The 56621-nt window shown below is 64.8% G+C and carries 53 protein-coding genes, 1 other RNA gene and 1 riboswitch (1 of these 55 running past the window's edge); of the genes, 20 read left to right on the top strand and 34 right to left on the bottom strand.

Annotated elements, in window-relative coordinates:
• The 4 genes from VGM71_RS02570 to VGM71_RS02555 all read right to left on the bottom strand — a co-directional run.
• Positions 1-2414, bottom strand: partial view of a diguanylate cyclase gene (locus tag VGM71_RS02570; RefSeq protein ID WP_331542229.1) — the 5' portion only. Its footprint begins 553 nt before the window's first position; 2414 of the gene's 2967 nt are visible here — the first part of the coding sequence; it begins with the start codon at positions 2412-2414; the stop codon falls past the left edge of the window.
• 118 nt (positions 2415-2532) lie between these two features.
• Positions 2533-4080 carry a putative bifunctional diguanylate cyclase/phosphodiesterase gene (locus tag VGM71_RS02565; RefSeq protein WP_331542228.1) on the bottom strand — a complete coding sequence of 516 codons (1548 nt, stop codon included), beginning with the start codon at positions 4078-4080 and terminating at the stop codon, positions 2533-2535.
• Between the two features lie 288 nt (positions 4081-4368).
• A complete protein-coding gene (locus VGM71_RS02560; RefSeq protein WP_331542227.1) occupies positions 4369-6414 on the bottom strand; it encodes a S9 family peptidase in 2046 nt (681 codons plus the stop codon).
• 166 nt (positions 6415-6580) lie between these two features.
• Positions 6581-6871 carry a GNAT family N-acetyltransferase gene (locus VGM71_RS02555; protein ID WP_331542226.1) on the bottom strand — a complete coding sequence of 97 codons (291 nt, stop codon included), beginning with the start codon at positions 6869-6871 and terminating at the stop codon, positions 6581-6583.
• Between the two features lie 91 nt (positions 6872-6962).
• On the opposite strand from VGM71_RS02555, the gene VGM71_RS02550 reads away from it, so the two are divergent.
• Together VGM71_RS02550 and VGM71_RS02545 are read left to right on the top strand one after the other, a co-directional pair.
• On the top strand, positions 6963-7922 hold the full coding sequence (locus VGM71_RS02550; protein WP_331542225.1) for a CorA family divalent cation transporter: 960 nt from the start codon (positions 6963-6965) through the stop codon (positions 7920-7922).
• A gap of 260 nt (positions 7923-8182) precedes the next feature.
• Positions 8183-9253: a GGDEF domain-containing protein gene (locus VGM71_RS02545; RefSeq protein ID WP_331542224.1), complete on the top strand. Its 1071-nt coding sequence runs from the start codon at positions 8183-8185 to the stop codon at positions 9251-9253.
• 109 nt (positions 9254-9362) lie between these two features.
• Here the strand turns inward: VGM71_RS02545 and VGM71_RS02540 are convergent, their stop codons facing one another.
• The 5 genes from VGM71_RS02540 to VGM71_RS02520 are packed head-to-tail and all read right to left on the bottom strand — an operon-like array spanning position 9363 to position 13920.
• Positions 9363-9953, bottom strand: coding sequence for an alpha-ketoglutarate-dependent dioxygenase AlkB family protein (locus tag VGM71_RS02540; protein ID WP_331542223.1), 591 nt, complete (start codon positions 9951-9953; stop codon positions 9363-9365).
• 43 nt (positions 9954-9996) lie between these two features.
• The gene (gene sodC / locus VGM71_RS02535) at positions 9997-10527 is read right to left on the bottom strand and encodes a superoxide dismutase [Cu-Zn] SodC (protein ID WP_331542222.1); all 531 of its coding nucleotides are present in this window, start codon (positions 10525-10527) and stop codon (positions 9997-9999) included.
• 46 nt (positions 10528-10573) lie between these two features.
• The gene (locus tag VGM71_RS02530; protein ID WP_331542221.1) at positions 10574-11275 is read right to left on the bottom strand and encodes a 16S rRNA pseudouridine(516) synthase; all 702 of its coding nucleotides are present in this window, start codon (positions 11273-11275) and stop codon (positions 10574-10576) included.
• On the bottom strand, positions 11272-12330 hold the full coding sequence (locus tag VGM71_RS02525) for a class I SAM-dependent methyltransferase (protein ID WP_331542220.1): 1059 nt from the start codon (positions 12328-12330) through the stop codon (positions 11272-11274). The genes VGM71_RS02530 and VGM71_RS02525 overlap by 4 nt, the downstream gene beginning before the upstream one ends.
• A 36-nt stretch (positions 12331-12366) precedes the next feature.
• A complete protein-coding gene (locus tag VGM71_RS02520; protein ID WP_331542218.1) occupies positions 12367-13920 on the bottom strand; it encodes a protein adenylyltransferase SelO in 1554 nt (517 codons plus the stop codon).
• An 88-nt stretch (positions 13921-14008) separates the two neighbouring features.
• On the opposite strand from VGM71_RS02520, the gene VGM71_RS02515 reads away from it, so the two are divergent.
• The gene (locus VGM71_RS02515) at positions 14009-14629 is read left to right on the top strand and encodes a hypothetical protein (protein WP_331542217.1); all 621 of its coding nucleotides are present in this window, start codon (positions 14009-14011) and stop codon (positions 14627-14629) included.
• A 197-nt stretch (positions 14630-14826) separates the two neighbouring features.
• Here VGM71_RS02515 and gspD read toward each other — a convergent pair whose 3' ends face one another.
• Positions 14827-17154 (bottom strand): type II secretion system secretin GspD, encoded by a 2328-nt coding sequence (gene gspD / locus VGM71_RS02510; RefSeq protein ID WP_331542216.1) that lies wholly within the window; start codon positions 17152-17154, stop codon positions 14827-14829.
• Between the two features lie 161 nt (positions 17155-17315).
• Complete coding sequence (gene gndA / locus VGM71_RS02505; RefSeq protein WP_331542214.1) at positions 17316-18731, bottom strand: NADP-dependent phosphogluconate dehydrogenase; 1416 nt, start codon at positions 18729-18731, stop codon at positions 17316-17318.
• A gap of 172 nt (positions 18732-18903) precedes the next feature.
• Between gndA and VGM71_RS02500 the strand changes: the two genes are divergently transcribed.
• The 4 genes from VGM71_RS02500 (at position 18904) to ykgO (ending at position 21750) form a co-directional block, all read left to right on the top strand.
• On the top strand, positions 18904-19623 hold the full coding sequence (locus tag VGM71_RS02500; protein ID WP_331542213.1) for a CoA transferase subunit A: 720 nt from the start codon (positions 18904-18906) through the stop codon (positions 19621-19623).
• Between the two features lie 11 nt (positions 19624-19634).
• Complete coding sequence (locus VGM71_RS02495; RefSeq protein ID WP_331542212.1) at positions 19635-20270, top strand: CoA transferase subunit B; 636 nt, start codon at positions 19635-19637, stop codon at positions 20268-20270.
• Positions 20271-20621: 351 nt separating this feature from the next.
• Positions 20622-21536 (top strand): LysR substrate-binding domain-containing protein, encoded by a 915-nt coding sequence (locus VGM71_RS02490; protein WP_331542211.1) that lies wholly within the window; start codon positions 20622-20624, stop codon positions 21534-21536.
• Between the two features lie 88 nt (positions 21537-21624).
• The gene (ykgO, locus tag VGM71_RS02485) at positions 21625-21750 is read left to right on the top strand and encodes a type B 50S ribosomal protein L36 (protein ID WP_029213509.1); all 126 of its coding nucleotides are present in this window, start codon (positions 21625-21627) and stop codon (positions 21748-21750) included.
• A 70-nt stretch (positions 21751-21820) separates the two neighbouring features.
• On the opposite strand, the gene VGM71_RS02480 is transcribed toward ykgO, so the two are convergent.
• From VGM71_RS02480 to VGM71_RS02470, 3 genes are all read right to left on the bottom strand, one after another.
• Entirely contained in the window at positions 21821-23620 is a 1800-nt protein-coding gene (locus VGM71_RS02480) for a GGDEF domain-containing protein (protein WP_331542210.1), read from the bottom strand.
• Between the two features lie 4 nt (positions 23621-23624).
• On the bottom strand, positions 23625-23945 hold the full coding sequence (locus VGM71_RS02475) for a hypothetical protein (protein ID WP_331542209.1): 321 nt from the start codon (positions 23943-23945) through the stop codon (positions 23625-23627).
• A 186-nt stretch (positions 23946-24131) separates the two neighbouring features.
• Positions 24132-25754, bottom strand: coding sequence for an OFA family MFS transporter (locus tag VGM71_RS02470; protein ID WP_331542208.1), 1623 nt, complete (start codon positions 25752-25754; stop codon positions 24132-24134).
• 284 nt (positions 25755-26038) lie between these two features.
• Between VGM71_RS02470 and VGM71_RS02465 the strand changes: the two genes are divergently transcribed.
• Positions 26039-27202 (top strand): M35 family metallo-endopeptidase, encoded by a 1164-nt coding sequence (locus VGM71_RS02465; protein ID WP_331542207.1) that lies wholly within the window; start codon positions 26039-26041, stop codon positions 27200-27202.
• On the opposite strand, the gene VGM71_RS02460 is transcribed toward VGM71_RS02465, so the two are convergent.
• From VGM71_RS02460 to VGM71_RS02445, 4 genes are all read right to left on the bottom strand, one after another.
• The gene (locus VGM71_RS02460) at positions 27203-27709 is read right to left on the bottom strand and encodes an Ohr family peroxiredoxin (protein WP_331542206.1); all 507 of its coding nucleotides are present in this window, start codon (positions 27707-27709) and stop codon (positions 27203-27205) included.
• Positions 27710-27712: 3 nt separating this feature from the next.
• Positions 27713-28483 (bottom strand): SDR family oxidoreductase, encoded by a 771-nt coding sequence (locus VGM71_RS02455; protein WP_331542204.1) that lies wholly within the window; start codon positions 28481-28483, stop codon positions 27713-27715.
• 72 nt (positions 28484-28555) lie between these two features.
• Positions 28556-29557: a LysR family transcriptional regulator gene (locus VGM71_RS02450; RefSeq protein WP_331542203.1), complete on the bottom strand. Its 1002-nt coding sequence runs from the start codon at positions 29555-29557 to the stop codon at positions 28556-28558.
• A complete protein-coding gene (locus VGM71_RS02445) occupies positions 29554-29862 on the bottom strand; it encodes a hypothetical protein (protein WP_331542202.1) in 309 nt (102 codons plus the stop codon). The genes VGM71_RS02450 and VGM71_RS02445 overlap by 4 nt, the downstream gene beginning before the upstream one ends.
• 181 nt (positions 29863-30043) lie before the next feature.
• Here VGM71_RS02445 and VGM71_RS02440 point away from each other — a divergent pair, with 181 nt between their 5' ends.
• Both VGM71_RS02440 and VGM71_RS02435 read left to right on the top strand, forming a co-directional pair.
• Positions 30044-30457 (top strand): cupin domain-containing protein, encoded by a 414-nt coding sequence (locus VGM71_RS02440; protein WP_331542201.1) that lies wholly within the window; start codon positions 30044-30046, stop codon positions 30455-30457.
• A gap of 194 nt (positions 30458-30651) precedes the next feature.
• Positions 30652-31548, top strand: coding sequence for an RNA polymerase sigma-70 factor (locus VGM71_RS02435; RefSeq protein ID WP_331542200.1), 897 nt, complete (start codon positions 30652-30654; stop codon positions 31546-31548).
• Here the strand turns inward: VGM71_RS02435 and greA are convergent.
• The 3 genes from greA to carA are packed head-to-tail and all read right to left on the bottom strand — an operon-like array spanning position 31539 to position 36438.
• Entirely contained in the window at positions 31539-32021 is a 483-nt protein-coding gene (gene greA, locus VGM71_RS02430) for a transcription elongation factor GreA (protein ID WP_331542199.1), read from the bottom strand. The genes VGM71_RS02435 and greA overlap by 10 nt on opposite strands.
• Positions 32018-35245 (bottom strand): carbamoyl-phosphate synthase large subunit, encoded by a 3228-nt coding sequence (carB, locus tag VGM71_RS02425; RefSeq protein WP_331542197.1) that lies wholly within the window; start codon positions 35243-35245, stop codon positions 32018-32020. Before carB ends, greA begins: the two co-directional genes overlap by 4 nt.
• Positions 35246-35295: 50 nt before the next feature.
• Positions 35296-36438, bottom strand: coding sequence for a glutamine-hydrolyzing carbamoyl-phosphate synthase small subunit (gene carA, locus VGM71_RS02420; RefSeq protein ID WP_331542196.1), 1143 nt, complete (start codon positions 36436-36438; stop codon positions 35296-35298).
• A gap of 215 nt (positions 36439-36653) precedes the next feature.
• Between carA and VGM71_RS02415 the strand changes: the two genes are divergently transcribed.
• Positions 36654-37337 (top strand): 2OG-Fe(II) oxygenase, encoded by a 684-nt coding sequence (locus tag VGM71_RS02415; RefSeq protein WP_331542195.1) that lies wholly within the window; start codon positions 36654-36656, stop codon positions 37335-37337.
• Positions 37338-37458: 121 nt separating this feature from the next.
• On the opposite strand, the gene VGM71_RS02410 is transcribed toward VGM71_RS02415, so the two are convergent.
• The 6 genes from VGM71_RS02410 to hrcA all read right to left on the bottom strand — a co-directional run bounded on the left by VGM71_RS02410 (position 37459) and on the right by hrcA (position 44420).
• Positions 37459-38466, bottom strand: a complete 1008-nt coding sequence (locus tag VGM71_RS02410) for a sodium:calcium antiporter (RefSeq protein WP_331542194.1) — start codon at positions 38464-38466, stop codon at positions 37459-37461.
• Between the two features lie 24 nt (positions 38467-38490).
• Positions 38491-38683: riboswitch (yybP-ykoY riboswitch) on the bottom strand.
• A gap of 7 nt (positions 38684-38690) precedes the next feature.
• A complete protein-coding gene (gene dapB, locus VGM71_RS02405; RefSeq protein WP_331542193.1) occupies positions 38691-39503 on the bottom strand; it encodes a 4-hydroxy-tetrahydrodipicolinate reductase in 813 nt (270 codons plus the stop codon).
• A complete protein-coding gene (gene dnaJ / locus VGM71_RS02400) occupies positions 39500-40636 on the bottom strand; it encodes a molecular chaperone DnaJ (protein ID WP_331542192.1) in 1137 nt (378 codons plus the stop codon). Before dnaJ ends, dapB begins: the two co-directional genes overlap by 4 nt.
• Positions 40637-40718: 82 nt before the next feature.
• Entirely contained in the window at positions 40719-42644 is a 1926-nt protein-coding gene (dnaK, locus tag VGM71_RS02395) for a molecular chaperone DnaK (RefSeq protein ID WP_331542191.1), read from the bottom strand.
• A gap of 91 nt (positions 42645-42735) precedes the next feature.
• On the bottom strand, positions 42736-43272 hold the full coding sequence (grpE, locus tag VGM71_RS02390) for a nucleotide exchange factor GrpE (protein WP_331542190.1): 537 nt from the start codon (positions 43270-43272) through the stop codon (positions 42736-42738).
• Between the two features lie 86 nt (positions 43273-43358).
• Positions 43359-44420: a heat-inducible transcriptional repressor HrcA gene (hrcA, locus tag VGM71_RS02385; protein WP_331542189.1), complete on the bottom strand. Its 1062-nt coding sequence runs from the start codon at positions 44418-44420 to the stop codon at positions 43359-43361.
• 134 nt (positions 44421-44554) lie between these two features.
• Here hrcA and recN point away from each other — a divergent pair, with 134 nt between their 5' ends.
• A complete protein-coding gene (recN, locus tag VGM71_RS02380) occupies positions 44555-46225 on the top strand; it encodes a DNA repair protein RecN (RefSeq protein ID WP_331542188.1) in 1671 nt (556 codons plus the stop codon).
• A 117-nt stretch (positions 46226-46342) separates the two neighbouring features.
• On the opposite strand, the gene VGM71_RS02375 is transcribed toward recN, so the two are convergent.
• Positions 46343-46972 carry a response regulator transcription factor gene (locus tag VGM71_RS02375; protein ID WP_331542187.1) on the bottom strand — a complete coding sequence of 210 codons (630 nt, stop codon included), beginning with the start codon at positions 46970-46972 and terminating at the stop codon, positions 46343-46345.
• Positions 46973-47032: 60 nt separating this feature from the next.
• Here VGM71_RS02375 and VGM71_RS02370 point away from each other — a divergent pair, with 60 nt between their 5' ends.
• The gene (locus tag VGM71_RS02370) at positions 47033-48649 is read left to right on the top strand and encodes an MASE1 domain-containing sensor histidine kinase (protein WP_331542186.1); all 1617 of its coding nucleotides are present in this window, start codon (positions 47033-47035) and stop codon (positions 48647-48649) included.
• A gap of 316 nt (positions 48650-48965) precedes the next feature.
• On the opposite strand, the gene fur is transcribed toward VGM71_RS02370, so the two are convergent.
• Positions 48966-49379: a ferric iron uptake transcriptional regulator gene (gene fur, locus VGM71_RS02365; protein WP_331542185.1), complete on the bottom strand. Its 414-nt coding sequence runs from the start codon at positions 49377-49379 to the stop codon at positions 48966-48968.
• Between the two features lie 72 nt (positions 49380-49451).
• Here fur and VGM71_RS02360 point away from each other — a divergent pair, with 72 nt between their 5' ends.
• Positions 49452-49925, top strand: coding sequence for an outer membrane protein assembly factor BamE (locus VGM71_RS02360; protein WP_331542184.1), 474 nt, complete (start codon positions 49452-49454; stop codon positions 49923-49925).
• A gap of 7 nt (positions 49926-49932) precedes the next feature.
• On the opposite strand, the gene VGM71_RS02355 is transcribed toward VGM71_RS02360, so the two are convergent.
• Both VGM71_RS02355 and VGM71_RS02350 read right to left on the bottom strand, forming a co-directional pair.
• Positions 49933-50211 (bottom strand): RnfH family protein, encoded by a 279-nt coding sequence (locus VGM71_RS02355; RefSeq protein ID WP_331542183.1) that lies wholly within the window; start codon positions 50209-50211, stop codon positions 49933-49935.
• Positions 50204-50632 carry a type II toxin-antitoxin system RatA family toxin gene (locus VGM71_RS02350; RefSeq protein ID WP_331542181.1) on the bottom strand — a complete coding sequence of 143 codons (429 nt, stop codon included), beginning with the start codon at positions 50630-50632 and terminating at the stop codon, positions 50204-50206. The genes VGM71_RS02355 and VGM71_RS02350 overlap by 8 nt, the downstream gene beginning before the upstream one ends.
• A gap of 77 nt (positions 50633-50709) precedes the next feature.
• Between VGM71_RS02350 and smpB the strand changes: the two genes are divergently transcribed.
• The 5 genes from smpB to VGM71_RS02325 all read left to right on the top strand — a co-directional run bounded on the left by smpB (position 50710) and on the right by VGM71_RS02325 (position 53590).
• Entirely contained in the window at positions 50710-51210 is a 501-nt protein-coding gene (gene smpB / locus VGM71_RS02345; protein ID WP_331542180.1) for an SsrA-binding protein SmpB, read from the top strand.
• Between the two features lie 84 nt (positions 51211-51294).
• Positions 51295-51686, top strand: a transfer-messenger RNA (tmRNA) gene (gene ssrA, locus VGM71_RS02340).
• 99 nt (positions 51687-51785) lie between these two features.
• The gene (locus VGM71_RS02335) at positions 51786-51992 is read left to right on the top strand and encodes a hypothetical protein (protein WP_331542178.1); all 207 of its coding nucleotides are present in this window, start codon (positions 51786-51788) and stop codon (positions 51990-51992) included.
• Positions 51989-52297: a hypothetical protein gene (locus VGM71_RS02330; protein ID WP_331542177.1), complete on the top strand. Its 309-nt coding sequence runs from the start codon at positions 51989-51991 to the stop codon at positions 52295-52297. Before VGM71_RS02335 ends, VGM71_RS02330 begins: the two co-directional genes overlap by 4 nt.
• A 120-nt stretch (positions 52298-52417) precedes the next feature.
• On the top strand, positions 52418-53590 hold the full coding sequence (locus VGM71_RS02325; protein ID WP_331542176.1) for a Fic family protein: 1173 nt from the start codon (positions 52418-52420) through the stop codon (positions 53588-53590).
• Position 53591: 1 nt separating this feature from the next.
• Here VGM71_RS02325 and VGM71_RS02320 read toward each other — a convergent pair whose 3' ends face one another.
• The 3 genes from VGM71_RS02320 to VGM71_RS02310 form a co-directional block, all read right to left on the bottom strand.
• Complete coding sequence (locus tag VGM71_RS02320; RefSeq protein ID WP_331542175.1) at positions 53592-53978, bottom strand: VOC family protein; 387 nt, start codon at positions 53976-53978, stop codon at positions 53592-53594.
• Positions 53979-54016: 38 nt separating this feature from the next.
• The gene (locus tag VGM71_RS02315) at positions 54017-54475 is read right to left on the bottom strand and encodes a hemerythrin domain-containing protein (protein WP_331542174.1); all 459 of its coding nucleotides are present in this window, start codon (positions 54473-54475) and stop codon (positions 54017-54019) included.
• A 126-nt stretch (positions 54476-54601) separates the two neighbouring features.
• Entirely contained in the window at positions 54602-55540 is a 939-nt protein-coding gene (locus VGM71_RS02310; protein WP_331542173.1) for a LysR family transcriptional regulator, read from the bottom strand.
• Between the two features lie 116 nt (positions 55541-55656).
• Here VGM71_RS02310 and VGM71_RS02305 point away from each other — a divergent pair, with 116 nt between their 5' ends.
• Positions 55657-56406: a 3-oxoacyl-ACP reductase family protein gene (locus VGM71_RS02305; protein ID WP_331542172.1), complete on the top strand. Its 750-nt coding sequence runs from the start codon at positions 55657-55659 to the stop codon at positions 56404-56406.
• Positions 56407-56621 lie beyond the last annotated feature (215 nt).

Below are 56621 nucleotides of genomic sequence, written 5' to 3'. Positions count from 1 at the left end.
TGAAGCAGTTCGGCGCGGCGGCGCAGGTAGAAGGTGCGCAGGTAGACGAGGCCGAAGAACACCGCCACGCCCAAGGCGATGCCGAGCAGCAGCGTCCACGGGCTCTCATACCAGCGCGGCCTCACCACCACACGTACCGAGGTCTCGACGGTACGTGCATCCAGGCCACGCATGGTGGCGCGCAGCCGTAGCGTGTACGTGCCGCTGGGCAGGTTGGTATAGATCGCGCTGGGCGGTATGCCGCGTGGCACCTCGTTCCAGGCGGTGTCGGTGCCGTCCATGCGGTAGGCGTAGTGGGTTTCCATCGGCGCACGGAAATCGAGCAGCGCGAAGTCCAGGCGGAGATTGCGGCCGTTGCCGGCCAGCTCCAGCTGGCCGCCGTCTCCCGGGATGTCGCGCAACGGCAACGCCCTGTCGTTCACCGACACCTGGGTGACCACGAGACGCGCCGGTCCGACCACGGGCGCCACCCAGTACGGCCGTACGACGGTGAGGCCACCCAGGCCGCCGAACATCAACTCGCCGCCCGGCGCCTCGGCGGCAGCGCGATGGATGTAGCTGGGAATGCGCAGGCCGTCGCGGATGCCGAGGTCGGCGACGCGATGAGTGGCCGTGTCTACCATGGCCACGCCGTTGGCCATCGAGGCCCAGACGCGGTCGTTGTGGTCGATGAGCAAGGCGTTGACCTTCGTGTTGGACAGGCCCTCGCGCGCGCCGACCAGTCCGAAGTGGAATGGACCGCGCGGTTTGAAATGGTCGAGGTACGCGATGCCGCCAAAGGTTCCGAGCCAGAGGCGGCCATGCGAATCGAAAGACATCGATCCGGTGTAGTCCTGCGGCAGACTGTCCGGATTGGCGGGATCGTGGAACAGGTTAACGAACCCGGGCTCCCCGTCGTAAGAGATGCTGATGCCGCTGATCGTGGCGTACCACCAGGCCCCGGGCATGCGCACGATGTAACGAACCTGGTCGCCCACGAGGCTCTTCGGATCGTCCTCGTCGTGGCGCATCTGCGTGAGCTGGCCGTGCACTGTGTCGTAACGGAACAGGCCGTCGTACCCGCCAATGAGGATGTCGTCGCCCTCGCGACGCATCGACAGGATGAGCCGGCCGTCGAGGCTGGGGACCATCGAGCTCTTCAACTCGAAGGTGTCCGGATCGATGCGCGAAATGCCCTGGGCGCCAGCCCATATGGAACCGTCGGGCGCCACCACGAAGGCCTGAACGTCGCGCTCCGCCTGTTCGCCGCCCAGCTGCAAATGGCGCATCGTGCCCTTGGCGAGGTCGAGCACGTCGATCCTGCCCATGCCCAGGCCGAGCCACACGCGCCCCCGGGGATCGACGAACACCGAATGCACGTTGGCGTTCGACAGCGTGTGCGTTTCCAGCGGCGAAGGCAGCACCGAGAACACCTTGCGGCCGTGCGGATCGTAGTGCGCGGCCCCGAGCTCGGTGGCGACCCAGACGTTGCCGGCGGTGTCCTGGTAGATGTCGCGCGTGATGTCGCCCGGCAGCGAGGAAGGCATGGCCGCGTCGTGCGCAAGCGTGCGCACGCGGCCCGTGGCGAAGTCATAGGCGACCACGCCCGCGCCGTCCGTCGCCGCCCAGAGCTCGCCCTGCGGCGTCTCGTGGAAAGCGCGCATCGTGCGGCGGCGAGCCATGCTGTTCTTGCCGGAAAAGCCCGGCACGGCGTGCCCTTGGCCCTTGGGGTCGATGTACACGGCCCCCGATTGTCCCGTGCCCACCCAGAGCCGGCCCTTGCTGTCCTCCAGCAAGGCCCAGACCTGGTCGTGGAGGATCTCGTCCACGGCGGGATCGCTGGAACGCACGCGTTGGAAGTGTCCCCCTGGCTTGCGCACGAAGAGGCCGTTGTCCACGCCCGCCCAGACATTTCCGGCCTTGTCCTCGGCCACGACGAAGGTGCGCGGCACCATTTCCTTCGCATCGAGCGGCGCCTGCGATTCGTGCGTGATCTTCCCGCTGGCCAGGTCGAGGCGATCGACACCGCGCTCGGTGGCGATCCAGAAGACACCATGTTCGTGCGACCGGCCGATAGCGAAGATCTTGCCGTCCGCCGTGCCCTCGGGGCCGATCGGATAGACGTGGAAGCGCATCGTCTCGGGATCGAAGCGAACCAGGCCTCCGGCGTTGGTACCGATGAGCAGGCCACCGTCGTCCAGCGGCACCAGCGCACGGACGTAGGAATCGGGAAGGACGGCGCCGGCATACGAGTCCGGTTCCTGACCGAATACCTGCATGCGATAGCCGTCGTAGCGCACGAGGCCACCGAAGGTGCCGATCCAGATCAGTCCCCGTGTGTCCTGCACGATGGCCGTGGTGGTCGAATGCGGCAGGCCGTCGGCCACGCTCACGGTGTCGAACCATGTCGATTCATAGACAGCCCAGGGATCCACGCCCGCCGTGGGAGCGTCCTGGGCGGCGGCTAGCGCCGCAAACGCGAAGCAAAGCCCTCCCGCGAGGGCGAACAGACGTGCTCGAAGGCGCGGGAAACGAGCGGGCCGCGGCTGGCGGTCAGCCTGCATATGCCGGTGTCGGGTCGAGATACCGAATGAACGCGTCGGCGCTCATCGGGCGGGCAAAGAAATACCCTTGGCCAATGTCGCAGCCAAGGTCACGCAGCCATTCGGCTTGCGCCTCCGTCTCGACGCCTTCGGCGATCGTGCGCATGTTGAGTTTCTTCGCCAGGCCGACGATGGCCTCAGTGATCTCGCGATCGGCGTGATTCGACGTGCTGCCGCGTACGAACGACTGGTCGATCTTGATCGTGCCCACCGGCAGTTCGCGCAGGTGGCTGAGATTCCAGTAACCGGCACCGAAATCGTCGATCAGCAGGTCGAACCCGTGCGAGCGTAACTTCACCAGCTGGCGCATGGTCTCTTCGGGCTGGCGCATCGCGGTGGATTCGGTGAGTTCGAAACGGATCCGGGTGGGATCTACGCCATACGATCGCACCGCGCGATGCAACGTGTCGACGAAGGCGGGGCGACTGAGTTCGTGCATGGACAGGTTGATCGCCACGTAATCGACCATCGTGCCCCCGGCGTCCCAGCTCTGCAACTGGTTCAGCACCGCGCGCAGCACGTATTCCCCCAGGGCGTGGATAAGACCGGAGCGCTCGGCGATCGCCACGAAGATGGTCGGCGGCACATCGCCGCGGGTGGGGTGCGGCCAGCGCGCCAGAGCTTCCACGCCGGCCAGGGTGCCGTCGCGCAGGTTGCGCTTGGGCTGGTATTCCACAGTGAGCTGGCCCGCCTGCAAGGCCTCGCGCAGTTCCACGGTGAGGGCCAGGCGCTCGCGTGCCTGCTCCAGCATGCCTTCCTCATAGAAACGGAAATCGGCCTTCCCGGTCTCCTTCACCGCGTACATGGCGGCGTCGGCGTTGCGCAGGAGCGTTTCAGCCACCAGTCCGTCCTGCGGCGCCACCGCCACGCCGATGCTAGGACTCACCGCCACGAACTGGCCGGATACGTTCACCGGCTTGGACACGAGGTCGAGCACTTTGCGGCATACGCGGACAAGGTTCTCCATGCCGCCGTAGGTCTGCACGATCACCACGAACTCGTCCCCGCCGAAGCGGGACACGGTGTCGCGCTCCCGCACGCTACTGCGCAACGAGGAGGCCACCGCGCGGAGGAAGGTGTCGCCTGCCTCGTGGCCGAGCGTGTCGTTGATGGACTTGAAGCCGTCGAGGTCGACGAACATCACCGCGAGCGATACCTGCGGCGCGGCCAGCGCCTTCTCCAGTTCGCGCATGAGGTAGGCGCGGTTCGGCAGGCCGGTAAGCGTGTCGTGATAAGCGTGAAAGGCCAGCGCGCGGCTGGCCTGTTCGCGTGGATCCTCGAGCTTCGCGTGGAGGTGGCGGCGCTGGCCTACCAACCAGGCGATGACGGCGGCGGCCAGGGCGCAGACCACGATGAGCGCCAGCATCCAGCCGAGTCCGGCACCGACGGTGCTGAAGCTGGCGCAACCGTACACGTCGCCTGGTCCGAAGACGGACCGGTGCGCACACTTCGATAGGGCGAGGTGCGTGCCGCTCTCGAGGCTACGATGTGTCAGCACTCCACGCTCCGGCCCGGCTTCCGGGACACATCACTGGCCGGCATAGGCGTCAGCCGGCCCGGGGGTTCAACGAAATATCCAAGGACGGCGCAACGAATCCCGGGGAAAGGTCGGGCGCAATGCCACTGGTTCCTCGGATTATCGGCCACACAGCCCCCGACTTTAGCTCCACGCGACGATCCATTCCGGTGTCTTCAATGGGAATGAGACGGCCGGCCCTGATCGCATGATGCTGTGTCAGAGGAAAAACGCAATCCATCGGGGCCGGAAGGCCCCGATGGCGGCAGGTCAGTTGGCCGTGAGGTACTTGTCGAACCAGGCCAGGGCGCGGGCCAGCACGTCGCGGCGGTTGGCGTCACGGGCAAAGCCGTGGCCCTCCCCGGCGTAGACCACCAGCGAGGTCGGCACGCCCTGGGCCCGCAGCGCGTGCCAGAACTCGAAGGACTGGGGGGCCGGGCATTCGGCGTCGCGCTCGCCCACGACGATGAGGGTCGGGGTCTTCACCTGCTTGATGAAGTTGATGGCCGAACTCTTCGCGTAAACCGACGGATTGTCATATACGGATGAACCGAAGAACGGTTTCATCCACTGGTCGATCAGGTTCTGGCCGTAATAGCTCTGCCAGTTCGAGATGCCGGCACCCGCGACGGCAGCGCGGAAGCGCCCAGTCTGGGTCACGCCGAACATCGTCATGAACCCGCCGTAGCTCCAGCCGGTGAGGCCAAGGCGCTTGTCGTCCACCGGATGGTCCTTCTCGATGACGTCAACCCCCGCAAGCACGTCGCGCATGTCGCCATAGCCGAAGTCCTTGCGATTGGCCTGCACGAAGGCTTCGCCCTGGCCATAGCTGCCGCGTGGGTTAGGCATGAAGACAAAGTAGCCGAGTGCCGAAAGCGGCGCGCCGCCGTAGCCTACGCCGGGCCAGCGCGGCGACACCATCGATGCCGGGCCGCCGTGGATCGACACGATCATGCCGTAGTGCTTCGACGGATCGTAGTTCGCCGGATAGAGCAGCCAGCCCTGGACGTCGTGGCCCTCATTCTTCCATGAGATCGATTCGGCCTTGCCCCAGGACGGCTTCAGTCCGGCGTTGAAGGACGTGACGGTCTTCGGCATCGAGCTTCCGTCGAGGCTGGCGACCTGGACTTCCGGCGCCTTATCGAACGAACTTGCGGTGAACGCGGCCGTTTTCGCGTCCGAGCTCAGCGAGACCGACATCGACAGGCGGCCGTCACCGATGCTCATCGGGCTTTCGAACAGCGTCGTGGCCTTCGATCCGCCCTCGCCCAGCTCGTAGCTCGACACGCGGCTGACGCCGGCAGCGTGCTCGCCCACCAACAGGCGGCCCGGGGCCGTCCAGGCCAGCCAGGCCGGCGTGGTGTGGATGCCGGGGGTAACGTCGACCGGCTCGGCACCGCCCGCGGAAGGCACCATCCAGATATCGCCGCCGTTGGATCCCTGGTCGCTCATCAGGCCACCGATGAAGGCGACCTGCGCGCCGTCGGGAGAGAAGCGGGGCACGGCTATCTGAAGGTCTTTCAGGGGGCCCGACAGCTTTACCGTGTCGACCAGCATCACGGCCTTTGCACCCGCGCTGGCCGGCTGCGCGTAGAGCTTGGCTACCCACCAGTTGTTGTCGCCCGGCGGCTCGGCGCCGACGTATGCGATGCGGTCACCGTTCGACGAGAAAGAGAACTCGTAAACATGGAGGCCGGCCGGGGTAAGCGTGTGCACCTCGCCGCCGCCGGTGTCGACCGTCGCGACCTGCTGCACCTCGATGCCTTCCACGCCGATCTCACCCAGCTGCGGCTTGGCAGCAGCCGTCGCGCTGGCGCGGCGGGTGGCGTTCGGCACGTAGAGGAAACCGATGGCCTTGCCATCGGAACGCCATTCCAGGCCGTGGACGTAGCCCTTGAGGTGGGTCAGCCGTTTCGCGGGGGCCTTGCTCGCGACGTCTACCACGTTGATGTCGTTCTGCTTGCCCTCTTCCACGCCGGGCGCCTTGCCCGCGCAATCGGAGAGGAAGGCCAGATGACGGGAGTCAGGCGCCCAGATGGCCGCGGATTCGCTGCAGCCCTTGGACGCGGTTACGCGATGGGCGTTGGCGCCATCGGCATCGGCCACCTGCAGCACCGGCTTGCCGTCGGTCTTGACCGTCCAGGCCAGGTGCTTCGCGTCGGGCGAGATCGCCACCGATCCGATAGAACGGACCTTTCCGAGGGCTTCGAGGATCGCCGCGATCCGCGGATCCTCCGCGGTCTTGGCGGGAGTATCGGCATAGGCGGCGCCTGCGCAGGCGAGCGCGACGGCGGCGGCGATCCACTTGGTACGCATCGATGGCCCCTGGTGTTTGTGAAGCGTGAAAGCTAACACGGACACCAACAGCCGTGTAGGAGCGCGCCATGCGCGCGACATGTTTTGAGGCCGTGCCCTGGAGCTGGCGCGAAAGCTTGCAGACAGAGGCGAAAGATGTCGCGCGCAGGGCGCGCTCCTGCTTGCCTCAGGCCAGCAGGTGGCCGTACTCCGGGTTCCGCGTGAACCACGTCTGCGCGTAAGAACATACGGGACGGATTTTCCAGCCCTGCGCCTCCGCCACCTGTACCGCGAAGCGGGTCAGCAGGTTCGCGATGCCCCTGCCGCCGACCGGGTCGGGGACGCCGGTGTGGGTGATGACCATGACCTTCCCATGGAGCTGGTATTCCACCTCGCAGTGATAGCCATCGACCACCACTGAAAATTCCTGCTTCTTGCTGTCGTGGATGATTTCCAGGGGTTTCGCAACGTCGCTCATGAGTGCTCTCCAAGGGGGCTGTCGGTAAGCATGCGCGTGTTCCGCGTAGGCGTAAACTGCCCGCGCCGACAATCAGAGGACAATACCCCACGTGCTGATCATCCACGAACACGGACAACACGGTGCCCCCATCCACTGGGCGGCCGGCATGGGCAAACCCCCGGCACCGATCTGGATCGACCTCCTCAACCCCAATGACGAGGAACGCCACTGCGCCGCGGAGATCACCGGCCTGCGCGTTCCCGAGCGCGGCGACATCGTGAGCCTGGCACTGTCCAGCCGGATCCGCACGGACGACGACGCGATGTACCTGTCGATCCCCTACTTCGCCGACACCGGCAACAACCACGCGGCGCCCGTGGGCATCGTGGTCACCAACCACGTGCTGATGACGTTGCGCTTCGAGCAATCGCCAGCGTTCGACCTGGCCAGCGAGAGCTGCGCTGCCCATCGCTGGGATTCCAGTGCCGACGTGCTGGCCACACTCATCGAGGCGATCGTGAACCTGGCGGCGAAACGCATGGAAGACGTGTCGGCCGACCTGAAGAAGCTCTCCGACCGCATCTTCACCCGCACCCGGGTCGGCACCCCCGCCCTGCGCAGCTGCATGCTCGAGGTGGGCCGCCTGGAGGGCGAGCAGGCGCGCAACCGCTCGTCGATGCTAGGCGTGCAGCGCATCGTCTCCTTCGCCCGCGCCAAGAAACCCGCGTGGATGTCCGACGAGGTGGAGCTGCGCCTGCGTGTGGTGGACCACGACCTGCGCACCCTCGACGAGTTCGACGACCAGGTCACCAACAAGCTGCAGTTCCTGCTCGATGCCAGCCTGGGTTTCATCAGTACCGACCAGAACCATGTCATGAAGGTGCTCACCGTCACCTCCGTGGCAACCATTCCGCCGGTGATCCTGGCGGGCGTCTGGGGCATGAACTTCAAAAGGATGCCGGAACTGGACTGGAGCTTTGGCTACCCAATGGCGATCGCGGCCATCCTTATCAGCATCGTGTTGCCCGTTCTGTTCTTCAAATGGCGGGGCTGGCTTGAGGGGGACTGAAAGGCCGATGCCCTAGCCCCTGCCTTCACGTTTGTGAAGGCAGGTAAGTGTGACCTGGTTCACATATTTTTACTTTTTGCCGGTTTCGCCCTAAAGTTATTGGCTGGCCAGCCGACATACCCACGTGGGTCGCCGAGCCTGGATTGCCGGACAGACGCACTTGGGGCCCGCTGCGGTGGCGCGCTCTTCTCGGGGGAGGGAGTGTCGGTGCCAGTCAGTTGCCTATATCGCGACAGGTCGGTGGCAGGGAAAACGCCGCCATGAAAGCTCCGTGGCACGCCCTCGCCGGCACGCTGCCGGAATCCCGCCTGCTCGCCTCCGTGGCCGAGTTCACCCATCACCGGGACATCGACGCGCTGGACCACAGCGTGGTGCTTTCGCTGGCCGAGCTGGTCGACGTCAGCAGCGTCACCCTCTGCAAGCGCGGCGAGAGCCTGCAGCACCCGGTGGATTCCATCGTGGTCTGCTCGCGCAAGCCCGGCGGCGGGTTCGTGGTCGAGGCGATCGATCCGGGCCGCGAAGGCGATCCCATCGACACCATCGTGTGCGCCATGGAGACCCTCGAAGCCATCAGCGACGTCACCGAGGACGGCACCAACCGTCTGGTCATCCCCATCCAGCGGGAGCACGCGGCCATCGGCGCGCTGATGCTCGAGGCAAAGGATTCGCTGGATGAGGTCCGCTCGATGGTGGAGGGTTTCGCCCGCATCTACGGCAATTACATTGCCCTGCTCAACGAAAGCGAGCGGGACAAGCTTACCGGCCTGTACAACCGGCGCAGTTTCGAACAGCGGCTTCAACGGCTGCTCAAGCTGCAGCGCCAGCGGGCACGGGGTGCCTCGCCCGGGGGGAAGGAGCAGCGCCAGCCCCAGGACGACGTTTCCCAGCTCTTCCTGGCCATCCTCGACATCGATCATTTTAAGCGGATCAACGATACCTACGGCCACGTCTACGGTGACGAGGTGATCCTCATGCTCGCCCAGCAGATGCGCGCGAGCTTCCGCCAGGGCGACGTGATGTTCCGCTTCGGCGGCGAGGAATTCGTCATGCTGATCGCGGCACGCGACGAAGCGGCGGTGCACGTGGTGCTCGACCGCTTCCGCCAGTTCGTCGCCGGTCATGGTTATCCGCAGGTGGGCCATGTCACGGTCAGTATCGGCTATGCGCGGATCACCGAGAACGACTACCCGGAAATCGTGCTGGACCGTGCGGACAAGGCGCTCTATTTCGCCAAGCAGAACGGGCGCGACAGCGTGCATGGGTACGAATCACTGACGGCACGCGGCGAACTGGCCTCGCCGGTGACACTAGGCAGCATCGACCTGTTCTAAAGGCCCATGTAGGAGCGCGCCTGCGCGCGACATGTTTTGAGGCCGTGACTCGGAGCTGGCGCGCAAGGCCGGGGACTTTCGCGAAAACATGTCGCGCGCAGGCGCGCTCCTACATAGCACCGGCCCGCTTTGAAATATAACGCCGCCCGCCAGCCTGCCCATCCGGCCGGACGCGAAATGCCAGGCTGATCCGCGCACCGACCGCCGCGCGCGTCTTCGGGATGCCATGGTCGTAATGGAACTGGGTGACGTAGCTCATCGTGAGCAGGCTGCCCGGCTCCACGTCGATGTCGAACGCGCGTTTCGGCGCTTCCCGTTCGCGTAGCGACATCCGCCGCGCCGCTCCCAGCGACAACAGTGCGATGGGTGCGCCTTCGGCGAGTTCTTCGAGGTGGTCGTTATGCGGAGCGACGCTGTCGCGACCGTCGCGGTAAAGGTTGAGGCCGACCGACGTAAAAGGCACGCCGGAGTGCGCAATGACTTCCCTGCCCGCCTCGCCCAGTACCGGAGGCAGGCCCGGATCGTCCAGCGCGTAATGCTGCACCAGCCGCGGCACGTCCACCTGGCGACCATACATGGCGCGACGCTGCGCTTCCCAGGGGATGTCGGCCAGCAGGGTCGCGAACCATGCCTCTGCTTTTTCGGGCGCGACGACGCCCGGCTCGTAGGCGAACCGCCCGTGCTCGTCGTCGACGATCACGAGCGGTTCCGCAGCGAAAAGACCGCTTTGGGCCATTGTTTCCTTACTTGACCACGCCGCAGGCGATGCGCGCACCGCCGCCGCCCAGTGCCTCGGGCTTGTCGGAATAGTTGTCGCCACCTGCGTGGATCATGAGCGCGTGGCCCTTCAGCGTGGCCAGCTTCTTCAGGCGTGGCGCGGTGACCGCCGTGGTGTCGGTGCCGTCGGCACCCACGGTGAGCTTCGGCAGGTCGCCTTCATGACCCGAGGTGGAATCCGGACCTTCGTGCATGCCCGTGTGCGCCGGGTCGTAATGGCCGCCCGCGGCAAGTGCGGCGCCCTTCTTGCCATCCTTCTCGCCCGGCGCGCAGCTCGACTTGTCGTGCAGGTGGAACCCGTGCTCGCCCGCCGGCAGGCCCTTCAGGTCAGGGGTGAAGACCAGGCCTTCGGCGCTCTCGGTCACGGTGACCTTGCCGACGGAGGCGCCTTCGCCACTTGCGGAAACGAGGGTCATCGGCACGGTCACGCTCTTGTCGGCGGCCTGTGCGCCGGCGCAAACCAGCAATCCGGCCATCGCTACGGCTATACGATTCATCGTCGGCTCCTTGAGTTCGAGGGAACCCCGATACTGCACCCTTTTTTTAACGTTGGAAAATGCGGGCCGTGTCTTCGATCGTCAACTGCCGCCATTCGCCCGGCGGCAGTCCATCGAGCGTCAGGCCTCCCAGGGCTACGCGCTCCAGCGTCTCCACGTGGTTGCCCACGGCCGCGAACATGCGGCGGGCCTGATGGTAGCGACCTTCCGTGAGGGTAAGGCGGGCATGGCGCGGGCCGAGTATTTCCAGTGCGGCGGGCTCCAGCGGGTCGGTTTCACCTTCCAGCATCAGTGTGCCGGCGGCGAACGTAGGGCCCTCGTCGCCACGCAGGTCGGACGCCAGGGTCGCTTCGTACACCTTCCGCACCGAGGCCTTTGGCGAAATGATCCGGTGCAGCAACTGACCTTCGTCAGTAAAAAGCAGCAAGCCCGACGTATCGCGATCGAGCCGGCCCACCGTGGACAGAACGGGATTGCGCAGCGAAAAGCGCGGTGGCAGCAGATCGTAGACGAGGCGGCCCACATCCTTGCGCGAGCAGGTATACCCCGTAGGCTTGTTGAGCATGAGCAGCAAGCCCTGCGGCGGATCGAGCGGTTCGCCGTCGAAGCGCACATCGGCGTGTTCGACTTTGTCATCGGCGTAGAGCACCTCGCCCGCCGCATCCGTGACCAGACCTTCGCGGAACATCGCCGCAACCTGCTTACGGCTTCCATAGCCGAGGTTCGCCAACAGGCGGACGAGTTTCATCGGCGGGGCTCCCGGGATTCGACGACCTTGAAGCCGTCGCGCTCGGCGACGGTTCGCACGCTGGCGAAACAAGCATCGAGGGTGGCTTCGTAAGCGAGATGACGATTGGCGACCATCCAGAAGCTGCCGTGCGTGGCCAGCCCCCGGGCGGCCGCGGCGATGAACGCGCGGCCCAGCGATGGATCGTCGGCGCGCCCTTGGTGGAAAGGTGGATTCGCGACGATGGTGTCGTAGCCGGCGTCGATGCCGTGGGCGACGTCGTGCCAACGCACGGTCGTCGCGACATCGCGGCCGGAACGGGCAATCGCTTCCGCGAGATTCCGTCGGGCGGGATCCAGCGCGCGCGCTTCCGCTTCATACAGGTCTACGGCGGTTACCGCAGGGCATCGAGCGATGACCTCGCAGGCGAGATAGCCAAATCCAGCGCCCAGATCGGCCACCCGGCCGGAAAGGGAGGTGGGTAAGACACTGGCAAGCAAGGATGACGCGGTGTCCACGCGGTCCCAGGCGAACAGGCCGCGCCGTGTCATGAAGCGTCCGTCGGCCGTGGGCAGCGGCTCATCAAGGGCGAGCCATCCCCCGAGCAGCGAGGCATCCGGCGCGGTACCCGGCCGCGTCCAGAATACGCGGCACTTGTGTTTAGAGAGGCGAGCGACGCCACCGGCGAGCAGCGCGAAGTCGGCTTCGGCAGTCTTTGCACCTTCCGCATTGGGAACGCTCGCGACCACGACGCCGGTCGCGTCGACGAGCGTCATGGCCTGCGCGAAAAGGGCGCGTGATTCCTCGCGCTGTCGCGTCGGCAGCACCATCACCACGCGGTAGCGCCCTTCCGGGATCTCCGGCAGCACGGCAAAACCGGATCGCGCCAAAGCGTCCGCCGCCGGCTTGAAGGACTGCTGCAAGGTCCAGCCGGGCCGGCGCTTTTCGCGTAGAACGAAGCCATCGCGGGCACGAAGGATAAGCAGGCTGTCGTCCGCGGGCAGGCTCAGTTCTCCCGTCGCGAACGGCACGAACAGCGCATCGAGGGCAGCGTCGGAAGCGGAACCGGCAGACAACGCGAGGACCTTGGTCGAGAAAGGGGACCGCAGATTCTAGCTGCTGCAGGAAAGCATGGAACATCCCACGCGTTCGCGCGCCCATTCCGGGCGCCTCCCGGCCAGATGATCCTTGCCCGGCTGCTCGTCGTACGGTCGCCGCAGGGTATCGAGCAGCGCGTGGATGCCTTCCTCGTCGCCCTGCTCCGCCCTGTCTATCGCTTCCTGGGCAAGGTAGTTGCGCAGCACGTACCGAGGATTGCTCGCGTGCATCAATGCCAGCCGCTCCTCCTCCGGGGACTCGTCGGCTCGTACCCGGTCGGCATAGCGGTGTAACCAGGCCTGCAACGGCTCGTCGACGGCGATGCGGCCGGCTTCCTCGTAGAAGGCGGCACCCACGCTGCCCACCTGCGGCGCGGCAAGGTCCAGCGAAGCGAGGTCGCGGAAGAAGATGGTCATGTCCATGCCGCCCGTCAGCAGCAGGCCGCGAAGATCCGCCACGAGTTCCTCGTCGCCAGCCTGCGACTGGGCCAGGCCCAGCTTCGCCGCCGAGAAGGCCGCGTCCGTCGCCCCGAAGGTTTCCACGTAGCGATCCAGCCCTGACTGCAGGGGCCCGACCCCGTCGAATAGCGGCGACAGCGCCTGCGCGAGCCTCTGCAGGTTCCAATAGCCTATCTGCGGCTGCTGGCCAAAGCGGTAGCGGCGGTGCATGCGGTCGGTGGTATTCGGCGTCCAGTCCGGATCGAAGTTGTCGATCCAGCCATAGGGGCCGTAGTCGATGGTGAGGCCGAGGATGGACATGTTGTCCGTGTTCATCACGCCGTGCACGAAGCCAACCCGCATCCACTGGGCCATGAGCACGGCCGTGCGCTCGCATACCTCCGCGAAGAAAGCTGCGTATCCGTCGTCCATGGGAAGCCCCGCGAACTGCGGATAATGGGTCGCGATGGTGAAATCCACGAGACGACGCAGGAGGTCGACATCCCCGCGCGACGAGGGAAGCTCATAGGAACCAAAGCGCAGGAACGAAGGCGCCACGCGGCAGACGATGGCCCCGGCCTCGGGCGCCGGATGGCCGTCGTACATGACGTCGCGCACGACGCTCTCGCCCGTGGCGACCAAGGATAGTGCCCGCGTCGTGGGCACGCCGAGATGGTGCATGGCCTCGCTGCACAGGAACTCGCGGATGGACGAGCGCAGCACAGCCCGGCCATCGGCACCACGAGAGTATGGCGTTCGCCCCGCGCCCTTCAGCTGGATTTCCTGTCGCCCATGGCGGGGCGTGAGCACCTCGCCAAGCCCGATGGCCCGGCCGTCGCCGAGCTGGCCCGCCCAGTTCCCGAACTGGTGCCCCCCATACGCCATGGCGTAGCCGGTCATGCCCGGCCAGCGCGCGTTGCCGGCAAAAACCTGGGCGAAGTCCGGCGCGTCGGGGGCGATGCCGAGCATGCCCGCTACTTCACCGGAAACCGCGATGGTTCGCGGCGCCGGTACCGGCGTCGGCTCAACCCAGGAGAACGCGGCGCCGGCGACCTGGCGCGGCACGTTCGACGTCTCGGGATCGGCCGGAAGTTCGCGGACGAAGGCATTGTCAAAACGAAGATCGATCATCCCCCCCATATCCGGGCGATCGCCGGCACATGCAAGGTTCCCCCTCAACTCGTGCACACTAGCGCCCCGACCTTCCCGTCCCGGACCCATGCGCCTCCTCTTCTCCCTGGCCCTGCTCGCGATTCCGGCCCTGCCCGCGGGCGCCGAACCGCTGGCCGTGCCGCGCAGCGGCAAGACGCTGGTGGAGATCATCAACGCGACCATGGGCACCCTGCCCAACGCCATGGATGCCCTGTCGGACAAGCTGCCCGGCGGCCTGCATCCCACGGCCGACGCCCCGCCGCAGATCGTGCGGAGCATGCCCTTCGTCACTCGCGACGGCTTCCGGGTGAGCGCTTTCGAGGCACGCGGCATCGACGAAGGCGGCGACATACCCATCGTCCGCTTTACATCCATCCAACTCGAACAGCGCCCGTGCTTCCAGCGCTCCGGACTGGACGAGGCATTCCATGCCGCGGAATCCGAAACCGTCCTGCCCGCCGCACCTTCGATGCTGCCCAATCGCTACGTGGTGATGCAGATGCCCTGGGGCCGGCTCTCGTTCGGCACGTCGCAGGAAAGCGGCGGCTGCGTCATCGCGATCGTCGGCGACGCCACCGGGGGCATTCCCGGGCTACGCATGCCGCTGCCCCTGCCGCAACGGACCACCGTCCCTGGCATGCCCGACCTGCGCCGGACCTGGCCGATGTCCGTAGGGGCCTACGAGTAGATAAGTCCGAAGGCAGGCAGGTGCCTAAGGCCTGTCGAGCGGTACCGTCACCGCCGGTGCGTCGGCGCGTCGGCGCGTCGGCGCCCAGCTTGGCTTCAGTCGGTACAGCCGAAGCTCAGCTACCCTAACCCCCTCGCCCACTGAGTAGGAGCGCTCCTTTCGGGTAGGAGCGCGCCTACCTGAAGGTCGGACGCTGTTCAGGGCTTGAGCGGCACCGTCACGGTGGGCTCGCCGCTACCCAGTCTGGCTTCAGAGCGATACGGCCGCAGCGACTCGAACTTGCGCTGGTACTCGTCCGTCACCTGCTTGGCTTCCTCGCCGTTACTGATCACGCGGGGCGTGATCAGCACGATCAGCTCGGTGCGGTCGCGGTTGCGCGTGGTCGAACCGAACAGGCGGCCCAGCACCGGTATCCGGTTGAGCCCGGGAATACCCGTATCGGTCAATCCTTCCTGCTGCTTGATAAGGCCGCCCAGAAGCACCGTCTGCCCACTCTGCACCGCCACCTGGGTGGCGACCTCGCGCTGCTGGATCGGAAAGTTGCCGGTCGCCGTGTCCTTCACACCCGGCGCACTGACCACCTGGTTGATATTGAGGTACACCAAGCCGCCCGGATTCACTCGCGGACGCACGTTGAGGATCACGCCGGTGTCCTTGTATTCCACCTGGCCGATCGTGTTGTCCGTGTTCGCACTGGTGTTCACGAAGGTCTGCGTGATCGGAATCTGGTCGCCGACCTGGATGTGGGCCTTCTGGTTGTTCAGCACGACAAGCGACGGTGCCGACAGCGTCTTCGTGTTGCCACTCGTCTCCATCGCGCGCAGTGCGACGGCAAGGTTGTTGTTGACGAACGAATAGAAGAACGCGTCCTGGCCCTGACGGAAGCTGTTGCCACCGTCACCCAAAGCCCACTGCTGCTTGTTGCCCGGCTGACCGACGCTGCCGTTGGTGCCACCCACCAATCCTTCCAGGTACCACTGCACGCCGAACTGGAACTGACCCGTCAGCGCCACCTCGAGGATGCGCGTTTCGATCTGCACCTGCAGCGGCACGGCATCGAGGCGCTTGATCGCCTGCTCGATCTCCGTCCACTGCGCCGGCCGGCACCGCACCATCAGCTGGTTGTTCGAGTCCACCGAAGTGATCCGTACACCTTCATCGGTGGTCACCGGACCGCTGTGCTGGCGCCGCGACGACGAGTCGTCGCCGAAGCCGCTGCTGCCGTTCGAACCGAAGGAGCCAAGCGACGAACCACTACCCATGCCCGACAACGAGGACGAGCCGTTGAGCCCATTGTTGTTCGTCGTATTGAGGAGCGAACCGGACGAAGAGCTGTTGCCGAAAGCACCCGTGGTGCTGCCGAGCCCGGAGCCGTCGCGATTGCCGAGGTCGCTATCGCCGCCGCCGAGCGTGCCCGAGCTCAGGCCGGGGCCTACGCGGCCACCGCTGTCGCCGGAGCGACTGCCACCTGATCCGCCGCCGTAAATATCCGACAGGTACTGGGCGAGATCGGAGGCCTGCACGTTGCGCACGTCATAGACGTACAGCTGCGGCTCGTTGCCGCCGCCGCGGTCGATCCGGTCGATCCAGCTTTTGACTTCTTCCAGGTAGGCCGGCTGCGGGCTGATCACGACGAGCGAGTTCGTCCGCTCGATGGGAATGAAGCGCAGCAAACCCGCCATGGGCGTGTTGCCCTTTTCCCCGAACAACTTGTCCAGGGTGGGCGTCAACTCCTTGACCTCGGCGCGCTGCAGGCTGAAGACACCCACCGACATGCCGCGCAGCCAGTCCACGTCGAAGGTCTTGACCGTACGCTCGTAGTTGTCGAGCTCGGTCGGCGTGCCCGCCATCACCAGCACGTTGCGCGTCGGATCGGCAAGCAGGGTCGCATCCGGCCGGGCGAACGGCTTGATCAGCTTCTGCATCTCCGTGGCCGAGATGAAACGCAGCGGGAACAGGCGGGCCTGCAAACCACCCGGCGGCGCCGCGGCGCCGATGCTCGGCACCAGGTTGCCCGCCACCGCCTCCTTGGACGGCAGCACCACGTAACGGCCGTTGGTCTGGACCAGGGCATTGCCCGTCCACGACAGCAGCGTCTCCAGGATCGGCAGCGCCTGCTCGCTGGTCACCGGCTGCGAGGTGGAGAACGAGATGTTGCCCTGCACGCCCGGCACGATCGAGTAGTTCTCGTGCAGCAGGTCGCCCAGGATCGCCTTGACCACCGACTCGACCGGCTGGTTCTCGAAATTGAAGGTGACCGTGCCCGCCCCGGCCGCGACCGGCATGGGCTTGGCCAGGCCCACGGGCTTGACGAACTCGCCCGTGCCCGTGGTGATGTCCGGCGCCGCCACCGGCGGCACCGGCGGATTGGTGTCGCCCACCGCCATCGGCTTCGGCACCGGCTTTTCCATGCCGGCCAGCGCCTCGCGTTGCAGCGATCCGTCGTCGCGCGGTTGCGGCAGCGTCGAGCAGCCGGCAAGCGCGACCGCGAGCGCCGTAGCGGCGATCAGAGAACTTCTAGGCATGGAACAACGTACTCCCTCGTTGGACTCGGCATGATGCCGACCCCTGGCCTACCGCCGATCCGCCAACTCTAAAGGGAGGGTCTCTACAGCGCTAGCTCCCCGTGGCCGACATGGATCACGGGATTAGACTTACAACAAATTCAGAAAGTTCCTAGAAGCCATCATTCGGCCCATTCCGCGTGGAAACTACCCTTCTCGTCCACGCGCTCGAAGGTGTGCGCCCCGAAGAAATCGCGCTGCGCCTGGATGAGATTGGCGGGCAGCGTCTCGGCACGGTAGCTGTCGTAATAGGCCACGGCCGCCGAAAAGCCGGGCACCGGCACGCCCACCCTCACCGCCTCGCCCACCACCTCGCGCAAGGCCGTCTGGTAGTTCCGGGCCACATCGCGGAAATACGGGTCGAGCAGGAGGTTCCTCAGCGCTCCGTCGTTCTTGTAGGCATCGGTGATCTTCTGCAGCAGCACGCGCGCCCGGATGATGCAACCGGCGCGGAAGATCTTCGCGATGCCGCCGTAATCGAGGTCCCACCGGTTTTCGTCGGAAGCCGCCCGCAGCTGGGCGAAGCCCTGGGCGTAGGAAATGATCTTGCTCATGTAAAGCGCGCGGCGCACGGACTCGATAAAAGCCTTGCGATCGCCACTGAATCGGGGAGCCTCCGGCCCGGCCAGCACCCGGGCGGCGGCGACGCGTTCCTCTTTCATGGACGACAGCACCCGGGCGAACACCGATTCGGTGATCAGGGTGAGCGGAACGCCAAGGTCCAGCGCGCTCTGGCTCGTCCATTTCCCCGTGCCCTTCTGCGCGGCACGATCCAGGATCATGTCCACAAGCATCTTTCCGCTCTTGTCGTCCTTCCGGCGAAAGATCTTCGACGTGATCTCGATGAGGAAGCTGTCGAGTTCGCCCTCGTTCCATTCGCGGTAAACGTCGGCCAGTTCCACGTTGGAAAGGCTAGCCACGTGCTTGAGCACGGCGTAGCTTTCGGCGATCAGTTGCATGTCGCCATATTCGATGCCGTTGTGCACCATCTTTACGTAGTGCCCGGAACCGCCGGGGCCGATGTAGATGACGCAGGGCTCGCCGTCTGGTGCCCGCGCCGCGATTTCGGTGAGGATCGGCTCCACCAGGTCATAAGCGTCACGTGGGCCACCGGGCATGATCGAAGGCCCTTTCAGCGCGCCCTCCTCGCCGCCGGATACGCCGGTGCCGATAAAGTGCAGCCCGTCGGCAGCCAGCTCCTCGCCGCGCCGGACCGTGTCCTTGTAGTAGGTGTTGCCGCCGTCGATCAGGATGTCGCCTTTGTCAAGCAACGGACGCAGCTGCGCGATGACGGCATCGGTACCGGCGCCTGCCTGCACCATGAGCAGGATCCGGCGCGGTTTTTCCAGCGAATCCACGAAGTCCTCGAGCGTATACGACGGCACCAGCTTCCTCCCCGGGCTCTCCGCCATGACCTCGTCTGTCTTCTCCTTGCTGCGATTGAAGATGGATACCGCGTACCCGCGGCTCTCTATGTTCCAGGCAAGGTTGCGACCCATCACGGCCATGCCGATCACGCCGATCTTCTGCTTGCTCATGAGGAAGGTCTCCGGCTGGGGGGAAAGGCTTCAGGATGGAACCCCTCCCATCAAAGCGCCATCACGGCCATGGGTTCTTGCAAGTTTCCCGCACTGCGGCGAAGGTCCTCGCCGGGCTCGGCTATCATGGGCGGCGAACCGGCGGCGGACCGTCCGGAAGGAATCGATGCGCATGAACCAGGTGAAGTCGCATTCGCGCGACAAACGCGTCGCCAGCGCCCGCGAGGCACTGGCCGGTCTCGTGGCCGATGGGCAGACCGTCGCCGTTGGCGGTTTCGGCCTCTGCGGCATTCCGGAACTGCTGATCGAGGCGCTGCGCGATTCCGGCGTGACCGGACTCACCGCCGTCTCCAACAACGCCGGCATCGACGGCGTGGGCCTGGGCCAGCTGCTTGGCACCCGCCAGATCCGCAAGATGATTTCTTCCTACGTGGGCGAGAACAAGGAATTCGAACGCCAGTTCCTCGCCGGCGAACTGGAGGTGGAGTTCACCCCGCAGGGCACCCTGGCCGAGAAGCTGCGCGCCGGGGGCGCCGGCATCCCGGCCTTCTTCACCCGCACCGGCTACGGCACCCAGGTGGCTGAAGGCAAGGAAACCCGCGAGTTCGACGGGCACATGTACGTGATGGAGCGCTCCATCGTGGCCGATGTGTCCCTGGTGAAGGCGTGGAAGGCCGATCCGTCCGGCAACCTCGTCTACCGCAAGACAGCGCGCAACTTCAATCCGATGGTCGCCACGGCCGGCAAGGTCTGCATCGCCGAAGTGGAGGTCATGGTCGAGGTGGGCGAGCTGGAACCGGACCACATCCACACGCCAGGCATCTACGTGGACCGCATCGTGCATAATCCCGCGCCGTCGAAGCGCATTGAACAGCGCACCGTGCGCGCCTGAGGAAACCGACCATGGCCTGGACCCGCGAACAGATGGCGCAGCGCGCCGCCCTGGAACTCTCCGACGGCGACTATGTGAACCTCGGGATCGGCTTGCCGACCATGGTGGCGAATCACCTGCCCCAGGGCGTGGACGTGTGGCTGCAGTCGGAAAACGGCCTGCTCGGCATCGGCCCATTCCCGACGGACGACGAAGTGGACGCCGACCTTATCAATGCCGGCAAGCAGACGGTGACCGCCCGCGCCGGCGCGTCGTATTTTTCCAGCGCGGATTCCTTCGCCATGATCCGCGGCGGACACATCGACATCTCCATCCTCGGCGCCATGCAGGTCACCTGCGGCGGCGACATCGCGAACTGGATGGTGCCTGGCAAGATGGTGAAGGGCATGGGTGGCGCCATGGACCTGGTGGCCGGCGTGAAGCGCGTCGTGGTGCTGATGGAACACACGGCGAAGGATGGTTCACCCAAGATCCTCACCGAGTGCACCTTGCCGCTCACCGGCAAAGAGGTGGTGAACCGGATCATCACGGACCTGGCCGTGTTCGACGTGACCCCGAACGGGCTGGCGCTGGTGGAACTGGCGCCGGGCGTGGACGAGGCCCAGGTGCGCGCCGGCACCGGCTGCTATTTCACTTCGAAGGTCTGATCGATCGTAGGAGCGCGCCCTGCGCGCGACAGCTTTTGAGGCCGGAAGCCGGAGCTGGCGCGCAAGCTTCGGAACCGGGCCGAAAATCTGTCGCGCGCAGGGCGCGCTCCCACAGGGCGTCCCGCCGGCCGTGCCGTTTCCGAACGTAAAAAAGAAGTCGCCCCGCAGAGGACGCCTCAGCATGGGCCTCGGGGGGGGAGGTAGGCCAAATGCCGGTGTTTAGCGTCGATGCGGGGCGAGGGACCTACCGACCCAGGGGGAGGGGTTGGTGGTAGGTCGAGGTGAATCATAGATTTCCTAGGAAATTCCGGCCAATATATCTTTCGGCACTCACTTATTCGAAAATCGACTATGTTCGACTTGCGCCAGCTACGCTACTTCGTCGAGGTTGCCGAGACCCTGAGCTTCACCCAGGCGGCGCAGCGCCTGCATATTTCCCAGCCGCCGCTTTCCCAGCAAATCCAGTCGCTTGAAGCCGACCTCGGCGTTCGCCTGCTCGACCGCAACCGCCGCCGCGTGGCCCTGACCGAACCCGGCCGGCTTTTCCTCGCCGAGGCAAAGGCCATCCTCGCCCGTGCCGAGAGCGCCAGGACGGTGGTGACCGAAGCGGCTGCCGGCTTCACCGGCCAACTCAGGCTCGCCTACGCCGTCTCGGTGTCCTTCCATCCGGCACTGCCTGAAACCCTGCTCCGTTTTTCCCACGCCGTACCCGGCGTGAGCCTGCACCTTGGGGAAATGTTCACGGGGGCCCAGTACGACGCCATCTTGTCCGGTCAGATTGACGTGGGCCTGCTGCGCGCCCACCCGGAGGGCGTGGCGAACGCTCGTCAGCTCAACGTGGAGGTGATCGATCACGAGCCGCTGGTGATCGCCCTGCCCGCAGGCCACCGGCTGGCGAAGCAGCCGGTCCTGCGAATGGTCGAACTGGCGGGGGAGCGGTTCGTGGCACCGCCGCGCGCCCAGGCCGCGACCCTCAACGACCGCCTGGCTTTGCTCGCCAACAAGGCGGGATTCCGGCCACACATTCGCCAGGAAGCGCAGCAGATTCCTTCCCTCCTTCCGCTGGTGGCGGCCGGACTGGGCGTGGCTCTCGTGCCGGCGTCGTTACGGGTCGTGCATCTGCAAGGCGTCGCCTTCGTCCCGGTCGACGACCCCGAGGCCCATCTGTTGCTCGCTGTGGCCTCGCGCGTGGACAATACGTCCCCGGTGCTGGAAAGCTTCCTTCGCACCGTCCGCGAGGCCCGCTCCAAACTGGGCCTCGCCTGAAAGACCAATGGCGGCCGGTGCTTGCGTAAGCAGAAGCAGATCGCTACAATTCCGTTTTTCCTTGTCCGTAAAGTTTCAGGAGCTGGCCGTGAAGGTGCTTTCCTCTTTGAAGTCCGCGAAGTCGCGTCACCGTGACTGCAAAGTCGTTCGCCGTCGCGGCAAAGTGTTCGTGATCTGCAAGAGCAACCCGCGTTTCAAGGCCCGTCAGCGCTGATCCAGCTGCGACGTGTCGAAAAAAGGCCGCGAAAGCGGCCTTTTTTTATGTCCAACGCCGGAAGGCACGCTTATCCTCTGGCCTCGGACAGGTAGGGCGAATCCGGAATGTCACCCGTATCGCCCATGAACACGCAATTGCGCCCTGCCCGCTTCGCCCGGTAAAGCGCCGCGTCGGCCACCACGAGCAGACGGTGCAGTTCGAAGCCGCATTGCATGGTGCCGGCGATGCCGAAGCTCGCGGTCACCGCCAGGGTGGGCAGCGCCTGTGTGGCCGAGGTGGCCGCGATCGAGAGGCGTAGCTGCTCCGCACGGGCGCGAGCCTGCGCCGGGCTGCAATCGGGCAGGAGCACCGCGAATTCCTCACCACCCAGGCGGCCGAAGACATCGCAGGCATGCAGGGCGCGACGACACACGTCCACGCCACGTTTGAGTACCTCGTCGCCGACAGCATGCCCGAAGGTGTCGTTCACGGCCTTGAAGTGATCCAGATCGAACAGGATCAGGCAGGCGCCACGATCGGAACGCGCACCGTAGGCCAGCACGCGCTGCGCCTGTTCCACGAAGTGCTCGCGATTGCAGATACCCGTGAGACCATCGCGCCGCGCCAGCTTCATGAAGCGCAACTGCGAGCGCCGCAGCCACAGCAGCAACCAGCCGATCGCCCCGAGGCTGGCGAGCAGCACGACGATGTAAAGGCGTCCGGTTTCCACTTCCTTCCGGTCAAGCGCGCCGGTAAGCCTCAGGATTTCGTTCTGTTTGTTCAAGGCGTCGACTTCGGCCTTGCGCGCCAGGAGTTGCTGATCGACGATCTGGAACGCAAGGCTGCGTGCGCTCACGTCGTTCAGATAGCCCTTGTCGGCTTCCATGTATTTTTCGTGGTAAGCCAGCGCGGCTGGCGCATTGCCCAGGCGGCGCTCCACCTCATAGAGCACGCTGTAACCCGTGCGCTGCGGATCGGTGAATTCGTCCTTGATCGAACCCGCCACCGCGGAAAGCGCGAAGCGTCGCGCATTGGCCACGTCGCCAAGCTTCAGGTAAGCCTGCGCAAGCGTGGCATCGTATTCCGTCAGCAGCGCGGGATAATTCAGCGCGCGCAGCCTGTCCCGGGAATCCGTCAGGATCTTCACGGCCTCGGCGGGCCGGCCCTGGCGAAGATGGAAGGCGGCGATGTCGGCACGCATGGTGTCCGCGAAGACATCGTTGCCCGTCGTATCGCAGACTTCCATTGCCCGCAGGTACATGGGGTCCAGCGTCTTCAGCCGGTTCGCTTCGCGCTCCGCACGGAGCAGGTGCTGCGCACCGACGCATATCGTCCGGCCGGGTGCCGGGTTCTCCATCATCTCCCTTGCATACGCTGCCGCCTGCTCGTACTGACCGGCGGAACTGAGAAGTTGCGAGGCCTCGCCAAGGCCCTGGAACCGGGCCTTGCGATCGCGGATGGACGGCATCAGATCCTGCAGCTGGTTGAGCCTCACGAAGGCTTCCTGGTACCGGTGTCCGACGCCAAGCAGGTTGATCAGGGTTGCCATCGCACGAAAGCGCAGCACGTTGTCGGTAGCCTCGTCGGCCACCTCCTCCAACGCTTTCCTTCCGTTCTCGTAATCGCCCACCCAGGTGTAACGCCAGCCCTGAAGGAAGCGCAGCTTCCAGTGATCGGCCGGCGCCAGCTTCGCATCATGCGTCGCCAGATCGTCCAGGAGGCGGCCGAACCCCTGGAAGTCCACGATCTTGATGTCGTCGGCGCGAGAGAGGATCGCCTCGGCAGACGACGGATTGCCGGCCTCGTCGGGCGTCGCGCGCAAGCCCATGCAGACCATCAGCAGGATAGTGGCTAGCCACGGGAAAGCGTGACGGAGGGCCTTTTTCACGGCCTTAGCGGAATGGGTCCGCGGGTGGGCTGTGGGAAACGTTCTCGTCTGGCTCGCCGTCGCCGTCCTCGTCCTCGTCCTCGTCCTCTCCATCGACCGGATCCTCCTCCTCGTGGGCGGGGCCGTCCGGCATCTGCGAGCAGAAGAGTTCGCGCTGGCCTAGCAGGGCGCGAAGCGCATCGCCGTCATTCGCCGAAAGAGCATCGCCGAGTTCGTCGCCTTCCACGCCCGCTTCAAGCAGCGCCATGCGCACGGTGTCAGCGGATGCATGGCGTAGCGCCGCATCGCCGCCAAGACGCGCAAGGAACTCGATGACCTTCCCCATCTGCCTCATCCTTTGAGCCGGGCCTCACCCGGCCCTCGCGGCGAACCTCCCCTCGAGGCCGCTCGCGAGCGAATGATAGTCCCCCACGCGCGTCCGGAGTAGTAGGCCAACCGGACCAGCCGAAGGGACTGCGACGCAGATCAGACACCTGCGTGGCAGGTTCCGGAATGGCCCGCGGAAATGTCGCTAGAGCAGTGCGGCCGCCTTCTGCAGCGCGATCCACACGCCCACCAGGAAAGGAATGCCCACGCCCAGCCATGCCAACGTTCCCACCATGCCGAATCCGCCCCGCGCCACGGCGGCAAGATCTTCCGCTGAGGTGGCGGATTCGTGCTGCAACGAACGCTCGCGCGCCAGCTCGTCCTCGGTCATGTGGTACTTCGGGTCGACCGGGCGGACCAGGAGATTGCAGATGAGGCCCACGAGGAGCAGCCCGGCAAGGATGTACAGCGTGCGGTCGTAGACCAGGGTCTTCTGTACCCCGGCATTGAGCTGGGCTTCACGCACACCGGCGATCAATACCGGCCCGACGATCCCCGCGACCGACCAGGCGGTGAGCAGGCGGCCATGGATGGCGCCGACCATCTGCGTACCGAAGATATCCGCGAGGTACGCCGGCACCGTGGCGAAGCCGCCACCGTACATCGAGATGATCACGCACACGGTGATGACGAAGGCCGCCGCCATGCCCATGTGGCCCAGGGTGGGCAACAGGCAATAGAGCACGATGCCGAGAACGAAGAACACGATGTAGGTGAGCTTGCGTCCGAGGAAGTCCGACGCGGACGCCCAACCCAGGCGACCGAGTGAATTGAAGAGGCTGATGAGTCCTACCAGCCCGGCGGCGGCGGCCGCGATCGCCGCCTTCTGCTCGGTGGACAATTCCGTCGCGGAGTGCACGCCGAGCAGACCCGCCCCGAACACGTCCTGGAGCATGGGGCTCGCCATCGAGATCACGCCGATGCCCGCGGTCACATTGAGGCAAAGCACGCCCCAGATCAGCCAGAACTGCGGCGTCTTCCACGCGCGATCGAGGTGCACGTGGTGATGCGTGATGAGCGGTGCCTTCTTCGCACCGGCAACATCCGGCTGGAAACCCAGCGGCTGCCAGCCCTTCGGGGTGACGCGGAAGCCGAAGGCACCCAGCGACATCACGACGAAATAGAGGATGCCCATGCAGATCAGGGTGGACGAAACACCCGCCGTCACCCCGTTCCCGAAGACCGCCATCAGCTTCACGGCAATGGGTGCGCCGATCATCGCGCCGCCGCCGTAGCCCATGATCGCGAAACCGGTGGCAAGGCCACGGCGGTCCGGGAACCACTTGATCAAGGTGGACACGGGCGTGATGTAACCCAGCCCCTGTCCTACGCCACCCAGCACGCCACAACCGAGATAGACCAGCCACAGCTGGTGCATCGACACGCCGATACCGCCGATGACCAGGCCGCCACCCCAACAGCAGGCGGCGATGAAGCCCGCCTTGCGCGGACCGGCATGTTCCAGCCAGCCGCCCCAGATGGCCGCGGCCACGCCGAGCATGGCGATGAACGTTTCAAAGATGTGGTTGACCGCCGGCACCGTCCAGTTGCACGTGGTGGTGGTGAGCTGGTCGAGGAAGCCCTGGCTGGCGCAGATGGCCGCATCCGCCCCCGGCACGAGTTTCGTCATCGGCAGCCAGAACACGGAGAACCCGTAGGCCATGCCGATACAAAGGTGGATGGCAAGCGCCGCAGGGGGCACGAGCCAGCGATTGAACTTCGGTCCTGCGATCGTACGTTCCCGCGCCAGCAAGCCGCCTGAAGCCATGTGCCATCCCCCGCCGATGACGGTACATCCGTCTTGACGGGATCTTAGGCAGGTTTCTGGCGCCGCCACACCCTACCTTGGTCTTATGGCGAGCCGATCAGGCTGGTTGTCAAGGCGAAGAATCTCAAACTTGCACCGGCATCCCAAAAGTGTGAACCACGTCAGCCTCTCTGGCTCAGACGGACCTTTTTCGGACTTGTCCTATCGCGGCACTCGTTCATGCCTTACAGGATTCAGCCTTCCCTGTACGGAGCAAACTGATGCGCAGACGGTTCATTCTGCCCATGATCGGCGTCATCCTGATCGCCACCTTCGGATGTCACAGTGCCATAGCGACCGGGCACATCGAAGCCAAACTCTCCCTCTCTACGGACCCGAAGGCACCAAGCCCCGCCACCATCGTTGTCACCTTGACCAATACCGGCGATGCGCCCGTCAACGTATTCCGCTGGTGGACACCTTTCGCCGCGCCGGATGGACGACTCCCCCAGCCCGTCTTCGACCTCACCGACGATAGTGGCAAGCCAGTCAGGTACATGGGTAGACGCGTAAATACAGGGCCCGTACGGTTGGCTCACTTCATACAGGTGGCGCCGGGAGAAACGCTTGAACGCGAGGTTGATCTGACCAGAGAGTACGATTTCACTCGCGCGGGTTGGTACACCGTCAGTTTTGATCTGCATCTGGAGACATCGCTTGACCCCGAGAGGGCTCCCCTGGACGAACTGGGCCGTTTCGTTCCCAACGCCCAAGGGGTCGTATCGACGAACCGCATCCAGTTCCTTCTCCGCTCGCCCATTCCATGGGCACGGCGTGCTTCGGACGAAGTAGCCAGTTTGACATGCGACGTCGAGCAATCTGTCGACATAGAAAGCGCCCGTATTGGTGCGAGGGCCGACGCCACCCGCGCGGAGCGGTTCCTGAATACGATGATCTATGTGTACGAATTTACGGGCGATGATTTCGTTCTCACGTTCAAACCTCATCCGCGATATTCACGCTGGTTCGGAACGCACGATCCCGCCGAGCCCATGCCTGAAGATCCGGGCTGGGGAACCGGAAACAACGCACAGGTAAAACGCACGATCGAAACCGCCGCGTTGCGGCTCGTTAACGGAGTCATCTCACCCACGTGCGGCTGCAGCCCAGGATACGAAGATACATATGCGTGGGCAGAAGATCACACGCCATACAACATCCACTTCTGCAAGAAATTCTTCGATGCGGAAGCAGAAGGATGGGACTCACGTCGGTCGGCGGTCTACCATGAAATGACGCACTTCTATGACCATCTCCTGGATGGGCGATCCGACTACCCGTTCATCACCAACCAGGAAAGCGCAAAGAACCTCGCCACAACCAATCGCTCCCACGCCGTCCGGAGTGCCTTGAACTTCGAATACTTCGTTACGGACACGAACAATAAAAGCGATACACAGGAGCCCTGATCAATCTTCCAGTCTCACGATGCACTCGATGCCCTGGCGCGCCATTTTCGCGTAGGGACAAAGGCGCTCGGTGTTGCGGACCAGGCCCTCCGCAAGTGGACGCGGGACGCCCGGGAGCGAGATGACGACGTGTGCCACCAGGGTAAACAGGCCATCCATGGGATCGCGGCCAAAGGTCACCGCGGCGGTGACCGTGGCATCGGGGATGGCGATCTGCTCGCGCGTGGCCAGAAGGCTCAGTGCGCCGTGGAAGCAGGCGGCGAACCCCGCCGCGAACAGCTGTTCCGGGTTGCTTCCACCACCCGGGCCACCCAGCTCCGGCGGCAGCCGCAGACTTATGTCGAGCCAGCCGTCGGTCGAGCGAGCCTTGCCGGAGGCACGGCCATGCGCGGCCTCGCCGCCGGTGACACTGACCGTACCCGTGTACAACGGGGCGAATTCCGCCCCGTTGTACCGGTCGAGCAACGACACCGGAGGCGGTGCCGGTTTATCTACGGGCTTGCGCATGTTTCAGGCTGCCGATGCGTACTGGGCGTACTTCGAGGTCTTCAACCATGCCGGGAAGTCGATCTTGCCGAGGTGGGCGCCTCCACCCGCCACCAGCGAATCCTCCTCGAGCTGCGCCCCGAAATAAGGTGCGCCGGGGTCGCCGGCCACCTCGTGCGAGTCCTGGATGATGTTGAGGAAGCGGGCCACCAGTTCCGACATGCGGAATTTTTCCGGGCCGCCGATCTCCACCATGCCATTGACCGGCGCACCGAGCGCGCCTGCGGTGACCGCTTCGGCCACGTCATCCGACGCGATGGGCTGGATGTACTGGGTGGGCAGGCTGATCTTGCCGTCCGCGGCGGTCGACTGGGCGATGCTACCCAGGAACTCGAAGAACTGCGTCGAACGGATGACGGTGAACGGTACGCCCGATTCCGCGATCAGTCTCTCCTGGGCTACCTTGGCGCGCAGGTAATCGCTCGCGGTCAACCGGTCCGCACCGACCACCGACAAGGCGACGTGGTGACCGACACCGGCCCGCTTTTCCGCCGCGAACAGGTTGCGCCCGGCGGTCTCGAAGAAGTCGAGCACCGATGGGCCCACGAACACGGGGGAATTGGCCAGGTCGATCACCGTATCGACACCGACCATGGCCTCGTCCAGGCCCTCTCCGGTAAGCGTGTTGACCCCCGAAGACGGGGAAGCGGCGATGGCTTCGTGACCGAGTGCGCGCAGGCGCTGCACGACCTTGCTCCCGATGAGACCGGTGCCGCCAATGACAAGGATTTTCATGATCGTGACCTCTGCTGAACGTCGGATCATCCTAGGTTCGGTACGTTCAACCCGGTAGCACCCTTCGCGGGATCACGGTGTTGCCATTGCTGCACCAATGGGCAAGGTGCTGCCGCATTCCAGGTCCATCGCCCGGATGGCGCCGATCATGAAGTCGATGAACACGCGGATGCGTGAAGGCAGCTGCTGGCGGCTCTGGTAGCAGATGTAATGCCCGCGGTCGTCGGGTGCGTACTGCGTCAGGCAAGGTACCAGCCGGCCGGAACGCAAGTGATCGCAGACCTGGTAGCCGGCCAGCTGGCCGACACCTCGCCCGTCCAGCACGGCCTGCAGGACCAGGTCGGTGTCGTTGAATACCTCCATGGCCGGCGGCAGCGCCTTGCGCAGCCGGCCGTCGACCTTGAACTCCCACTCGTCGATGCGGCCCGAGCCCGAACGGTAATGAATGCCGCTGTGCATACCGAGCGCGTCCACGCTTTCGATGGCACCGTGTTCGCGCAGGTACTCCGGCGTGGCGCACACGAACATCTGCATCGGCACGACCTGCCGCGCGATGATCTGGCTGTCTTCCAGGCGGCCGTTACGGAATGCCACGTCCATGCGGTCGCCGGTGAAGTCGAAGGGACGGTCGTCGAGCAGCAGGTCAATGGCGATATCCGGATAGGCGTCGCGGAAACGCTTCAGCAACGGGGCCACCACCTTGCGCCCGAATCCCATCGGCGCACCGATGCGCAACTGCCCGCGTGGCGGTCCGTTACGAAGCTCGCGCATATCGTCGAGCGCCTGAGAGATGCGTTCGACGCCGGGGTTGCAGTTCTCGAAGAATATCTCGCCCTCGCGGGTGAGCGAGGTGCTGCGCGTCGTGCGCGAGAATAGGCGTGCTCCCACTTGCAGTTCCAGCTTCTGCACGCTGCGGCTCACGGCAGAGCGGCCAATGCCGAGACGATCGGCGGCCCGGGCGAAACTGCCCTCGTTCACCACCGCGATGAACGCGATCACTCCCGCGTAGCTGGCGGAAAACGAGTTGGCGAGCGCGTCCGCGCCCCCGCAACTCGACGGCGAATACGGGTTCATGGCAGATCCTCGTTCCGGGGCCGGGGGCGGCGCGTGGCGCCCGCCCGTATGTAAGAGCGTGCGTCGTGGAGCAGTTCGCGACAGGCGCCGGCGTCGCGATGCAGCAGCATCGCTACTTCGTCGATACCCGATTCGAAGATGTCGCTCATGAGGAAAGCTACACAGGCGTCCGCAGGTAGCCCGTCGAGTGCGTCCAGGAGTCCATTGAATACGGCGTCGACTGGCTGGCGTGACGATAGTTGCCTGCGCAAACTTTCGTAGGTGCTCGTGTGCTGGTCCATATTCAACAGACGTACCGGGCTCACCGTTTGTGACATGGCCATTGGTGTCTGGCGAGCAACACCGTAGTCCCGCGCGGATATCTACTACGGCGAGAGGCCCGGTCTTAGCCTTCCATCACTTTCCTTCCCATCCCGGGCGCTTACGACAAGGCCTGGGGGCAGGGACAAAGCCGGGCTTTCCTGAGCCCCCACCGAGGACACTCCCATGCGCATCGCCAAGACACTCGCCCTACTCCTCGCGCTTTCGCCGACCCTCGCCCTTGCACAGAAGGATCCGGCCGAAGGTGCGCCGCAGCCCGCCGTCAAGCACCTCATGACCAAGGCGCTCAAAGACAATCCCGGCAAGGAGATCACCATGATCTCCGTGGATTACCCGCCTGGCGCGATCGAACACATGCACCGCCACGATGCCCACGCCATGCTGTACGTGATCGAAGGCAACATCGTGATGGGTGTCAAGGGCAAGCCGGAGCAGACGCTGAAGGCCGGCGACACCTTCTATGAAGGCCTCGACGACATCCACACTGTCGGCCGCAACGCTAGCAAGACCGAACCGGCCAGGTTCGTGGTGTTCATCCTGAAGGACAAGAACAAGCCGCTGGTGATCCCGATCCCCTAAAAAGAGCGTTGTAGAAGCGCGCCCTGCGCGCGACAGCTTTTTGCGGTCACGCTACAGGGCCTGTTGCGGCTCGCGAAAGGCTGTCGCGCGCAGGGCGCGCTCCTACAATGATCCGTTGATACGCAAAGATTGCGTGTAGGATGATTTTGCTCAAGACGCGTCACAAATGCGCAGGCACAATCGTCTCAATGGGTATGAATGAGGCCACCGCGACCTTCTCCGCCTTGCGGCCGCGCCTGCATGGCATCGCCTACCGCATGCTCGGCTCGGTGGCCGAATCGGAAGATGTGGTCCAGGACATCTGGCTGAGCTGGAACGGGGTCGAGCGCGAGACCATCGACAATCCCGAAGCGTGGTTGGTAGCCGCCACGACGCGGCGCGCCATCGACCGGCTGCGTGCCGCCAAGGCACGGCGCGAGGAATACGTGGGCATCTGGCTGCCGGAGCCGATCCTTACCGACGAAGGCGCCTCGCCGGAAGACCTCCAGGAACTTGCCAGCGACGTCTCCGTCGCCTTCCTGCTCCTGCTGGAACGCCTGACGCCGGAAGCACGGGCGGCCTTCCTGCTGCGCGAAGTGCTGGATGCCGACTATCCCGAGATCGCCTGCACTATCGGCAAGAGCGAAGCCGCGTGCCGCCAGCTGGTACACCGGGCGAAAGACCAGCTTCGCGACGAGCGTCCCCGGCAGACCGTGCCGCACGACGCACACTTCGTCCTGATGCGCCGCTTCGCCGACGCCATGGCGAAGGGCGACTTCTACACGCTCCGCGACATGCTGGCCGTGGACGCCGACCTGAGCGGCGACGGCGGCGGCAAGGTCAGCGCGTTCCCGAAACCGATGCTCGGCGGCCAGCGCATCGCCCAGCTGTTCTACGCCTCGCACCTGCGCTACGGGGAAAACGTGCTGGTGCGCATGGCGCGCATCAATGGGGAGTGGTCCCTGCTCCGCTATATCGACGGCGAGCTGGAGTCAGCGCAGAGCTATGTCACGGATGGAGAGAAGATCCTCAGCATCCATGTGCAGCGCAATCCGGACAAGCTTGCCCGGATTGTGCGTGGATTGCAGGGCTTCTCAGGACGTCAGCTGTAGCGGACGCCTGTGATCTCGTAGTTCTTCAGGCCGTTCGGGGCCGTGAACTCGAACTCGTCGCCCTCGTTCTTGCCGATCAGCGCGCGGGCGATCGGCGAGGACACCGCGATGAGGTTCTGCTTGATATCGGCTTCGAGGTCGCCAACGATCTGATAGGTGACCCGGGCTTCCGAATCCAGGTCGATCAATTCGACGATCGCACCGAATACGATGCGCTTGCCCACGCTGAGGCGTTCGGTATCGATCACTTCGCAATTGGACAGGGCGGCCTCCAGCTCGGCGATGCGGCCTTCGTTGAAGCCGTGCATCTCGCGCGCGGCGTGATACTCGGCGTTCTCCTTCAGGTCGCCGTGCGCACGGGCTTCCGCCACGGCTGCGACGATCTCCGGCCGTTTCACCCGCTTCAGGTACTCGAGCTCGTCGCGCAGGCGATCGGCACCCTTCTGGGTCATGGGAGGACGGGTGCTGCTCATACCTTCAACTCCTTATGCAGGTCCTGCAGGCTGTTGACTTCACCATCGGCATGGAAGTCGAGCGAATGCACCAGGGCACGCGCGCCTGCGACGGTCGTGGAATACGTGACGCGCTGCTGCAGCGCTTCGCGGCGGATCGAGAACGAGTCGGAAATGGCCTGCTTGCCTTCCGTCGTGTTGACGATATAGACCACCTCGCCGTTCTTGATCAGGTCGACGATGTGCGGACGGCCCTCGAGCACCTTGTTGATGCGCTCGCACGCTACGCCGTTGTCCTGCAGGAACTTCGCCGTGCCCGACGTGGCGACGATGACGTACCCACGCGCGGCCACGTCCTTCGCGATCGGCAGCAGGCGGTCCTTGTCGGCGTCGCGCACCGACATGAACACCTTGCCCTTCGGCGGCGCCTTGATGCCGGCGGCTTCATGGCCACGCGCGAAGGCGGCGCCGAAGCTGCGGCCCACGCCCATCACCTCACCCGTGGAACGCATTTCGGGCCCGAGGATCGGATCCACGTTCTGGAACTTCAGGAACGGGAAGATCGCTTCCTTCACCGAGTAGTACGACGGGATGATCTCCTTCGTCGCGCCCTGCTCGGCGAGTGTGCGGCCGGCCATGGCGCGCGCGGCGATCTTCGCCAGCGACATGCCCGTGGCCTTGCAGACGAAAGGCACCGTGCGCGAAGCGCGCGGGTTCACCTCGAGGATGAACACGTCGTCGCCCTGGATGGCGAACTGCGTGTTCATCAGGCCGATGACCTTCAGTTCCTGTGCCATGGCCTTCACCTGGCGGCGCATTTCGTCCTGCACCTCGGCGCTGAGCGAATACGGCGGCAGCGAGCACGATGAGTCGCCCGAATGCACGCCGGCTTCCTCGATGTGCTCCATGATGCCGCCCACCAGCACGTTGCCCTCGGTGTCGGCGACGATGTCCACGTCCACTTCCACCGCGTGGTCGAGGAAGCGGTCGAGCAGCACCGGCGATTCGTTCGACACCTGCACCGCTTCGCGTATGTAGCGCGAGAGGTCGGCGTCGGCGTAGACGATTTCCATGGCTCGGCCGCCCAGCACATAGCTGGGACGTACCACCAGCGGATAGCCGATCTCGCGAGCCAGGGCCAGCGCCTCGTCGGCATTGCGCGCGGTGCGGTTGGGCGGCTGCTTCAGGCCGAGCTTCTGGATCATCTTCTGGAAGCGCTCGCGGTCCTCGGCCAGGTCGATCGAGTCGGCACTGGTGCCGATCACCGGTACGCCGGCTGCCTCGAGCGCGCGCGAAAGCTTCAGCGGGGTCTGGCCGCCGTACTGCACGATGACGCCCTTCGGCTTCTCCAGGTCGACGATCTCCAGCACGTCCTCGAGCGTCAGCGGCTCGAAATACAGGCGGTCGGAGGTGTCGTAGTCGGTGGACACGGTTTCCGGGTTGCAGTTGACCATGATGGTCTCGAACCCGTCCTCGCGCAGGGCAAGGGCCGCGTGCACGCAGCAGTAGTCGAACTCGATACCCTGGCCGATGCGGTTCGGGCCACCGCCGAGGACGATGATCTTATCCTTGTCCGTCGGGTTGGCTTCGCACTCTTCCTCATAGGTGGAGTACATGTAGGCCGTGGTGGTGGCGAACTCGGCGGCGCAGGAGTCCACGCGCTTGTACACCGGGCGCACACCGAGGGTGCGGCGCAGGTGGCGCACGGCGGCCTCGTTCGTGTCGACCAGTTCGGCCAGGCGCGCATCGGAAAAGCCCATGCGCTTCAGTTCGCGCATGCGCGGCTCGTCCAGCGCGGTGAGGCCCTGGCGCTGCACCTCGCCTTCGGTCATCACGATGTCCTCGAACGCGGCGAGGAACCACGGATCGATACGGGTCAACTCGTGCACTTCTTCCAGCGAGAGGCCGGCACGGAAGGCATCGGCCACATGGAACACGCGGTCCGGACGGGGCTCGCGCAGTTCGCGCTTGAGCGTCAGGAAGCCTTCCTCGCTACCAATGTCCAGGCCCGTCGGGTTCAGGCCCGTCTTGCCGATTTCCAGGCCACGCAAGGCCTTCTGCATCGACTCGTGGAAGGTGCGCCCCATGGCCATTACCTCACCCACCGACTTCATCTGGGTGGTGAGGCGGGCATCGGCGGCCGGGAACTTCTCGAAGGCGAAGCGCGGGATCTTGGTGACGACGTAGTCGATGGACGGCTCGAACGATGCGGGGGTGAGGCCGCCCGTGATGTCGTTCTTCAGCTCGTCCAGCGTGTAGCCGACGGCGAGCTTCGCCGCGACCTTCGCGATCGGGAAACCGGTGGCCTTGGAGGCCAGCGCCGACGAACGCGACACGCGCGGATTCATCTCGATGACGACAACGCGGCCGTCTTCGGCATTGATACCGAACTGCACGTTCGAGCCGCCGGTATCCACGCCGATCTTGCGCAGTACGGCGATCGAGGCGTTACGCAGGCGCTGGTATTCCTTGTCGGTAAGCGTCTGCGCCGGCGCGACGGTGATCGAGTCGCCGGTGTGCACGCCCATCGGATCGAAGTTCTCGATCGAGCACACGATGATGCAGTTGTCCGCTTTGTCGCGAACCACTTCCATCTCGAATTCCTTCCAGCCCAGCACCGACTCCTCGACCAGCACTTCGTGTACGGGCGAGAGTTCAAGGCCGCGGCCGACGATCTCGACGAATTCTTCCTTGTTGTAGGCGATGCCGCCGCCGGAACCGCCCAGGGTGAAGCTCGGGCGGATGATGGTCGGGAAGCCCACCGTGGTCTGGATCTCCAGCGCCTGCTCCATCGAGCGGGCCACCGCGGCCTTGGGGCATTCCAGGCCGATGTCGGCCATGGCCTTGCGGAACAGGTCGCGGTCCTCGGCCATGCGGATGGCTTCGCGCGAGGCGCCGATCAGTTCCACGCCGTACTTCTCGAGCACGCCGTTGTCGGCCAGGTCGAGGGCACAGTTGAGGCCTGTCTGGCCACCCATCGTCGGCAGCACCGCATCGGGGCGCTCCTTGGCGATGATGCGCTCGACCGTCTGCCAGTTGATCGGCTCGATATAGACGGCGTGGGCCGTCTCGGGGTCGGTCATGATCGTCGCCGGATTCGAATTGACCAGGACGACGCGGTAGCCCTCTTCCTTCAGCGCCTTGCAAGCCTGGGCGCCGGAGTAATCGAACTCGCAGGCCTGGCCGATGACGATCGGGCCGGCGCCGATGACGAGGATGGTCTTGATGTCGCTGCGCTTTGGCATATGTTTCCTCGCGAATCGATGGCGGATGGAGAATGGCGGGACCTGGGGCGTCAGGACGCCCGTTTCACCTTGTGCGCTTCCATCGCGGCAATGAACGTGTCGAACAGATAACCGACGTCTTCCGGGCCGGGGCTCGCTTCCGGGTGGCCCTGGAAGCAGAACGCCGGGCGATCGGTCAGGGCGAAGCCCTGCAGCGAGCCGTCGAACAGCGAGGTATGGGTGACGCGGACATGGGCCGGCAGCGTCGCGGGATCCACGGCGAAACCGTGGTTCTGCGAGCTGATCAGCACGCGACCCGTGTCGTGGTCCTTCACCGGGTGGTTCGCACCGTGGTGACCGAACTTCATCTTCAGCGTTTTCGCACCGATGGCCAGCGCCATGATCTGGTGACCGAGGCAGATACCGAAGGTGGGGATCTTCGTGGCGAGGATCTGCTTCGTGGCCTCGATGGCGTAGTCGCAGGCTGCCGGATCGCCCGGGCCGTTGGCCAGGAAGATGCCATCCGGATCCATGGCGAGCACGTCGCTGGCGGGCGTCTGCGCGGGCACCACCGTAATGTCGACGCCGCGACCGGCGAGCAGGCGCAGGATGTTCTGCTTCACGCCGTAGTCGAACGCGACCACCTTGAGCTTCTTCGGCGCGTTGTAGAAGGCCTGCTTGTCCAGGTCGTAGACGCCCTCGGTCCACTGGTAGGTCTTCGTGGTGCTGACCACCTTCGCCAGGTCCATGCCGTTGAGGCCGGGGAAGGCCTTCGCCTTCTCCACCGCCGCGTCGGCGTCGATCGCATCGCCCGCGACGATGCAGCCGTTCAGCGCGCCCTTCTCGCGAAGGATGCGGGTGAGCCGGCGCGTATCGATGCCGGCAATGGCCACGATGCCGTGGCGCTGCAGGTAGTGCGGCAGCGGCTCCGTGCTGCGCCAGTTGCTGGCCAGGCGCGGCACGTCGCGCACGATCAGGCCTGCCGCGTGGACGCGGTCGGCCTCGACGTCGACGTCATTGGTACCGGTATTGCCGATGTGCGGGTACGTGAGGGTGACGATCTGACGGGAGTACGACGGGTCGGTCAGGATTTCCTGGTAACCGGTCATGGCGGTGTTGAACACCACCTCACCAACCGTCTCACCGCGGGCACCGACCGCGTGGCCGTGAAAAACACTGCCGTCTTCGAGAGCAAGCAGAGCAGGAGTACGCATGGGATGGGCCGCCTTCAGGTGCAGCAAGGCCCGCAAGCCAGCATGAAGCGGCTCGTGGGCCTCGGGGAAAAGGGATCGTTGGGCGGGTAAGAATGATAGGTGACAGGAACGTTTCTGTCCACTGGAAACCACGCATGAACGTGTAGGCAAATGCCGTGGGGAACGCACCCCGGCACGATACAATGCCGGGGAGGTATCTACCTGAGACCGCCCGCATGCTGCTCGACCCCGCCCGCCTGGAACGTCCCGACACCGACATCAGGCACGAGCCGTTCTCATTCATGATCGCTCACGGGCAGCTTCCGGACGACGCCCGCAATGATCTCGACCGTGATTTCCCCCAGTACGGGAGCGCAGGGTTCTTTCCCTACGACGCAAGCGATTGCGGCCCATCGGTGAACGAGCTGGTCGAGCAAATGACCTCCCGCGAGTTTTCGGCCGCCGTAGGCCGCCATCTGGGCATCGAAGGGCTGGAGCATTACCCCACCCTGGTGACCCTCTGCCGGCTGCTCAATCGCCGCCACGGCACCATCCACACCGACAGCAAGTCGAAGATCGCCACGGCGCTGATCTACCTCAACCCCATGTGGCCCGACACCAGCGACGGCTGCCTGCGTTTCCTTCGCTCTATCAACGACATCGACGACGTCGTTGCCCCTGAGTTGAAGCCGCTGTACGGCGAATTCGCCGTGTTCCGCCGGGCGGAAAACTCCTTCCACGGCCACCTGCCCTACGAGGGTGAGCGCCGGGTCATCCAGGTGGCCTGGCTCACCTCCGAGGAAGAGAAGGCGCGAAAGACGAAACGGGGCAAGTTTTCGCGGGTCTTCAAGAAGATTTTCGGCAAGCTGGACCGCAAGATGGGCGCGGACCGGGATCGGAACGCGTCCCACCCCGACTGAAGCCGCCCCCCCCCCGTAGGAGCGCGCCCTGCGCGCGACATATTTTGAGGCCGTGAGCCAAAGGGCCGGACGCGGATCCCTGTCGCACCTCGCGAAAGGATGTCGCGCGCAGGGCGCGCTCCTACCGGGCGCCGAAATACCAGGCCACGAACAGCGCGAACACCCCGTAAAGCGCCCCGATCGGCATCAGCCAGCGCGCCTCGACCGCGCCACGGCGGAACATCGCCCACAGGGCGATCACCGCCACGGCCGTGATGGCACCGGCCACGATCAGCGGCGTATCGAACAGCCACGGCGTGGCGAACAAGGCCAGTGAGCTTGGAATCGTTGCCTGGATCATCATCGCGCCGGAAATGTTCGCCAGCGCCAGGCGCTCCTTGCCTTGCCGCACCCAGATCAAGGCATTCACCGTTTCGGGGAGTTCAGTCGCCACGGGGCTGAGCACCAGCGCCACGATGTGCGGCGAAAGATGGAAGAAACTGCCCAGCGCCTCCAGCTGCCACACGAAGGTGCGCGAGGCCACCGCGATCACCAGCAGCGCAAGCCCGGTCTGCAGTACCACCCAGCCCATGGTCGGGTTCGCGTCGTGGCGGCGAAAGGTCAGCGGTTCCAGTTCCTCGTCTTCCGGTGCGCTGGTGTCGTCGCGCATTTCCCGCCAGACGTAGAAGGCGTAAGAAAGCAGGAAGAGCACGCCGAGCCACGGCTTCCAGGCGAAGGCGACGAGGCCCAGCCCGATCTTCACGATGAAAATGCCCAGGAACCAGGACTGGTCGCGGGCCAGCCGGCGATTGTCCACGCGGACCCAGGAATCCGCTCGCTTCAAGCGCTTGCGGCCTGCATGTAAAGCGAATCCGACCACCGCATAGGCAATGGTGGCGAGCACCAGCGGGCCACCGAGGGCGGCACCGACGCCGATATCACGGGCCTCGGGAGTCTTGCCGAAGATCACGGCCACGAAGGTCACCGCGCTTTCTGGCAGCGCCGTGCCAAAAGCCGCAAGCACCGTACCGGTGGTCGTCGAACCGAGGTTAAGCTTGCGCCCGAACCATTCGACGCCGTTGACGAAATATTCGCAGGCGAAATAGATGGCCCCGGCCGACACCAGGAACAGGAAACACGTGAGAAGCATGGGGTGACTTGAGGCCGGGCGAGCGCAAGGAACCGATGGCACAACGACATCGCTCGCCCGGCCCGGGTGAGCATGTCGATGGCCAAAGGTCTCGCCGGGCGACCGGCGCGCTGTGCTGCGCCGTTGCCGTCCGCGCCATGGGGTCGTAAGACCGCCAAGTCTGTTGACGCGAACTCCTCAGGGGGAACGAGGATGGCTACTCCCCAATGACATCGGCGCGAATCTTAACACGGGCTCCAGGTTTGGGTAGGGCCGCGGATGACATCCTCGATGGTCCATGCGCCAGGCGCGCGGCCGGCGATCCACGCGGCGGCTTCCAGAGCGCCCCGGGCGAAGATCGAGCGGTCGGTGGCGCGGTGACCCAGTTCGATGCGCTCGCCGTGCCCCATCAGCAACGCCTGGTGCTCGCCGACGATGTCGCCACCGCGTACGACCGCGAAGCCGATCGTGCCCGCCTTGCGGGCGCCCGGGCGGCCTTCGCGTGCGTAGACCGCCAGTTCGTCGAGACTGGCGCCACGCGCTTCCGCGGCGGCATGCCCGAGGGCCAGCGCCGTGCCCGAAGGAGCATCCTCCTTGTGATTGTGATGGGCTTCGACGATGTCGATATCCCACCCCGGCAATGCCGCCGCCGCTTCGCGCAGCAGGCGCGTCAGCACGGCGACGCCGAGGCTGAAATTGGCCGCACGCAACACAGCGATACGTTCGGCGGCCTTCGCCAGACGTTCCTCGAGTTCAGGCGACAACCCGGTGGTTCCGGTCACCAGGGCCGCGCCAGTAGCTTCGCAACGATCCAGCGCAGCGACGAGGCCGCCTGGCCCGCTGAAATCGACGACCACGTCGATATCGCCGTCTCCCGACCAATCGCCGAAACGAACCGCCGGGACGTCACCGTAAACCGCTTTGCCCAGACGGGCCGAGGAGGACGAAACCACCGCACGCACGAGTTCGAAGCGTTTGTCGTCGCGCACGAGGTCCAGCAAAGCGCGTCCCATTCGACCGGAAGCGCCACTGATGGCGAGACGGATGGAACGCGTCACGAAGTGACCTTCGACCAGAAGTCCTTCACACCATCCATGAACGTCGTGGAGCGCGGTGTGTGCTTTGCCGCTTCCTCGCCCACGAAGGTGGTTTCCAGTTGGGTAAGCAGGTCGCGCTGTTCCTTCGTCAGGCGAACCGGCGTCTCGACGACGACGGTGCAAATGAGGTCACCCGTGCGACCGCCGCGAACCGACTTCACGCCCCGCCCGCGCAGGCGGAACTGCTGGCCTGTCTGGGTTTCCGGCGGCACGCTGACCGCGACTTCGCCTTCCAGCGTCGGCACCATCAGGTCGGTGCCCAGCGCCGCCTGCGCGAAGCGGATCGGCATCTCGCAGTAAAGGTCGGAACCGTCGCGCTGGAAGATCGCATGCTCGCGCACGCGCACTTCCACGTAAAGATCGCCCGCCGGCGAACCGGCCGGACCGGCTTCGCCCTGCCCCGTGAGGCGGATGCGGTCGCCATTGTCCACGCCCGCGGGAATACGCACCGACAGCGTGCGCTCTTCCTCGATGCGGCCTTCGCCGTGACACTTATTGCACGGCTTCTCGATCTGCTGGCCGGAGCCGTGACAGGCCGGGCAAGCCTGCTGGATGGAGAAGATGCCGTTCTGCATGCGCACGTGGCCGTGACCGGCGCAGGTGGAGCACTTCGACACCTTGCCGTCTTCCGACCCGGTGCCGTTGCAGTGGTGGCAGTTGACCTGGGTGGGTACCTCGATCTTCTTTTCGACGCCGAAAACGGCCTCTTCGAGATCGAGATCCATCATGTAACGCAGGTCCGCGCCGCGGCGCGCACGCTGACGCCCGCCGCCACCGCCGAAAATATCGCCGAAAATATCGCCGAAGATGTCGCCCACGTCGCCAAAGCCGGCGCCGTTACCATTGCCTCGACTGAAACCGCCACCCTCGAAGGCGGAATGACCGTACTGGTCGTACGCCGCGCGCTTCTGCGCGTCGGAGAGGATGTCGTAGGCTTCCTTCGCTTCCTTGAATTTGTCGATCGCTTCCGGATCGTCCGGATTGCGGTCAGGGTGGTACTTCATCGCGACGCGACGAAACGTTTTCTTGAGGTCGCCCTCGGTGACGGTGCGTTCCACACCCAGAATTTCGTAATAGTCGCGCTTACTGCTCATTGCACGCTTTCATTCCCTGGACGGATACGGGTGACCTGCCGCGAACCCCTCGCCCGCGGCAGGCCACCACCTGGCAGACGACTTACTTCTTGTCGTCCTTCACTTCCGTAAACTCGGCATCGACCACGTCGTCCGGCTGGGCCGATCCGCCGCCCGGGGCAGACTGCTGCGAGGTGTCCTGCGCACCGCCGGCCTGGGCCGCGGCGTAAAGCGACTGGGCAACCTGCTCGAGGTTGGTGATCTTCGCCTCGATAGCGGCCTTGTCGTCGCCCTCCTTCACCTTCTCCAGTTCGGATACCGCGCCGTCGATGCTGGCCAGCTGCTCGGCCGGCACCTTGCCGCCGTGCTCCTTCAACTGGCTGCGCGTGGCGTGCACCAGCTGGTCGGCCTTGTTACGCACCTGCACCAGCTCGTGGAACTTGCGGTCTTCCTCGCGGTTGACTTCGGCATCCGCCACCATCCGCTGGATCTCTTCGTCCGAGAGGCCCGAGCCGGCCTTGATCTCGATCTTCTGTTCCTTGCCGGTGTCCTTGTCCTTCGCCGACACATGCAGGATGCCGTTGGCGTCGATGTCGAACGTGACTTCGACCTGCGGCGTGCCTCGCGGCGCCGGACGGATGCCCTGCAGGTCGAACTTGCCGAGCGACTTGTTGGCGTTGGCGCGCTCGCGCTCGCCCTGCAACACGTGCACGGTCACGGCGGTCTGGTTGTCGTCGGCGGTGGAGAAGACCTGCGAGGCCTTGGTCGGCACCGTGGTGTTTTTCTCGATGAGCTTGGTCATCACACCACCCATCGTCTCGATGCCGAGCGACAGCGGAGTGACGTCGAGCAGCAGCACGTCCTTCACCGACCCGCTCAGCACGCCACCCTGGATCGCTGCGCCGACGGCGACGGCTTCATCCGGGTTGACGTCCTTGCGCGCTTCCTTGCCGAAGAAGTCCTTCACGGCTTCCTGGACCTTGGGCATGCGGGTCTGTCCACCGACGAGGATCACCTCGTGGATGTCGGACACGCGCAGGCCGGCGTCGTTGAGCGCGGTACGGCAGGGCTCGATGGTGCCCTTCACCAGGTCTTCCACCAGCGACTCGAGCTTGGCGCGGGTCAGCTTGATGTTGAGGTGCTTCGGACCCGAGGCGTCGGCGGTGACGTAGGGCAGGTTCACGTCGGTCTGATGCGACGAGGAAAGCTCGATCTTCGCGCGCTCGGCGGCGTCCTTCAGGCGCTGCAGCGCGAGCTGGTCCTGGCGCAGGTCGATGCCCTGCTCCTTCTTGAACTCTTCGACGAGGTAGTCGATAACGCGGTTGTCGAAGTCTTCGCCACCGAGGAAGGTGTTGCCGTTGGTGGCCAGCACTTCGAACTGCTTCTCGCCGTCGACGTTGGCGATTTCGATGATCGACACGTCGAAGGTGCCGCCACCCAGGTCGTACACGGCGATCTTGCGATCGCCCGCGGTGGTCTTGTCGAGGCCATAGGCCAGCGCGGCAGCGGTAGGCTCGTTGATGATGCGCTTGACCTCGAGGCCGGCGATGCGACCCGCGTCCTTCGTGGCCTGGCGCTGGCTGTCGTTGAAGTACGCCGGCACGGTGATGACCGCTTCGGTGATCGGCTCGCCCAGGAAATCCTCGGCGGTCTTCTTCATCTTCATGAGGACCTTCGCGGAGACTTCCTGCGGGGCCATCTTCTTGCCATCGGCGGTCTGCACCCAGGCGTCGCCGTTCTCGTGCGCCACGATGCCGTACGGCACGAGCTTGATGTCCTTCTGCACTTCCGCGTCGGTGAACTTGCGGCCGATGAGGCGCTTTACCGCGTAGAAGGTGTTCTTGGGATTGGTGACGTTCTGACGCTTGGCCGGCGCGCCGACCAGGACTTCGTTGTCCTTGGTGAACGCGACGATGGACGGCGTGGTGCGATCGCCCTCCGAATTCTCGATGACACGCGCGGTCGAACCTTCCATCACTGCGACGCAGGAGTTGGTCGTACCGAGGTCGATGCCGATGATCTTGGCCATTGAAGCTGCTCCGTATTTCTATGCGGCCCCCGCGGCCGCGACTGTGTTTGAAAGTGGGGACTAGCCCCATCGATTCAATGCCTTGTGAGACTTAGCTGTCGCGCACCACGGCCACCAGCGCCGGACGCAGCAGACGATCGTTCAGCACGAAACCCTTCTGCACCACCGCGACCACCGTGCCAGGCGCGTGCTCGTTCGATTCGACCGAGCTGATCGCCTGGTGATGTTCCGGGTTGAATGGCTGGTGCAGTGGATCGACCACGCTCAGGCCGTTGGCCTGGGTGACCTTTTCCAGCTGCTTCAACGTCAGCTCCAGGCCTTCGCGCAGCGTCTTCGCATCGGCGGCGTCATTGGTCAGGCCAAGGACGATGCCGTCATAGACCGGCAGCAAGTCGCCCAGGAGCTTCTCGTTGGCGAAGCGGCGGGCCTGCTCGAGATCGCGCTGAAGGCGGCGGCGCTGGTTCTCGATCTCCGCCCGCTCGCGCAGGACCGTCTCGCGCGCTCCAGCCAGTTCGGACTCGAGGGCGGTCAACTTCGCGGTGAGGGCGTCCAGGTCGGCATTGACGCCGCCGTCTGCCGCGCCACCATTCTGCGTCTGATCCGGCACGTGGGGATCGTTGTTCTGCATGCTTGCTCCAAATGTCAGCTTACCGGCCCACCCCATGAGGGGGCCGAACATCCGCGGGAAATAGTAAACCCGCCTCCCGGGGCGGTTTATGAGGTCGCCGCGGCGCGATTCAAGGCGTCGCTGAGCAATCCGGCGGTGGCTTGCACCACGGGGATCACCCGCTCATATGCCATACGCGTCGGTCCAATAACTCCGATCGCGCCGAGCATCCGGCCGCCCGTACCGTAGGTGGCAGTGACGATGCTGCAGCCATCCAGTGCCGAGAATCCGGACTCCTCGCCGATGAACAGACGTACGCCCGGGGCCTGGACACACATCTCCATCAGCTGGAGCAGGTCGCGCTTCTGCTGGAAGGCGTCGAACAACTCGCGGAGCCGGTCGATGTCGGCCAGCTCGGAATAGCCCATAAGGTTGGTCTGGCCGCTGACCAGGACGTCGTCGGCGTCCTCGTCCGTCGTGAACGAGGCCGTGGCCAGTTCCACCACGCTCGACAGCAGCTGGTTGAGTTCACCACCGGCCTCGCGCAGTTCGGTGGCGAGGTGCGCACGGATATCCGCCAGCCGGAAGCCGGCGAACTGCGCATTGAGGTAATTCGCGGCCTGCTCCAGTTCGCTGCCGTCCAGCGGACGGGCCAGCTGGACCACCCGGTTCTGCACCTGATTGTCGGAGAAGACCAGGATGACCAGCACGCGGGCGTCCGGCAGCGAGACGAAGTCGATGTGGCGCAACGGGAAATCGCCCTGGCGCGGCACGGTGACCACACCGGCGAAACGGGTCATGGCCGACAGCAGATGGGACACGTTGCCGAGCAGGTCGCGTGTGGTCGTCTGGTGCGGCGGCAGGCCGCCCTGCAGGCGCGCCATGTCGTCGCGCGGCACGGGCTTGAGTTCGAGCAGGCTGTCCACGAACAGGCGCAGGCCACGCGGCGTGGGCACGCGGCCGGCCGAGGTGTGCGGGGACGCGACGAGCCCGGCGTCTTCCAGGTCGGCCATGATGTTGCGGATGGTCGCCGGGCTCACTTCCAGGCCAGATGAGCGCGCCAGCGTGCGCGAGCCGACCGGCTCGCCGTCGGACAGGTATTGGGAAATCAGAGTCCGCAGCAGCCGGCGCGCGCGAGCATCGATGTCGTGACCGGAGAACGGATTCATGCGCAGGCTGGGTTCTGGAAGGGCCGGATTGTCCCTGCTATCAATAAGGTCTCGCCGTCCGGCTTGCAAGTCTCGGCCCCTGCGACTCCGGTCCCGCTACAATCGGCGCGATTCCATCCGCCACCCCGGTACCCATGCTTACCTCGCTCTACGTCCGCCAGTTCGCCGTCGTCGAAGAAGCCGAGGTTTCCTTCGGTCCCGGCCTCACCGTGGTCAGCGGCGAAACCGGCGCCGGCAAGTCGCTGCTGGTGGATGCGCTGATGCTCCTGGCCGGTGCCCGCGCCGATAGCGGTATGGTCCGCGCCGGCAGCGATCGCGCCGAGCTGGCCGCCGAATTCGACCTGACCGGCCTGCCCGAGGCTTCGGACTGGCTGCGCCAGGAAGAGCTCGACGACGGGGCAACCTGCCAGTTGCGCCGCGTGATCCGTACCGAGGGCAGCTCGCGTGGGTGGATCAATGGCCGCCCCGCCAGTCTTGCCCAGATGTCGTCCCTGGCTGCGCTGATCGTGGAGATCCACGGCCAGCACGAGCACCAGGCCCTGCTCTCGCGGCAGCATCAGATGGCTTTGCTGGACGCCTATGCGGGCAATGAGGAACGACTGGCCCGCGTGCGCGAGACCGCCCGCGCGTGGCGCGACGCCGTGGCCCGTATTCGGACCCTGTCCGGTGGGGACGACCGCGAGCGTCAGATCGAACTGCTCGCCCACGAACGGGACGAACTCGAGCGCTGGGCGCTTGCGCCTTCCGCGCTCGAGGACCTGGAAGCACAGCATCGCCGCCTCGCCAACGCCGGCAGGCTAGCCGAAGGCGCCAACGGCATCGTCGAGATGCTCGACGGTGAAAGCGAATTCGCCATCGGACGCGCCCTGCTCCGCGCCCACGCCGAACTCTCGCGCCTGGCCGAGCTCGATCCCACACTCGCGCCGCTGCTCGAACTGCTCGACAGCGCGCAGATCCAGGTGGGCGAAGCCGTGGACGGCCTCGGCCGCTACGCGCAGGACGTGGAACTGGACCCGGATCGGCTGGCCGAAGTGGACACCCACCTCGCCCACCTGCACGATCTGTCGCGCCGCTACCGACTGCCCATCGAAGAACTCTTCGCGAAGGCGGATGAAGTGCGAGAGCGCCTCGCGGAACTCGAGGGCGCGGGCGAGGCGCTCGAGCGGCTCGCCGGTGAACGCGACCGGCTGCGCGAGGCATACGACGTTGCCGCTGCCGCCTTGTCGAAGGCCCGTGCGGAAGCAGCGGGCCGGCTAGGTTCGTCGGTGGCCGGCCTCATGGGCGAACTCGGCATGGCCGGCGGTCGTCTCGAAGTGTCGCTCGAGCCTGCCGAAGGCGACGACCCGGACCCGCAGGGCCGCGAGCGCTGCGAACTGCTGGTCAGTGCCAATCCCGGCCAGCCGCCGCGCCCGCTGCGCAAAGTGGCCTCGGGCGGCGAACTGGCCCGCATCAGCCTCGCCATCGAAGTCGCGACGCTGGGCAACGACAACATCGGCTGCATGATCTTCGACGAAGTGGACACCGGCATCGGCGGCGCCGTCGCCGAAGTGGTCGGCCAGAAGCTGCGTGCGCTAGGCGAGCGCGTGCAGGTGCTCTGCGTGACCCACCTGCCGCAGGTAGCCGCCCAGGGCCATTCGCACCTGCAGGTGGCAAAGGAAAGCGACGGCGAAGCCACCCGTACCCGCATCCACACGCTGGACGCGGCAGGCCGCCGCGACGAACTCAGCCGCATGCTGGGCGGCGTGGAAATCACCAAGGAAACGCGGGCGCACGCGAAGAAGATGCTGGACCGCGCGCAAGGGTAACTGCAGGAGCGCGCCCTGCGCGCGACATGTTTTGAGGCCATGTCCTGAAGCTGGCGCGCCAACTTCGGGACTGGAGCGAAAAGCTGTCGCGCGCAAGGCGCGCTCCTACAACATCACTTAGCTGCGAATCAGGCCGCGCTCCTGTGCCATCCGGTACAGATCCAGTTCCGACCCCGCATTGAGCTTGTTCATCACCGCCGCGCGGTGAATGTAGATCGTCTTCTGCCCGATGCCCAGTTCCGCCGCCACCTGCTTGGGTGCGCGTCCGATAGCCAGCAGCAGGAACACCTCACGCTCGCGGGCCGTCAGGCGGTTGAACGGATCGAGGTCGGTTGTCGGACGTCCCGAGCGGCGCTCGCGCAGGTCCGAACTCAGGTACTGATCGCCACCCAGGACGGAACGCACCGCGGCCACCAACTCCTCCGGCGCCACACCCTTCGTGACGTAACCGCGTGCGCCACGACGCAGGGCTTCGGAAACGTAAGGCTCGCCGTCGTGCATGCTGAGCACGACGATCTTCATCCCGGGCGCGATGCTGGCCAGATGCTCGATCAGCGGCAACCCGCTGCCATCGGGCAGCGACAGATCCACCGCCACCAGATCGGGCCGATGTTGCGTAACCGCTTCCACCGCTTCATCGGCGTTGCGGGCTTCGGCGACGACGTCCAGGTCGGGTTCCAGCTCGATGAGGCGCTTGAAACCCTCACGAACGATGGCATGGTCATCTACTAGGACGATTCTAGGCATAGGTGGAATGTAGCAGGTGAAACCAATGGATGGCGCATACCCGCCGTGTACCATTCCGCCATGCGCTTACTCGGTTCCTCCCGCTTCGCCGGCCCTATCTTCGCCTTGGCCTACGCTTTCGCCTGGGTGATGCTGTGGCCGACCGAGCAGCCCTATTGGGTCCTGCCTTTCGGCCTGCGCTTCGGCGCCCTGCTGCTCACGCGCAGCCGGGACTGGTTCTGGATCCTGGGTGCCGAGATCATCGGCAGCGCCTTCTGCGAGTGGCGCAGCGGCCTGCCCATCGGCGGCGCCGGCTTCGTGCTGGGCGACGCGCCCGAGCCCCTGATGGTGGCCGCCTGCCTCTGGCTCCTCCGCCGCGCGCACCTCCACGCCAGCCTGAACACCCCCGAGGACGTGGCCCGCCTGCTGCTCTCGGCCATGGTCACCGCCACCGTGGCCACCGCCGGCAATGCGGCGATGATGGCCTCGATGCACCCCGCGGCTCCCGTGGAAATGCTGGGCACCACCTTCGGCAGCGACCTGCTCGGCAACTACCTGGGCGTACTGCTGGTGGTGCCGGTGATGATCCTGGTGTTTCGCGAGCGGCCCACGCAGGCCTCCATGGCGGAACTCCTGCTCGACGGCCTGCTGGTGATGCTGCCCTCGCTGGCCATCCTCATTACCCTGGCCGAGTACTCACCGCAGCCGCAGTTCGCCCGCGTGCTCTCGCTCGCACCCGTGCTGTTCTTCGCTTTCCGCCACGGCTGGCGCGGTGCCGGCCTGGCGATGCTGATCACCAGCGTGGGCCTCAATGTCACCGAGGACATGATCGGCCGCGGCGCACCCACGGCGGCCGCCCACCTGTTCCTTGCGGTGGCCGGTACCGGCACGCTCATGCTCGGCGCCGCCACCGACGCCTTGCGCCGCAGCAGCGAGCGCGTGGCCCAGCAGAACACCCATCTGGCGGCTGCCAACCAGCGCCTGGACCAGCTGGCCCGCCAGCTGCGCGACGCGGCCCGAGGCAATCTCCAGGCCGAAGAAAACCTGCGCCGCCACATGGCCGCGGAACTCCACGACGAACTCGGCCAGAACCTCACCGCCATCCAGACCCATCTCAAGCTGGCGCAGACACGCCTGGGCAGTGCCGGGCTGGACGACATCGGCATTTCCATCAACGGCATCCTTGGGCACATGCGCAAGGCCCTGCACCGGATGCTTGACAGCCTTCGCCCCTCGGTGCTGGACGAATTCGGCCTGCTGCGCGCGCTGGACGAAGGTCCGATCCGCGACATGCTCACCGCGGCATGCATCACCTACGTGACCGACCTGCGGGGCGAGCCGCGCCTGCTCGACGACGACACGCTCACTGCCATCTACCGCGTGGTGCAGGAAAGCGCGACCAACGTGGTGCGCCATTCGGGCGCGAGTCGCATGACCCTACGCCTGCGTATCGGTATGCGGGACAGCGGCCCCGTCGCCATCCTCGACATACGCGATAACGGTAGCGGTCTCTCCGCGAACCCGCGCCCGGCGCGCAGCGACGGCGGCCGTGGGCTGCAGGGGATGAGCGACCGCATTACGGCCCTCGGCGGCCTCTTCCGTATTCGCCCCGAACCTGTCGGACTTCACCTGCGCGTGTTGCTCCGCAGCACAAGTATCGGATCTGGCATAGGAAATTTTCCAATACCGGGACAGTGAACCGTTCGTTACGATCCCATTATCGATGTGGGGGAGCCGCCGTCGAGAGACGGCGAGCCCAGGTCGGTCGTGGGGACGATCGACCTGATGAGGCGACAGGATGTCAGCCTCGCCGGTGCGACATGGTGGTCCGTGGATCCAGCGAGCAACTCGCGTTCCACGAGCCATGAAAACGCCGGATCAAGCCGTCGGTGGACAGGAGTCCACCGGCGGCGTTTTTATTTGTGTTCTACCCCACCCGCAGGAGCGCGCTCTGCGCGAAGCCCCTCGCCCCGGTCCACACAAAAAAGGCCCCTCAGGGCCTTTTTCAACGATATCAGCGCTTCTTCTTGGGCCGCACATACAGCACCAGGCTGTGATCCTCGATCACATACCCATGCCGCTCGGCAATCTCGTGCTGAAGCCGCTCTATCTCTTCGCTGATGAACTCGATGACCTTTCCGCTGTCCACGTCGATCATGTGGTCATGGTGCTTGCCGCGGTCCAGTTCGTAGACCGCCTGGCCGCCCTCGAAGTTGTGCTTCATCACGATGCCGGCCGCCTCGAACTGGGTCAGCACCCGGTACACCGTGGCGAGCCCGATGTCCTCCTGGTGCGACAGAAGGCGCTTGTAGATGTCTTCGGCAGTAAGGTGGCGCTCCTCGGCCTCCTCGAAGATCTGCAGGATCCGCATGCGCGGGTGCGTGACTTTCAGGCCCGCCTTGCGGAGTTCTTTGGTTTCCTGGTCCATGTCAGACCCTCGCGGTGCCATAAGGCGCTTCAGTGTATCATCACAGGCTTCACGATCCGGACGTAACTACGCATGCAAAAGCTCATCCGCACGCTGGGTTTGGCCATGATGGCAGCCGCCATCGCGGGCTGTGGCCTCGTCTATACCCCTGACGTGCAGCAGGGCAACCTGCTCGACAAGAAGGACGTCGACCAGTTGCAACCGGGCATGACCAAGCGCCAGGTCCTCGTCCTCCTGGGCACCCCATCGGTCATCTCGCCGTTCGACCAGGATCGCTGGGACTACGTCTCCACTTTCTCGCACCGCGGGAAGCCGATGACCAAGCGCACCCTCACCCTCAGCTTCAATAACGACACGCTGGTCCGCACCGAGGGCGACTTCTTCTCTCAGGACGCCGAGCAGCTGCTGAAGGACTCCAAGAAGTACAAGGCCAATCCCACCGGGGACGCCGAGGGCGACAAGAACACCAGCGGCAAGAAGGACGACGACAACGGCGGCTTCGGCGTGCACGGGTCGTCGGACGACAGCCCCGCCAGCAAGAAGTAAAGCCGGTTCAGGCGCCGCGCGCCGCGCGGCGCCGCCTGGCTTCCATCGGGTCAAGGATGAGGGGGCGGTATATTTCCACCCTGTCGCCCTCCTCCAGCACCCGGTCGGCAGGCACCTTCGTCGCGAAGATCCCCAGGCGGGCAGGGTCGGGCCTCACGCCTGACGGCAGTTTCGGCATAGCCAGTTCCACGGCCTGCCAAGCCGTCGTTCCCTGCGGCACAGCCAGCGGAATCACCGCCTGGCCTTCCGGTCCCGCATAAGCGATCTCGACGGCGATCTCAGCCATACAGCCGGCGCGCCTCGTCGCAAAAGTCGTCCACCATCCGGTTCGCCAGTTGCTGGAAACCCATCTTCAGCACGCTGCCACCCAGGCCGGCATAGTCGAAATCCAGTTCCAGCGCGATCTTGCAACCGACATCGCCCAGGGCCTGGAAGGTAAAGACGCCATCGAGCGAGCGGAACGGCCCTTCCACGAACTTCATGGTGAGGCGCTCCGGCCGCTGCATCGTGTTCCGGGTGGTGAAATGCTGCTTCAGTCCCGCGAACTTCAGGTCCAGCCGGGCCATCAGGGTATCGTCGGTGCGCTCCACCACGGTGGCGGCGTCACACCAGCCGAAGCGCTTTGGGTATGCTTCCACATCGTTGACCAGGTCGAACATCTGCGCGGGCGTGAACGGCACGATCGCACTGCGGCGGATTTCAATCATGAAGACCTCGTCTCATTCGCCGGCGAACGGACCCGCCGGCCTTGTATCAGGGACCCGATAGACCGATTTTAACGGACATGGCAAAAGCGAAGGCAAAGGACACGGAAAAAGAAGGCGGCGGCACCATCGCGCTGAACAAACGCGCGCGCCACGAATACCACATCGACCAGCGCTTCGAATGCGGCATCGAGCTGCAGGGCTGGGAACTGAAAGCCCTGCGCGCCGGACGGATCAACTTCGGCGAAGGCAGCTACGCGATCATCCAGCACGGCGAGGTGTTCCTCGTAGGCACGCAGATTCCGCCGCTCATCAGCGCCTCCACCCACGTTGTGGCGAACGACCGGCGCACGCGCAAGCTGCTGCTCCACCGCGAGGAAATCGATCGCCTGATCGGCGCGGTGGAACGCAAGGGTTACACCCTGGTGCCCACCGCCCTGTACTGGAAGCACAACAAGGTAAAGTGCGAAATCGGCCTGGCCAAGGGCAAGCAGGAGCACGACAAGCGCCAGAGCGACAAGGAACGCGAGTGGGCGGTGGACAAGCAGCGCGTCATGCGCGCCCATAACCGCGTCGGCTGACTGAACGCGGGGGGTAAGTGCCCATTGTGGCGACCCTCCCCCGCCCCTATACTTCGAACTGGTAGTCTCACAACAGTTTTCCCCGGGGGTGTTCTGGCTTCGACGGGGGTAGTGCGATTGCCTGGTGCATGCCGAGGGGGCGGCTTTCCTCGTTAATCCAGCAGCAAAACTCATAGTTGCCAACGACAACTACTACGGTGACAACTCGGTGGCTCTCGCCGCCTAAGCTGTCCGGCCCCTAAAAAAGGCCAACCGCCCGAACCCACTTGTGCTCGTGCTCGTCGGTGTAGGGTCACTATCACGGGATCGCTGAAAGACTCTCCGTCTGGGGGTCTGACGCAAGATCAATCAGGCATGTCCGCCGATGCGCTTAGCACGTCGTGCTGTCGGCGGACGAGACTTAACGGCGAGCTAAGCATGTAGATCTGGGGATTAAACGCCTTCGGACGCGGGTTCGACTCCCGCCACCTCCACCAATATGGCCCTCTAAGCGTGATTGCTTAGAGGGCTTTTTTGTAGATGAGTGTCAGGGATATCTCATTGACGCTCCTGCCTTTTCATGGAAAGGTGTGCGCATGACCAAGAAAGCGACCCCGCCCAGTGCCCGGAACCTCGTGCGAAGGACTCTTAAGCAGCAAAAGCTGAAGAGCGCCGCAGTAAGCGAATCCAGCGCGGACGCGATCAAGGCGATGTACACCATGTCTTCGCGGAAAGGCCTGCGGCTTCTGAAAGAAGGTGGCATCGTCACGCCGAAGCACAAGCTGGCCCGCGTCTACCGGTGAACAACGGCCACCTGCTGGTCGCCTATCACGGGTGCGATATCTCGGTCCGCGACGCGTTGGTCACAGGTGAACTGCCTCATCTTGATTTCAGCCAGAATCGCTACGACTGGCTCGGCCCTGGCGTGTACTTCTTCGAAGGTGACATACACCGGGCAATGCGCTTCGCCGAGGCGTCTCGCGATAACCCGGAAAAGATGTATACCGCCCGGCCCATCGTTCAAGCAGCCGTGGTCGGCGCAGTACTGACCGTGCATCACTGTCTCGACATGACAACGCAGGAAGGGCTGCTGGAATTTAGCCTCTGACATTTTCGCTGGCCGGCGGTCGGGCATATCCTTGAATAATCCACGCCACTATTCAAGGATATTGACTTATCCTTGAATAAGTAGGAATCTTATTCCAATTTATTCATAGGGCCCGGGGCCATGCGCCAGCAGGATCTCACCCCTGCCCGTCGACGACAGCTTATCGCCTGCGCGCCGCCCCATGGCCATTGCAAGGCGTTGCTGCCGCCGGCCACCCCTCGCACCCTCACCTTGTCGCACGAAGCGTCGGCCTCCATCCAGCAGGCTTCGGCGGCCCTCGGCCGGTTGCACGCGGCCACACGACTCCTGCCAAACACCGGCCTCATCACCCGGACGCTAGCCCGGCGCGAGGCGGTGCAGAGTTCGCAGATCGAGGGTACGCGGACGCAACTCTCCGAACTACTGGAGTACGAGGCCACGCGAAGCCTCGATGGCTCCAACCCGGACGCCCAGGTCACGGAGCGCTACGTCATTGCGCTCGACCGAGGGCTGCAATCCCTGCGCACGCCGGATGATGGCGGCATCACTCTCGAGCTGGTGCATGCGCTACACCGGACACTCATGGAAGATGCCGCACCCCACGTAAACGCCGGTGCATGGCGCGACAGCCAGGCATGGATCGGCGCGGGACGCATAGAAGACGCAACGTTCGTCCCTCCGCCCCCCAACTACATTGATGAGTGCATGCGAGAACTGGAGCGATCGATGCTCCGTTACGAGCGTGGCGATGACGAGTTCTGGGAGCTCTCGATCGTCGTTCGCCTGGCGTTGACCCACGCGCAGTTTGAAACCATCCATCCTTTCGCCGACGGCAATGGTCGCGTAGGTCGCCTGTTGATGCCCCTGATGCTGGCGGAAGCCGGCTACCCGGCTCTTTACCTGTCGGGCTATCTCCTGCGTTATCGCCAGGCCTATTACGCGGCACTTGCCGGCGTGCAGTTGCGCGAGGAATGGGATAACTGGATCGGCTTCCTCTGCCGCGCCATCGTTGCGGCTTGTGATACCTCGATTGCTATCGCGGAGGACATGAACTTGATGGCCGAGCGATGGCAAGCGCAGCTTTCCGACCTTCGTAAGGACGCCGCCGCCAGAAAGGTGCCCCGGCTACTCCTTGGGCACCCCATCATCGGCATCAACGAGTTGGCTTCACTACTGGGCACATCGTTCCAGACGGCATCCACTGCCGTGGAACTTCTCGTCGAGCGAGGGATTCTTCATTCGCCCTCGCCTGCAACGAGGCGCGGCCGTGTGTTCCGTGCACGAGAGCTGCTGGATCGCCTCGAGAGGGATTAGCTCACCCCTCTTCCGGCGGCTGCCAAAGCTCGATCTTGTTCCCCTCGGGATCGATCACCCACCCGAACTGCCCATACTCGGAGTCCGGCGCCTTCTCGAGCACGTTGCAGCCTTCCTCGCGCAATGCCGCAAGCAGCGCAGCGAGGTTTTCCACGCGGTAGTTGATCATGAAGGGCGAAGCGCCCGCCGGGAACTGCTCGCCGCCCGCGGCACCGATCGACCAGATGGTCATCCCTTTGGTCGGGTTACCCGCGTCGTCCGTCCAGGGGAACACGGCACCGCCCCAGTCCAGCACGTCGATGCCGAGGTGCTTCTTGTACCAGGCCTGCAACACTTTGGGGTCCTTCGCCTGGAAGAATATCCCACCGATGCCTGTGACTCGCTTCATCTGACCCTCCGTGACGCAGCTCTCCGATTTCGTCAATCTCAGCCGAATGAAGCGATCACCTCGGCCTTCCTCTCTTCCATCCGGACGCCAAGCTCGGTCAGTTCCTCCCTCGACATCAACGCCTTCGCGTCCTTGAACATCTCCTTCTCCTCCTCGTCGGCGTGATGCTCGATGAGTTCCTTGAGCACCTTGGCCCTGCCGGAAAACTCCACGCTTGCCGGGTCTGTATCCAGAAGATCGGGCATGACCAGATCTTCGGCCGCGCGATGTTCCTCGAGAGCCTCGAAGTACATCTTCGCTTCGGCCTTCTTCCCTGCCTCCTTGAAGGCTGGATAGAAGATTTCTTCCTCGATGGTGGTATGCGCCTTCAGGTTGATCTGGATCTCGCGGAGCAAGGACGCCCGCTTCTTCGTGGCGCGCTCACTGGTTTCTTCCAGTTGCGCAAGCAGATCCTTCACGAGCTTGTGGTCGGTCTTGAGGAGTTTGATGGCATCCATGGAAGTGACTCTGGCAGTGGCTTGGGTGTGCTTACCTTCGATGGACTGCTGTGAAAATCTCGCGACTTAGTCGTATATCCGAACGTGGGATACCCACTTCGAGCGGCCGGCGTCCGCGCCGCCGGGTTAGAGCACTGTGGCGTGCAAGGCGTTGAAGCGCGCCGGCAGGTCCTGCTCGCGGAAGCTCTCCACGATGTGATCGATGAAGACCCTGGTCTTCTGCGGCAGCAGGGCCTGCGCCGAGTAATACAGCGACAGGTTGCCTCCTTCTACCCACCAGTCCGGTAGCACGCGTTTCACCCGGCCGCGTTCGATCCACGGCAAGGCCGACTGCACGGCGACCAGGGCGATGCCCATGCCGAGGGCAGCAGCGTGGCATGCCGCATCGGGATCGTCGAACACGATTCGCCTGGCCAGTTCAATGGCCGCTTCCGCACCATACCGGTTCGAAAGAACCCAGTCCCTCACGCGTCCCGTCTGCGGCGAACGAATGAGGATGCCTTCCCTGCCCTTCAGATCGTCGGGTTTCGCAACGCGCAGGCCGCTGCCCAGGACGTCCGGCGAAGCGATGAGGATGCGATGAGCCGGTGCCAGCGCGCGAGCGACTACGCCAGGCCGAAGGTCGAAGCCGCCGCCGATGGCGACGTCGAAACCGTCGGCGATGAGGTCTACCGGGCGGTTATCGAAGCGCCAGTCGGGGCATATGGTTGGATATGCCTTCAAGAACGTTTCGAGCATGGGAACGATGTATTCCCTACCGAACGCGTTGGGAAGAGCCACCCGCAATTCGCCGGCCGGTCCCGTCGTGCTCGCCCTCGCATTGGTCATCGCGTTGTGGAGCTGGTCCAGGCTGCCCTGCACTTCCCTCCGGAATGCCTCGCCGGCCTCGGTGAGCGACAGGCGCCGCGTGGTTCGCTGGAACAGGCGAACGCCGAGTTCCGCCTCGAGGCGTGCCACGTTCTTGCCGACGGCCGCTGGGGTAAGGCCGAGGACGCGCGCAGCCGAGGCAAAACTCCTCGATTCCGCGCTGCGGATGAAGCAAGCGATGCCGTTGAGGGTGTCCACGACCGGATTCTAAACCTTTCGGATCGAATGAAATTACCACTCCTGCTCTACCGGTTGACGCCGCAGACGTCTAAATTGCATTGGCTTTCGAACCTAACCCTTCACGGAGATCCACGATGAACAACCTCAATTCGATCCAGGGCAAGAGCGCCCTCGTCCTCGGTGGCTCGCGCGGCATTGGTGCCGCCGTCGCCCGCCGATTGGCCGCCGGCGGCGCCTCGGTTGCCATCACCTACGTGCAGGGCGCCGCGGCTGCGAATGCCGTCGTCGACGACATCACCAAGGCCGGCGGTCGCGCCATCGCCATCCAGGCGGACAGTGCTAGCGAAGACGCCGTCGAGAGTGCCGTCGCCAGGACCAGGGAGGCCTTCGGCAGCTTCGACATACTGGTCAATAGCGCCGGTATCCTCGCCATCGCGCCGATCGAGGAGTTCACCACGGAGGACCTCGACCGCACGCTCGCCGTCAACGTGCGCGCTGCCGTGATCGCCAGCCGTGCTGCCGCCCGTGTCATGGGCCAGGGCGGTCGCATCATCCACATCGGCAGCACCAACGCCGAGCGCATGCCGTTTGCCGGCGGCGCGGTGTATGCGATGAGCAAGTCGGCGCTGCAAGGTCTGACCCAGGGCCTGGCCCGCGACCTCGGCCCGAAGGGCATTACCGTCAACCTGGTGCAGCCCGGCCCCGTGGATACCGACATGAACCCGGCTAACGGCCCGATGGCTTCCGGCCTCATCCCGATGCTTGCTGTCGGTCGGTATGGTCGTCCGGAAGAGGTGGCCAGCTTTGTGGCTTACCTGGCGGGCCCGGAGGCCGCGAACATCACGGGCGCCAGCCTCATGATCGACGGCGGATTCGCTGCCTGATCGTAACGGGGTCAGAGTGGAAAGGGGGTCAGAGTCACGAGTGACTCTGACCCCTTTTTTTTTGGTTCTTCACAGAAGTCCGGGGACGCTGCATGGATACATCGGTTCATTCGCCCGGCGACTGCATGTTTCCAGCGGCTCGGACGGTGAGGCGCAGAGTCTTCGGTGCCCACCCTCGCTGCTCAGACAGGTCCTCCGCGTTCGATAGGGAGGGC

Source organism: Luteibacter sp. (assembly GCF_036499525.1).
In the GTDB taxonomy this organism is placed as follows: domain Bacteria; phylum Pseudomonadota; class Gammaproteobacteria; order Xanthomonadales; family Rhodanobacteraceae; genus Luteibacter.
This window is presented reverse-complemented; position numbering and strand designations above follow the sequence as displayed.

What these genes read in the sequence shown, in the direction of transcription:
- VGM71_RS02360 (WP_331542184.1), top strand. Translation starts at nt 49,452, where the DNA reads ATGCAAAAGCTCATCCGCACGCTGGGTTTGGCCATGATGGCAGCCGCC.
- greA (WP_331542199.1), bottom strand. Translation starts at nt 32,021, where the DNA reads ATGAGCAGCACCCGTCCTCCCATGACCCAGAAGGGTGCCGATCGCCTG.
- dnaJ (WP_331542192.1), bottom strand. Translation starts at nt 40,636, where the DNA reads ATGAGCAGTAAGCGCGACTATTACGAAATTCTGGGTGTGGAACGCACC.
- VGM71_RS02515 (WP_331542217.1), top strand. Translation starts at nt 14,009, where the DNA reads ATGCGCCTCCTCTTCTCCCTGGCCCTGCTCGCGATTCCGGCCCTGCCC.
- VGM71_RS02475 (WP_331542209.1), bottom strand. Translation starts at nt 23,945, where the DNA reads ATGGGGAAGGTCATCGAGTTCCTTGCGCGTCTTGGCGGCGATGCGGCG.
- smpB (WP_331542180.1), top strand. Translation starts at nt 50,710, where the DNA reads ATGGCAAAAGCGAAGGCAAAGGACACGGAAAAAGAAGGCGGCGGCACC.
- VGM71_RS02465 (WP_331542207.1), top strand. Translation starts at nt 26,039, where the DNA reads ATGATCGGCGTCATCCTGATCGCCACCTTCGGATGTCACAGTGCCATA.
- VGM71_RS02350 (WP_331542181.1), bottom strand. Translation starts at nt 50,632, where the DNA reads ATGATTGAAATCCGCCGCAGTGCGATCGTGCCGTTCACGCCCGCGCAG.
- VGM71_RS02500 (WP_331542213.1), top strand. Translation starts at nt 18,904, where the DNA reads ATGAACCAGGTGAAGTCGCATTCGCGCGACAAACGCGTCGCCAGCGCC.
- VGM71_RS02375 (WP_331542187.1), bottom strand. Translation starts at nt 46,972, where the DNA reads ATGCCTAGAATCGTCCTAGTAGATGACCATGCCATCGTTCGTGAGGGT.
- VGM71_RS02460 (WP_331542206.1), bottom strand. Translation starts at nt 27,709, where the DNA reads ATGCGCAAGCCCGTAGATAAACCGGCACCGCCTCCGGTGTCGTTGCTC.
- carB (WP_331542197.1), bottom strand. Translation starts at nt 35,245, where the DNA reads ATGCCAAAGCGCAGCGACATCAAGACCATCCTCGTCATCGGCGCCGGC.
- VGM71_RS02495 (WP_331542212.1), top strand. Translation starts at nt 19,635, where the DNA reads ATGGCCTGGACCCGCGAACAGATGGCGCAGCGCGCCGCCCTGGAACTC.
- VGM71_RS02520 (WP_331542218.1), bottom strand. Translation starts at nt 13,920, where the DNA reads ATGATCGATCTTCGTTTTGACAATGCCTTCGTCCGCGAACTTCCGGCC.
- recN (WP_331542188.1), top strand. Translation starts at nt 44,555, where the DNA reads ATGCTTACCTCGCTCTACGTCCGCCAGTTCGCCGTCGTCGAAGAAGCC.
- fur (WP_331542185.1), bottom strand. Translation starts at nt 49,379, where the DNA reads ATGGACCAGGAAACCAAAGAACTCCGCAAGGCGGGCCTGAAAGTCACG.
- VGM71_RS02455 (WP_331542204.1), bottom strand. Translation starts at nt 28,483, where the DNA reads ATGAAAATCCTTGTCATTGGCGGCACCGGTCTCATCGGGAGCAAGGTC.
- VGM71_RS02410 (WP_331542194.1), bottom strand. Translation starts at nt 38,466, where the DNA reads ATGCTTCTCACGTGTTTCCTGTTCCTGGTGTCGGCCGGGGCCATCTAT.
- gspD (WP_331542216.1), bottom strand. Translation starts at nt 17,154, where the DNA reads ATGCCTAGAAGTTCTCTGATCGCCGCTACGGCGCTCGCGGTCGCGCTT.
- VGM71_RS02545 (WP_331542224.1), top strand. Translation starts at nt 8,183, where the DNA reads ATGAAAGCTCCGTGGCACGCCCTCGCCGGCACGCTGCCGGAATCCCGC.
- VGM71_RS02560 (WP_331542227.1), bottom strand. Translation starts at nt 6,414, where the DNA reads ATGCGTACCAAGTGGATCGCCGCCGCCGTCGCGCTCGCCTGCGCAGGC.
- VGM71_RS02315 (WP_331542174.1), bottom strand. Translation starts at nt 54,475, where the DNA reads ATGGATGCCATCAAACTCCTCAAGACCGACCACAAGCTCGTGAAGGAT.
- VGM71_RS02435 (WP_331542200.1), top strand. Translation starts at nt 30,652, where the DNA reads ATGAATGAGGCCACCGCGACCTTCTCCGCCTTGCGGCCGCGCCTGCAT.
- gndA (WP_331542214.1), bottom strand. Translation starts at nt 18,731, where the DNA reads ATGAGCAAGCAGAAGATCGGCGTGATCGGCATGGCCGTGATGGGTCGC.
- dnaK (WP_331542191.1), bottom strand. Translation starts at nt 42,644, where the DNA reads ATGGCCAAGATCATCGGCATCGACCTCGGTACGACCAACTCCTGCGTC.
- sodC (WP_331542222.1), bottom strand. Translation starts at nt 10,527, where the DNA reads ATGAATCGTATAGCCGTAGCGATGGCCGGATTGCTGGTTTGCGCCGGC.
- VGM71_RS02370 (WP_331542186.1), top strand. Translation starts at nt 47,033, where the DNA reads ATGCGCTTACTCGGTTCCTCCCGCTTCGCCGGCCCTATCTTCGCCTTG.
- VGM71_RS02335 (WP_331542178.1), top strand. Translation starts at nt 51,786, where the DNA reads ATGACCAAGAAAGCGACCCCGCCCAGTGCCCGGAACCTCGTGCGAAGG.
- carA (WP_331542196.1), bottom strand. Translation starts at nt 36,438, where the DNA reads ATGCGTACTCCTGCTCTGCTTGCTCTCGAAGACGGCAGTGTTTTTCAC.
- VGM71_RS02440 (WP_331542201.1), top strand. Translation starts at nt 30,044, where the DNA reads ATGCGCATCGCCAAGACACTCGCCCTACTCCTCGCGCTTTCGCCGACC.
- grpE (WP_331542190.1), bottom strand. Translation starts at nt 43,272, where the DNA reads ATGCAGAACAACGATCCCCACGTGCCGGATCAGACGCAGAATGGTGGC.
- VGM71_RS02305 (WP_331542172.1), top strand. Translation starts at nt 55,657, where the DNA reads ATGAACAACCTCAATTCGATCCAGGGCAAGAGCGCCCTCGTCCTCGGT.
- hrcA (WP_331542189.1), bottom strand. Translation starts at nt 44,420, where the DNA reads ATGAATCCGTTCTCCGGTCACGACATCGATGCTCGCGCGCGCCGGCTG.
- VGM71_RS02325 (WP_331542176.1), top strand. Translation starts at nt 52,418, where the DNA reads ATGCGCCAGCAGGATCTCACCCCTGCCCGTCGACGACAGCTTATCGCC.
- VGM71_RS02555 (WP_331542226.1), bottom strand. Translation starts at nt 6,871, where the DNA reads ATGAGCGACGTTGCGAAACCCCTGGAAATCATCCACGACAGCAAGAAG.
- VGM71_RS02320 (WP_331542175.1), bottom strand. Translation starts at nt 53,978, where the DNA reads ATGAAGCGAGTCACAGGCATCGGTGGGATATTCTTCCAGGCGAAGGAC.
- VGM71_RS02470 (WP_331542208.1), bottom strand. Translation starts at nt 25,754, where the DNA reads ATGGCTTCAGGCGGCTTGCTGGCGCGGGAACGTACGATCGCAGGACCG.
- VGM71_RS02530 (WP_331542221.1), bottom strand. Translation starts at nt 11,275, where the DNA reads ATGAAACTCGTCCGCCTGTTGGCGAACCTCGGCTATGGAAGCCGTAAG.
- VGM71_RS02490 (WP_331542211.1), top strand. Translation starts at nt 20,622, where the DNA reads ATGTTCGACTTGCGCCAGCTACGCTACTTCGTCGAGGTTGCCGAGACC.
- VGM71_RS02450 (WP_331542203.1), bottom strand. Translation starts at nt 29,557, where the DNA reads ATGAACCCGTATTCGCCGTCGAGTTGCGGGGGCGCGGACGCGCTCGCC.
- VGM71_RS02355 (WP_331542183.1), bottom strand. Translation starts at nt 50,211, where the DNA reads ATGGCTGAGATCGCCGTCGAGATCGCTTATGCGGGACCGGAAGGCCAG.
- VGM71_RS02415 (WP_331542195.1), top strand. Translation starts at nt 36,654, where the DNA reads ATGCTGCTCGACCCCGCCCGCCTGGAACGTCCCGACACCGACATCAGG.